30 protein-coding genes and 1 pseudogene (1 of these 31 only partly in view) are annotated in these 57671 nt (G+C 41.9%); 24 read left to right on the top strand and 7 right to left on the bottom strand.

Annotated features, from left to right (window positions below; genetic code table 11):
* Positions 1–503 precede the first annotated feature (503 nt).
* Complete coding sequence (locus GD630_RS13945) at positions 504–2390, bottom strand: rhamnogalacturonan lyase (protein ID WP_143866184.1); 1887 nt, start codon at positions 2388–2390, stop codon at positions 504–506.
* A 20-nt stretch (positions 2391–2410) separates the two neighbouring features.
* Positions 2411–3901, bottom strand: coding sequence for a glycoside hydrolase family 28 protein (locus GD630_RS13940; RefSeq protein WP_143866182.1), 1491 nt, complete (start codon positions 3899–3901; stop codon positions 2411–2413).
* Positions 3902–4230: 329 nt separating this feature from the next.
* Here GD630_RS13940 and GD630_RS13935 point away from each other — a divergent pair, with 329 nt between their 5' ends.
* The 10 genes from GD630_RS13935 (at position 4231) to argS (ending at position 28265) form a co-directional block, all read left to right on the top strand.
* Positions 4231–6672 (top strand): fasciclin domain-containing protein, encoded by a 2442-nt coding sequence (locus tag GD630_RS13935; RefSeq protein WP_143866181.1) that lies wholly within the window; start codon positions 4231–4233, stop codon positions 6670–6672.
* Positions 6673–6705: 33 nt separating this feature from the next.
* Complete coding sequence (locus tag GD630_RS13930; protein ID WP_182505622.1) at positions 6706–10032, top strand: SusC/RagA family TonB-linked outer membrane protein; 3327 nt, start codon at positions 6706–6708, stop codon at positions 10030–10032.
* A gap of 12 nt (positions 10033–10044) precedes the next feature.
* Positions 10045–11667 (top strand): RagB/SusD family nutrient uptake outer membrane protein, encoded by a 1623-nt coding sequence (locus GD630_RS13925; RefSeq protein ID WP_143866177.1) that lies wholly within the window; start codon positions 10045–10047, stop codon positions 11665–11667.
* A gap of 12 nt (positions 11668–11679) precedes the next feature.
* Positions 11680–13479 carry a fasciclin domain-containing protein gene (locus GD630_RS13920; protein WP_182505621.1) on the top strand — a complete coding sequence of 600 codons (1800 nt, stop codon included), beginning with the start codon at positions 11680–11682 and terminating at the stop codon, positions 13477–13479.
* Between the two features lie 24 nt (positions 13480–13503).
* A complete protein-coding gene (locus GD630_RS13915; protein ID WP_143866172.1) occupies positions 13504–15195 on the top strand; it encodes a fasciclin domain-containing protein in 1692 nt (563 codons plus the stop codon).
* A 39-nt stretch (positions 15196–15234) separates the two neighbouring features.
* Positions 15235–18408: a SusC/RagA family TonB-linked outer membrane protein gene (locus GD630_RS13910; RefSeq protein WP_143866170.1), complete on the top strand. Its 3174-nt coding sequence runs from the start codon at positions 15235–15237 to the stop codon at positions 18406–18408.
* Between the two features lie 12 nt (positions 18409–18420).
* On the top strand, positions 18421–20163 hold the full coding sequence (locus GD630_RS13905) for a RagB/SusD family nutrient uptake outer membrane protein (protein WP_143866168.1): 1743 nt from the start codon (positions 18421–18423) through the stop codon (positions 20161–20163).
* Between the two features lie 14 nt (positions 20164–20177).
* Positions 20178–21884: a sialate O-acetylesterase gene (locus tag GD630_RS21360; RefSeq protein ID WP_238482918.1), complete on the top strand. Its 1707-nt coding sequence runs from the start codon at positions 20178–20180 to the stop codon at positions 21882–21884.
* A 210-nt stretch (positions 21885–22094) separates the two neighbouring features.
* Complete coding sequence (locus GD630_RS13890; RefSeq protein WP_182505772.1) at positions 22095–26408, top strand: hybrid sensor histidine kinase/response regulator transcription factor; 4314 nt, start codon at positions 22095–22097, stop codon at positions 26406–26408.
* A 39-nt stretch (positions 26409–26447) separates the two neighbouring features.
* The gene (argS, locus tag GD630_RS13885; RefSeq protein WP_143866163.1) at positions 26448–28265 is read left to right on the top strand and encodes an arginine--tRNA ligase; all 1818 of its coding nucleotides are present in this window, start codon (positions 26448–26450) and stop codon (positions 28263–28265) included.
* A gap of 73 nt (positions 28266–28338) precedes the next feature.
* On the opposite strand, the gene topA is transcribed toward argS, so the two are convergent.
* Entirely contained in the window at positions 28339–30687 is a 2349-nt protein-coding gene (topA, locus tag GD630_RS13880; RefSeq protein ID WP_143866161.1) for a type I DNA topoisomerase, read from the bottom strand.
* Between the two features lie 395 nt (positions 30688–31082).
* Between topA and GD630_RS13875 the strand changes: the two genes are divergently transcribed.
* Positions 31083–31685, top strand: a complete 603-nt coding sequence (locus tag GD630_RS13875) for an HU family DNA-binding protein (RefSeq protein WP_143866159.1) — start codon at positions 31083–31085, stop codon at positions 31683–31685.
* Between the two features lie 61 nt (positions 31686–31746).
* Entirely contained in the window at positions 31747–32700 is a 954-nt protein-coding gene (locus tag GD630_RS13870) for an Rpn family recombination-promoting nuclease/putative transposase (RefSeq protein WP_143866158.1), read from the top strand.
* Positions 32701–33082: 382 nt separating this feature from the next.
* Here GD630_RS13870 and GD630_RS13865 read toward each other — a convergent pair whose 3' ends face one another.
* The 4 genes from GD630_RS13865 to GD630_RS13850 all read right to left on the bottom strand — a co-directional run bounded on the left by GD630_RS13865 (position 33083) and on the right by GD630_RS13850 (position 39889).
* Positions 33083–34810, bottom strand: a complete 1728-nt coding sequence (locus GD630_RS13865; protein WP_143866156.1) for a TonB-dependent receptor — start codon at positions 34808–34810, stop codon at positions 33083–33085.
* 28 nt (positions 34811–34838) lie between these two features.
* On the bottom strand, positions 34839–37856 hold the full coding sequence (locus GD630_RS13860) for a tetratricopeptide repeat protein (protein WP_143866154.1): 3018 nt from the start codon (positions 37854–37856) through the stop codon (positions 34839–34841).
* A 23-nt stretch (positions 37857–37879) separates the two neighbouring features.
* Complete coding sequence (locus tag GD630_RS13855) at positions 37880–39190, bottom strand: ATP-binding protein (protein ID WP_143866152.1); 1311 nt, start codon at positions 39188–39190, stop codon at positions 37880–37882.
* Between the two features lie 174 nt (positions 39191–39364).
* The gene (locus GD630_RS13850) at positions 39365–39889 is read right to left on the bottom strand and encodes an NUDIX hydrolase (RefSeq protein WP_143866150.1); all 525 of its coding nucleotides are present in this window, start codon (positions 39887–39889) and stop codon (positions 39365–39367) included.
* A gap of 695 nt (positions 39890–40584) precedes the next feature.
* Between GD630_RS13850 and GD630_RS13845 the strand changes: the two genes are divergently transcribed.
* The 12 genes and pseudogenes from GD630_RS13845 to GD630_RS13790 form a co-directional block, all read left to right on the top strand.
* Entirely contained in the window at positions 40585–41589 is a 1005-nt protein-coding gene (locus GD630_RS13845; RefSeq protein ID WP_143866149.1) for a LacI family DNA-binding transcriptional regulator, read from the top strand.
* 32 nt (positions 41590–41621) lie between these two features.
* Positions 41622–42551 carry a dihydrodipicolinate synthase family protein gene (locus GD630_RS13840; RefSeq protein ID WP_143866147.1) on the top strand — a complete coding sequence of 310 codons (930 nt, stop codon included), beginning with the start codon at positions 41622–41624 and terminating at the stop codon, positions 42549–42551.
* A 20-nt stretch (positions 42552–42571) separates the two neighbouring features.
* Entirely contained in the window at positions 42572–44041 is a 1470-nt protein-coding gene (locus GD630_RS13835) for a sodium:solute symporter (protein WP_143866145.1), read from the top strand.
* On the top strand, positions 44038–44646 hold the full coding sequence (locus GD630_RS13830; RefSeq protein ID WP_143866143.1) for a YhcH/YjgK/YiaL family protein: 609 nt from the start codon (positions 44038–44040) through the stop codon (positions 44644–44646). Before GD630_RS13835 ends, GD630_RS13830 begins: the two co-directional genes overlap by 4 nt.
* Positions 44647–44665: 19 nt before the next feature.
* Positions 44666–46432, top strand: coding sequence for an L-fucose isomerase (locus GD630_RS13825; RefSeq protein ID WP_143866141.1), 1767 nt, complete (start codon positions 44666–44668; stop codon positions 46430–46432).
* A gap of 58 nt (positions 46433–46490) precedes the next feature.
* Positions 46491–47330, top strand: coding sequence for an alpha/beta hydrolase (locus GD630_RS13820; RefSeq protein ID WP_182505620.1), 840 nt, complete (start codon positions 46491–46493; stop codon positions 47328–47330).
* Positions 47331–47387: 57 nt separating this feature from the next.
* Complete coding sequence (locus GD630_RS13815) at positions 47388–48146, top strand: DUF4627 domain-containing protein (RefSeq protein WP_143866137.1); 759 nt, start codon at positions 47388–47390, stop codon at positions 48144–48146.
* Between the two features lie 54 nt (positions 48147–48200).
* A complete protein-coding gene (locus GD630_RS13810; RefSeq protein ID WP_182505619.1) occupies positions 48201–51344 on the top strand; it encodes a SusC/RagA family TonB-linked outer membrane protein in 3144 nt (1047 codons plus the stop codon).
* A gap of 760 nt (positions 51345–52104) precedes the next feature.
* Positions 52105–53754, top strand: a pseudogene (gene ltrA / locus GD630_RS13805) (group II intron reverse transcriptase/maturase).
* A 4-nt stretch (positions 53755–53758) separates the two neighbouring features.
* Entirely contained in the window at positions 53759–53926 is a 168-nt protein-coding gene (locus GD630_RS13800; RefSeq protein ID WP_455550313.1) for a hypothetical protein, read from the top strand.
* Complete coding sequence (locus tag GD630_RS13795) at positions 53923–55233, top strand: RagB/SusD family nutrient uptake outer membrane protein (RefSeq protein ID WP_143868199.1); 1311 nt, start codon at positions 53923–53925, stop codon at positions 55231–55233. The genes GD630_RS13800 and GD630_RS13795 overlap by 4 nt, the downstream gene beginning before the upstream one ends.
* A gap of 88 nt (positions 55234–55321) precedes the next feature.
* Positions 55322–57671: the 5' portion of a glycoside hydrolase family 2 protein gene (locus GD630_RS13790; protein WP_229098922.1), read on the top strand. It continues 197 nt past the right edge of the window; 2350 of the gene's 2547 nt are visible here — the first part of the coding sequence; the start codon lies at positions 55322–55324; its stop codon lies off the right edge, out of view.

The following is a 57671-nucleotide window of genomic DNA, read 5'->3' as shown; positions in this document are numbered from 1 at the left end:
AACATTAGTCTGTCTTATTATTTTTGTCGGACTATTATTGACAGATTCGCGTGCCTGGTGGATTGCTGCCACGACAAATGTATGCTATTTATGGTTTTACTTTTTGTCTGTGTGGTAATGTACTTGTATAAAAAAGTATCTGCTGACGGCCGTTTATTGATATGGTATTGTACGATGGATATGATTGCAGACAAACCATTTCTAGGGTATGGAAAGTAATGGTTGGATAGCAAATTACATGTATTATCAAGCTAAATTCTTTGAAGAACATCCAAATTCAGATTATGCAATGGTGGCGGATAATGTTGCATAATCGGGTTAGTGTTGGTCGTTGGACTTATTTAGTTAAAAAAGCAAACATTAAAACTGATAGATTATATTCGCTTTGCCAGAAGAACAAAAGAAGAAATTTGCTATGCAGTTTTTGTTTATATATAATTTCTCTTTTTTGTTCTTCTGCTCTTTTGTCAAAATATAGTTAGTCTATTTTTCTTGCTACATTTTTATTTGAACTTATATCCTCTGAAAGTTCCTTTTAAGTCCGTTCCGAAATAGAAACCGGGTTGTGTTGGTTGGTTATATCCTACGTTTTGGGTGGCAATGCTGATTCTGTATATCGGATCTTCCAGAAAAGTATGGAAACGGTAGTCAGTTGGGATTGTCGATACATACAGGCGTAGGGAATTGTTGTCTTCTGAGCGGAAAAGGACCTCCTCTCTCCAGTCGCCGATGATATCTCCTTGCAGGCAGGGGGTAGCTTTGGTACTGTTATTGGAGGCTACTCCTTCAAATTCGATGAACGGGATGAAACGTTTCTGTTCCCAGTCATATTTGCTGATATACGTTTTATCCAGTACTTCCCGCAATAGGTCTCCATCCCACCAGACAGCCATATTAATAGGGAAGCCTTTTGTTTTCGGAGCAATCAGTTCACCCTTGCAGTTGATAATGCCGCCCGTTCCCGATGACCATAACTCTACTCCAGGAGATGTCGGATCGATGTCGGCTGCCATACAACGACCTATATCTCTGGAACTTTTAAGTTGCAGCAGGATTTCTCCCGTAGCGGCGTCACGGTAAGTACTTCCGTCACGTTTGTTTTCGTGGCAGGCCCATACTTGCAAACCTTTGCGGGTTGGATCGATTTGTGTCAGATGGAGAGCGTCTCCATGTCCGAGCTTGGTGGAGTAGAGCCCTTTGCCGTTATGGTCGATTGTACACGAACCATAAATAATCTCATCGCATCCGTCACCGTCTACGTCTCCTACGCGGAGATTGTGGTTGCCTTGTTTGAGATAATCCTCGTTTCCGGGAGTATTTGTGTCGAATACCCAGTGTTTTTTCAGTTTCTTTCCATCCCAGTCGAAGGCAGCCAGCACGATACGGGTGTAGTAACCGCGACACATCACTACGCTAGGACGGATGCCATCCAGATAGGCTATGCAGGCAAGGAAACGATCGCTGCGGTTGGCGCGTGTATCGCCCCAGTCTTTGGTATTGCCGCGAGCAGGGATGTAATCGGTGGTATAAAGAGCCTCGCCGGTAAGTCCGGAGAATACAGTCAGATATTCGTTACCTTCCAGAATACGTCCCTGACGGGTGAGTTTGTTCTTCTTTTTGTCGAACACACCGGGTTCGCGATAGTCGGCTTTGGCGTTGCCTATCACTTTCCCTTTCCCGTCTACAGTACCATCCGAAGTACGTGCCACCACTTCCGCTTTCCCGTCACCATCCAGGTCGTACACCATGAACTGAGTGTAGTGTGCTCCGGCGCGTATATTTCTCCCTAAGTTAACGCGCCACAACTGTTTGCCGTCCATCCGGTAACAATCGATATATACTTCACCCGTATATCCGTCGTGAGAGTTGTCTTTTGCATTACTAGGTTCCCATTTTAGGATGATTTCATATTCGCCGTCACCGTCTACATCACCGATGGAAGCGTCATTCGGGCTGTATGTATATGTATCGCCTGCCGGAGTGATCCCCTCTGCCGGTTTCTTTAAGGGGATCTGCAGATAGCCTAAGGGGGCATTGGCGGGAAGCGTGTATTTCCCGTCGAGTAGATGCGTTTCTTTTCCTTTTACTACGGGACGTACCTCGTAGACCGCAGCTTTCTGACTACTGTTTTCGTCACGAAATAGCGTACCCGTCACTATCGGTTGGGAGGTCAGTTTTTTCCCATCCCGATATATATTAAAAGCCGTTTCCATCGGGTCGGAAGAGAGATACCTCCATGAGACTACTACGGTTGAAGGATTCTCACGGATGGCAACCACACCTCGTCCGAGCTTTTCTTTTTGCAATTTTGAATAATTATAATTGGGCTGGGCGTTCATCGTTATGATAGATGACAATGCGCATATCAACCAATAAATACATCGTTTCATACTGTTTTATTTTTTAGTTTCTATAAATTCCCGGTGGAAGAGCTTTTAAGCTGCATATTACATTTGTCATTGTGCTCTGAGATAATAGGGGTATTGTCCTTAGTATCCAGTGTGACCTCTGCCAGATTAAAGTTTCTGCTGTACCGGATTTGTCCCGCTTTCTGTGCTTGTGCTTCAATGGCATACAGGAAGAAGTTCTCCAAGCGTAATGTATCGTTCCATCCGGAAGCGGAGATAAATTCCCTTACATTGGTCGCTTTGATATGTGAAAGATATACATTGCGGAACTTAGGATAGCCTTTTTCCTCCGGAACTACCGGAGTAAGCAGTGTCTTCCAGTGCTCGGGAATTTCCTGATGGGAATATTCTTCGGGCAGTGTGCTGTAACTATATTGCGGATTCCAGTTCAAATCGGCGGCTAATACATTCCGCACGCTGTCGGCTTTCACACGGGTGATGTAGATATTCTCTATGGTTCCTCCCCGACTCATGGCACTTTTCAATCTCAAAACACTCCAGGTTCCCTGAGCAGTGAGGTCATGCCCCAGAATATTACGTATGCTGCCGGAAGTTTCGCTTCCGCAAGTGATAAGCCCTGTCCCTTTATGGGTGGTGCAATGACGTATCACTACATTCTCCGTTGGGCGGTTGACACGCAGCCCGTCTGTGCCTCTGCCCGATTTCAGGCAGATATTGTCATCGTTGCAATCTATCATACAGTTCTCTATCAGTATATTCGAGGAGGAATCGATATCTACCCCGTCCGTACTCGGCCCTCGTCCGTCAATATTATTGTTAATCTTGAGTCCGTTGATACTGCAATAGTCGGAATAAAGAATCTGGCAAGCCCAGAAACCTGTACGCATTAAGGTAAAGTCTTTTAAAGTTACGTCCGTACTACGTTCTACCAAAATACCTCGTACGCGTTTACAGTCGTAGTCCACAGCCCATCGCAAGCCTTTCGATTCGTATTCTTTACGCATTTTCCAATATTGTTCCCAAAACTTCTTTCCCCGACAATCGATAACTCCTTTTCCACTGACAGCCACATTCTTCTGTTTGACAACATTGATGACGGCGGATGGCCATACCATTTCAATGCCGGCAATGCGGGAACGAAACTCAGGATAATTATTAATGTCGGTAGAGGCAAGTAGAGTAACTCCCTTGTCCAGTAGCAGATTGACACCGCTTTTGATGAACAAAGCGCCTACCAGATAGTGTCCGGGAGCCAGTGTTACCGTTCCGCCTCCTGAAGCAGCGCAACTGTCAATCGCTTTTTGGATAGCTTCCGTACTAAGTTTGGTGCTGTCGGCTATCGCACCGAAAGAGTTGGCAGATACGATTGTTCCTTCCGGTTGCTTTCTGCTGCCTACACTGTCCGCCCAGTTCAAGTCCGCCTGCTTAGGGAGTTTTCCCCAGTCATAGGCGTTTTCCGCCTGTCTGCCGGAGTTGCAGGCGGTCAGGAATACGGTGGTTAGAAGAGAAGTAAGAATGCTGTTAATTCTCATTTGATCAACTTTAGATGATTAAGATTTATATGGAGCAATTGCCCTCGTTATTTTTTTCGACTAAATTAGCGGCTTTTATCAAGGAGGCGAATGGAGTGATGTACGAAAGCATGGATTATTTCTTGGGTGTTAACCGTGTGCGATAGAATGTCCATGAATTACATAAAAAGTCCATGCGTCTCTGATAATCGCAGTCTGAAGGCCTTCTGGATGGGATACATGGATAGTCCATACAAAAGTACGATAGTCCATTCTTAACAGTATGCGTCTGCGCTTATCTTTGTGGCATAAATAAAAATTGTTCGTAACTCCATTTTAATTTTAAGACTATGATACACACATTGTTGAGTTTATGTAAGCAAAGTTTTGGTTGGCTGGGGACTTGTTGGCTGGTCTTGTTGCTGGTGCTGACAGGTTGTACTGATAGGGAAGAACAGTATGAACGTCCTTCCTGGCTGGAACCTCCTATTTACGATGTGCTGACGGAGAGGGGGAATTTCTCCCTGTATCTGCATGCAGTGGATAAAACCTTGTATAGCTCTATCCTCAAAGGAGCGGCTAATTATACGGTATTTGCTCCGAATGATGAGGCTTTCCGCCATTATCTTTCCGAACACAATTATTCTTCTATCGATGAAGTTCCCGTCGAGGTACTGACTAAAATTGTGGCCTATTCAATGGTCTTCAACCGTTTCGAGTCTGCCCGTTTGGGAGATGTACTTTCGAGTTCCGTATGGGAAGAAGGAAGTTCCGTAAAGAAACGTACCTCTTATTATAAGACTCTCTACAGGGAGACGATTGACGGAAAGGAGCAATGGGTTGTGGACAGCCCGGCAGATGTTACCACCGTGCTGACTCCGTATAAATATCTGCCTATCCTTACTTCAACATATTTCTCGCAGGGCAAACTGTTGCCAGTCGATTATGAAACATTCTTTCAGGGAACGGCCTATTCCGGTTTGCATGCGGCAGCCGGCAGTGTCATTAATAAAGATATCTATGCCGAAAACGGGATTATACATGAGGTATCGGCCGTCAACGAACCTTTGGATAATCTTGATGAAATGTTGAAGGCAAACGGACGTGAAGAGTTCCGGAATGTTTTGGAGACAAAAGTCGGGGATTCCTATTTGTTTATGTCTTATTTGCTTGGAGAGAATACGACGGAAGTCTATAAAAAGCTCTATCCGGACCGTAACATCTCGGCTGTTTATTGCAAGACATACCTTAATCTCCCCTACCTTCTTAATAACGAAGATTATAAAGGTACAGAGACCGCTACTACCGAACAGCAGGGGTATACATTGCTAGTTCCCTCCAATGAGGCAGTTACTCAGTTTGAAGAAACCGTACTTGCCCGCGCCCGTGTTGAAAAACTATCCGATCTTTCATTGACTACATTAGGTTATTTTCTGAAAGCTCATATGGTAGACCGTATTATCTGGCCTTCTCAGTTCGCGAATGAACAGAATACCAATGGCGAATTTTTGAATGGGGAAGGGATAGACGGTCCCCGGCTTGAGGACTGTATCACAGGAAGTCACTTCGCTAGCAATGGAGTGCTGTATGATACGAAGGAAGTTGTTAAGAGTAAATATTTTAATACTGTCTATTCGGAAATTCTGTTGAATGAGGATTGCCGTACGTTGGCGGATGTGGCATTTGGCAAGTTCTTCACCGGTGACTGGCTGATAGAGCTGACTAAAAGTGTCTTGAACGGAAATAAAGAGGTAGATTATCTGTTGGTGTTACCTTCCGACAGGTTGCTGCAAATGGACGGATATTCGTATGATGAGATAAACGGTAAGTTTGTGAATGAGGATGCAAAGAACGCCGGACTTTCTTCAGTGGACGATCGTTTGAAGAGACTACTCCGTATGTGTATTTTTCAGCGCACCAAAGGAGCGACGGAGTTGGAGGACTTTAATGGCTTCTCGGCTTTGGGATACGATGGTTACGGCTATGCGGTAAATGCTTATGGGGATGTCGTTCGTTTCAAGAACAATAAACTGCAAGGACTGGGAAATATTCTGGATGGCGAAGAGGTGGAAGTGGAAGAAATGACGGATTTCGCTTACAACAACGGGCGGGTATTCAGAATCAAGGACGAGGATATTGCAGCGGGAAAAATGTTGCAATACAGTCCTCGCAAGACCGGTAGCGGGGTGGCTGCCTGGACAGATCCGACTCTGTACAGCCGTATTGCTTCATATACCGAGCAGAACAGCGATTGTCGGTTGTTCAAACAATATATGGATAGAGTGTATGGCGGAAGTGCCCCTTCTTTTATTAAGTCCGGAACTTTCTATACCGTCCTGATTCCTACCGATGCTGCTATACAAGCCGCTGTAACCGCCGGAAAGATTCCTGCATTACCTGCCGGTAGTGCGGAGTTCTCTACAGAGGAAAAACCTTTGGTGGAACGCTTCCTGCAACTGTGTTTCCTTAGCGGAACAGTCGTTGTGGATGATGGATTGCCTTATATGGAACCGGGAAAAAATAAGAGCCTTTCGTTGACAACGGCTTATAAGCTGACCGCTGCCGATGTGGATTTATGGTCTGCCAATACATTGGTAGATGTCTATAAGGATGAAAGCAACTCTTTGAAGTTCCGTTTTCAGGATATTAAAAGTAACAATTGGGTGAAAGTGGAAGGGACAGATCCGGTATCACCGGTCCGTGGCGAAGGAAAGAGCAATTATATGGGACCTTTGTCCGTCATTCATGCAGTGGACGGAATTATCTGGTTTAAAACAAATCCTCAGGAATAAGAAAATCTAATATTTATCTAAATAAACACAATGATGAGAAAGAACTTATATCTATTCATCCTGTTGATGATAATATGTAGCATAACTACTCTGGCGACGGCACAGGTCACGAAAGTCGTGATTCGGGGTGTGGTGACTGCTGCCATTGATAAGTTACCTCTTCCGGGAGCGCACGTCATGCTTCTCAATAAAGACGGACGTGTGGTAGGGAATGCGATTGCCGATATGGATGGTAATTATAGTATGCGTGTGGAGACACGTGCAGGAGACAATCTTGTGGTTTCCTATACGGGTATGAAGAAAGCTACCATTCCCGTGAAAGGAAGGATGACGATTAATGTTGTGATGCAGGATGAAACTGTGATGTTGGAAGGAGCCACCATCGTTGCCAGTAAGAAAACCAGCAACGGAATGATGGACATCAACGAACGCGACCTCACGACGGCTATGGGAAAAGTTTCGATGGCAGATCTGGAGGATGGAATGACGGCACCCAGTGTGGAAGATGCTCTTCAGGGGCGTATCGCCGGTTTGGATATTGCAGCCAGTTCGGGCGATCCGGGTGCCGGAATGTCTCTCCGCATTCGTGGTACCACTTCTATGACAGGGTCTTCACAACCGCTTATTGTAGTAGACGGGTTTCCTTATGATGCGTCGGTAGACGATGACTTTGACTTTGCCACAGCCGACGAAGAGGAATATTCGCAGTTATTGAATATCTCACCGGACGATATCAAGGAGATAGCTGTCCTGAAAGACGCGGCTGCTACCGCTCTTTACGGAGCGAAAGCCGCCAACGGTGTATTGCTCATTACCACCAAACGGGGAACGGTAAGCAAGCCCCGTATTTCCTATACGTTCAAAGGAACGATGATAAATAAGCCGGAAGGTATTCAGGTGTTGTCCGGTGATGAATACACGACGCTGATACAGGAGGCTCTGATGAATAGCGGAAAGGTGTATGACCCTACTTCCGATCCTGAATTTGCTTATGATGTGAATCAACCATATTATTTCTACAACTATGGTCAGAATACAGACTGGTATGATGAGATTACCCATACCGGATTCAGCCAGGATCATACGGCTTCTATCAGTGGTGGTGGCGACAAGGCACAGTATCGTGCTTCTATCGGCTATTACAACGCCAATAGTGTTGTTATCGGAACCGGTTTGAACCGTATGAATGCCCGATTGAACGTGGATTATAATGTTTCCAAACAAATTAAGTTTTCTGCAAGCATGGCATATACCCGGACAGACGACCGTAAGAACTATATTTCCTATTTCTCTACCAGCCAGAATGTAAGTAACATGGCTTTCACACGTATGCCGAACATGAGTGTTTATGAGTATAATGAGATTGGTATATTAACCGATAATTATTTCACTCCATTGGAATCTCCTCAGGGAAAATGGAATCCCAGTAGTTCGTCGGGAGGCGTTTACAATCCTGTGGCGATGGCGAACGACGGTTATTTCCAAACGCTTTCCAATAATGTGGTATCTAATCTCTCGCTTATCTGGCGACCTTTCTCATGGGCGCGTTATCAATCGGATTTTAGTTTGAACGTTTCCAATAACAAGAAGAACGCTTTTCTGCCGCAGACGGCTACCGGTCGCCCGTGGAATGAAGCGACAGTGAATCGTGCCGATGATCGTGACGGAGAAGCTTTCACCATTTATACGATGAACAAAATCGTCTTTACGCCGGACTTGGGCAAGATGCATAGTTTTCAGGGTTTGCTGGCGTTGACTACTTCAGATAAACGTTCTACCAACTTCCGCATGACCGGAGGTAATACGGCCAGTACTTATCTGAAAGATCCTTCCATTCCTTCCCGTTTGACGGGAGCGTCTTATCTGACTTCCACTACGACTCTTCAACAGGAGCGTTCGGTGGGTGTTATGGGAAGTATCCAATATAGTTTGCTCGATCGCTATATCATTAACGGAACTGCTCGCTACGACGGGAATTCCCGTTTCGGTAAGGACAATAAATGGGGGTTGTTTCCCAGTGTCTCCATGCGTTGGAGGGTTTCCGGTGAGCCGTTTATGAAACCTTGGCGGAAATGGCTGAATGAGTTGAGCCTTCGTGCAAGTTATGGTCTTAACGGCTCTTCTCCAAAAACGAACAACAATTATAAACATATCAGCCTGTATGAGCCATACGAATATTCTTATCTGGGTGAGGCGAGTGTATATCCTTCCAGCTTGGAGTTAAGCAACCTGAAATGGCAGACGAGTACCCAAGTCAACTTCGGACTGAACTTTGCTGCTTTCAAGAACCGTCTGAATATAGACGTGGAAGTTTATCAGAAACGCTCGAAAGACCAGTATTTCCAAAACCTGTCTCTTCCTTCCACGAGTGGATTCTCTAAAGCGGATGTCAACTCCGGCTCGATGGAGAACAAGGGTTTTGAGCTTTCGGTAAATACCGTTCCGTATCGTAATAAGAAGTGGAGCATTTCTTTCAACTTCAATCTGGCGCGCAACGTCAACTCAATTCTGGATGTGCCCGATCAGTATCCGATGCAAAAAGGAGTCTCTACTTCCAATGGGCAATATATCCGCCGTTTCGAGTTGGGACAGCCGATGGGGGCTATCTACGGCTTCCGTTATAAAGGAGTTTACCTGAACGACAACCAGACCATCGCCCGTGATGCGGCCGGTGAGCAGATATTTACTTATGATGCGAACGGCAACCGTACTCCTGTCAGAATGCGTTTTGCTTATCCTACCATTGATTATCAGTTTCAGGCAGGAGACGCTATTTACGAGGATATCAATCACGACGGAAATATCGATCATCAGGATATTGTTTACTTAGGTAATTCCAATCCGATACTGACAGGAGGTTTCGGACCGAATATCCGTTATAAGAATATCAGTGTGAGCGCCTTTTTCAATTTCCGCTATGGAAACAAGGTTATTAACCAGATGCGGATGAGTCTGGAAAATATGTCATCCTACAATAACCAGAGTAAGGCAGTATTGCGCCGTTGGCGACATCCGTATGAGGATGAAGCGACCGCGCCGACTGATTTGCTGCCGAGAGCTGTCTATGGTTCGAAGAATGCTTACAACTATCTCGGTTCCGACCGTTTTGTGGAGGACGGCTCTTTCCTGCGTTTTAAATCACTGACTGTGAAATATACATTCGATAAGAAACGTTTGCAGAAAACATTCCTCAAAACCTGTCAGCTATGGATGACGATGAGCAATCTGTACGTTTGGACCAAATACTCTGGCATGGACCCGGAAATAGCCCTGACTGGTGCTCCGTTTAATATCGGTTATGACCGTTCGCGTGTTCCGCGTACGCTCACAACTACGTTGGGTATGAGTGTCACTTTTTAAAACCGGAAGATTATGAAAAAGAAACTAACAAGATATATTACGATGTTCGTATTGGCTTTGCAAGGCCTGACAATTACCTCTTGCTCCGATTGGCTGGATTTGATGCCCAATGACGGTGTGCCGTTGGATGAGTTCTGGAAAACGAAGGAAGATGTGCGTTCGGTACTGAACGGTGCTTATTTATCAATGGCTTCCAGTGCTATGGTACAACGCTTGTTTCTCTACGGAGAATGGCGGGCGGATATGATCACTTCCGGAAAAAGGACAAACTCGAATGTGGTGAGTGTGTTTAACGGAGAGATCTCGATTGATAATAGTTTGCTCGATTGGGCTTCTTTCTATGAGACTATTAATATCTGTAACACAATATTGGAGTTTGCTCCGACGGCACAGGCCAATGACCCTTCGTTCTCTCCGGCTACCTTAAAAGAATATGAGGGTCAGGCGATTGCTATCCGTAGTCTGATGTACTTTTATCTGGTACGTGCTTTCGGTGATGTGCCGCTTATCCGTAAGGCATATATAAGTGCTGCTCAGGAAATGAGCGTTGCCAAAAGTAGCCAGAAAGAAGTGTTGGAAGCGATAGTCGCCGATTTGGAATCGTTGGAGACAGGCAATTATCTGCCTAGCCATTACAGCACTACCGATGCAGCCCAGAATAAGGGTAGAATGACCTTATGGGCGGTCAAGGCTTTGCTTGCTGATATTTATCTGTGGATGGAAGATTATGAAAAGTGCAACCGTAAATGCGAAGAGATCATTGCTTCCGGACAGTATACGCTGATTCCGGTTACCCGGCAGAAACAGGAAAGCGGAGAAGATGGGGAGGAGTCCGGCGTGACTATTTACTATCCCGACCCGTCTACATATTTCGCTCTGTTTAATCAGATGTATTACGAGGGCAATTCGATGGAAAGTATTTTTGAATTGCAGTTTTCTACAGAGAACCTGAATCCGTTTTATTCTATGATGAGTTCGGGAAGAGGTTATATCGGTATTAATACGGCCAACTTGGAGTCGAATATTTTCATTCCGACGGCAACGGGAGATATGTTCTTTTTCGATATACGCAATATTATTTGTCAGAATAAATCTTGCCTTTGGAAATATATAGGCGTTGAGCCTAAAGCATCCAGTGCGGAACGGGCACAAGCAGAATATACCGGTAATTTTATCATTTATCGCTTGGCTGAGATTTATCTGATGAAAGCCGAAGCCTTAACACAGATGGCAATTGCGGATAATGAAAATCAGGAGTTGCTGAAAGAGGCTTATAGATTGGTGAAAGTAATCAGGGATCGTGCGAATGCTGTGGAAACAACAGATCTAGGTGCGTCGGAGGGTTCTTATGTGGGCAAAGATATGGAGAAATTCATTTTGGATGAACGTGCCCGCGAGTTGGCTTATGAGGGGAAGCGCTGGTTTGACGTGTTACGCCAGGCCAAACGTGATAACTATGGAGGTGACAACCTTAACTATCTGATGACGTTAGCCGAACATAGTGCTCCGGCGAGTAAGGTGACCAGTCTGAAAGCGAAGTATAGGAATTATCACAGCCATTATCTTCCTATTTACAGTGAGGAATTGGATGCGAACCCGCTACTGGAACAAAATGAGTTTTATGCAACGAATTAAATCTATATGGACATGAAGAACAATATATTGTTGAACACTTTTTGGGGTGTTTTATCGCTTTTCTTTCTGAATGCGTGCGAAGACAGTCTGATGGGGAGTGTATATCAAACAACGAGCGAACAGATGTTGGATGAATATATGGACGAGCATTTGGGAGAGTTTCTTAAAATAGTGCATAAGTCCGATTATCGGGGCATGCTTCATGCTTATGGGGCATATACTTGTCTGGCTCCGACGGATGAGGCTGTGAGAAAATTCATGGAGAAAGAAGGAAAGACGATTGACGAACTGACAAAAGAGGAAGCGGATGCTTACGTCGGTTACCATATTATTGGCGATACGATTTCTTCGGCACGTTTTGAAGACGGCAAAATGCCGACTCCGAATATACGGGGATATTATCTGACTACTAAAACGGAGAGTGATGAAAGCGGGAATGTGTACGTAATGGTAGACCGTAAGGCACGGATGGTGACAAAAGATGTTTTACTTGGGAATGGAGTATTGCACGTGATTGACGCGGTATTGGAAAAACCGGAATTGACTTTGAGACAGCAAGTCGCTGTTTTGCCTACCGAAAAGTATTCTTTGTTCAAAGACTTATTTGCCGAGTATGAAGAGTATTTGGCCGGTGTCATGACAAATGATACTACTTATACCGTTTATGTGCAGAGTAATGAGACTTTCAATGATGAAGGTATCCATAATAAGGCGGAACTGCTGGTACGTTTGAAAAAGAATATGGTGGGGATAGCGGAAGATGAATTGGTAAAGAACTTCCTGGCTTATCATATCGGAATAGGACGACGGTATATTGTTGATTTATTGGGAGGGACATCGGCCGTTATGACTAAAGTGGAGAATCAGGTGATCACCAGTACCATGGACGGACAGTCCATTGTGCTGAACCGGTTTAAGAGCGCTTCCAGTTATGAAGCAGGAATCGAACTGCTAAGAAATAGTGAATACACAGACTTGACTTGTGAGGACGGAGTGATGCAGGAAGTCGGAGGTTTATTGGAGATTAAGATACGTTCTGCCTATCGGGTGGATTTCGATATGTGTGACTTGCCGCAGATTAAATCGGATCCGGCCTATCGCAAGGAGACTAAGAAGTTTAAGATGAAAGACTTAAATCAAGATGTCAAGTTCGAATCGGGTAAAGGCAGTGCTAATCCGGATATTACTTATGGAGTAGTAAATATGAGTGATGATAATCCTTCGATGAATCTGAACCAACAGTATGTAAATGGTGATTATTTGACCTTCACCATCAATGCCAATTATGTGAAGGCTTTTGAGTTCACGTTACCTTTATTGATAGACGGAACTTATAAAGTATGGTTATGTTATCGTCATTCGAATGCATCAAAAAGAGGGCCGATACTGAAAACAACCTTTAAACAGGAAAATCGGGATGATCAGGTCTTAGAGAAAACAGCAACTATAGCACAAGTCAAAACGATTATTTATGAAAAGGATGCGGATGGTACTAAGACTAAGAAGGACTTTCGTGGAGTGGATATGGTCAATCATGCGGAAATGGAAAGGGAATACGGGTGGAAACAGTATACCTACAAACCGGATAAGAGCATGAACAGTATTCTGCTGGGAACGATTAAAGTATATTCCAGTGGTCGCCATACGATACGTTTCGATATGGTAGAGCAGTATCAAGAAAAGGTTACTCACTATGATATGATTCAGTTTATACCGGTTACGGAAAATCAAGTATGGCCGATGCTTGATATGAAAGGTAACCAAATAGAGGAGAAATCTCCGGGAATAAAAGATATCTGGCCTTATAAATAAAAATCAACGGATAAATTAGTAGCAATGAAAACGAAACTCAATATAATAAGAGGTGTATGGCTGTTGGCAGTTGTGGTATTGATTACAGCCTGTAACAACCAGTGGGACAATCATGTGGAGGTAGATACTCCTACATTGGACGGAAGTGTGCTGGATGCCGTAAAGGCGAACAAGGATCTTTCTGCCTTTTATCTTTTGCTGGAGGAAACCGGTTACGTCAATATCCTGAATGGAGAATATGAGTATACAATTCTTGCACCGGATAATGACGCGATTTCAGAGTTGGTGGCAAATTATGAAGAAGGTGAATGGAATGAGCAGGAGAAACTTGCGATAGTGAAGAATCATATTGCTTTTGGTTTGTATAATATGAAGACATTAACTCAACCGGACAGTCGTTTGAAAATGATAAACGGAAAGAACCAATCCATGAGTACTGTGAGTTTTGACTCGGAACATTCAAATGTGCTTTGCAATAATGGAGTCCTGCATATAGTGGATAAGGCGTATAAACCTTTGATGAATATTGATGAGTATCTGCAATATGTTCGGGGAATGTTTCCGGAAGAATACGAACAGTTGGACAGCCTGTATGCGAAAGCTACCAAAGTAATGGATACGGAGAGAAGTGTACAGACAGGGGTGAATGAACTGGGGCAGCCCGTATATGATACGGTGTGGACTACACGGAATTACTTTTTCGAGGAAATGCCGATTAATAATGAAGACTCTTCCTACACATTCGTTGTATTGAGAGATCTTAACTTCCAGGAGTTGAAAGCTAAATATGCGAGGTATATGAGTTTGGGTGACGAGGAACAGACCGATTCGCTGGTAGTTGACGAACTGATTCGCGACTTGGTTTTTAAGCAAGGGGAAACGATAGCCCTGAGTGGTGTGAAGGTAGATTTTTCAAAAGCGGCAGACTTCGTTCCTTCGCCGATAGAAGTCAGCGAATATAAAGCCTCCAATGGAGTGGTTCGTTTCTTGAATGGGGTGGATGTCAAGATGAAAGAGAATAAAATAAAGACAGTGGTGGTAGAGGCCGAAGACTATTTGAGTGCATACTCACCTTCTAAAGTGTACACCCGTTCACGCTCGTCGTGGGCAAGTGGAGGAAAGGACGTGATGGTGTCTTCGCGGACTTACCAGAAGGATCCCGTTACAGGTACAGAGTATTCTTTTGTTTTCAATACGAGTAATTATAACACGGATATGAATTTTTATCTGCTGTATGAAGTACGGTTGAACTCTGTTACCTATGACGTTTATTGGCTTTCTTACGATGATATGGCTGAACATATCGCAAAAGATCCGGCAAGTGAGGCTTCCACGTTGGTAGTCTGCCAGAAGATGTTTGCGGCAATGCCGGGTGATGCACAGCTTGCCCGCTCATCCGGTGGCTCGATACAAAATAACTATTGGGGAAACTCGGTTGCTTTTGCTGCTTATTCAGTAGCGGGAGATAAGACATACAGGGATTATCCGGTACAGCTTCGGAAATATACGTTGGATACCAGCAACTCCCGAATGATTCCGAAAGAAGAAGTGGAAGGAGAAGAGGGATATGATTTCGATGTTCCGCGAATGGGCAAAGTACAGTTGATGGTTTGTAATACGGCGGGTTTTCATCCGTACTCCAAGGACAATCAGAGTGGCGGAATGATGTTTCTTGATTATATAAAATTTGTCCCTCGTATTCCGGACGGTGAATGATACGGATGCAGATGAAACGATTAAAGGAAAGAAAATGCTATGAATAAGATAAAATATATATTTCTTTTGCTGGCTTGTGTGTTCGCTTTGTCTGCGAATGCGCAGAAGTTCAATAAGAAGATTCGTACGTTGAAAGTGAAGAAACGTATCGAGTATAAGGAGAAAGTGTCGGGAACAGTCGTGGAAGCGGCTACCGGAAATCCGGTTAATGGAATAAGAGTGACTGTCTCGGATATCAGTGCGGCAATGACGGATGAAACCGGAAAGTTCTCTATCAAAGTACCGTCTTATGATGTGGAATTGTTGATTTCCGGTCCCGGATACCAACAGAAAAGAGTTGCGCTGAAAGGACGGAACGAGGTGAATATACGTATCTATGACGAAACACATAAGAGTGTATTCGGGAATGTGACAACTCCGTTGGGGGAAGTGGCGGGAAGCCATCTTACTACTTCTGTGGTTCAGTTGGACGGTGATAACTCGTTAAATCCGTCTACCAGCGGTGAGACCTTGTTGCAAGGAACAGTAGCGGGTCTGAATGTGATTTCCCGTTCGGGAATGGAAAATGCGGGGATGAATATGTTTATGAGAGGATTCAATTCAATCTATGCAAATAATCAGCCTTTATTAATTATTGACGGGATGGTAATCGAGAATATTTCGGCCGGTACGTCCCTGATAAACGGCTATCTTTCCACTCCTTTCTGTGATATTGACGTGAAGGACATCGACCGGATTACCGTATTGAAGGATGCAACGACCCTTTATGGGGTGAAAGGGGCAAATGGCGCTATTGTTGTAGAAACAAGGAGAGGTAAAGATCCTGAAACACGAATCACAGCGCAAGCGGTGATGGGGATGAATATGAAACCTGGTAGTATTCCGATGTTGGATGCTGCTCAGTCGAAACGTTATCTGATGGATGTATATCAAAGTCGGGGATATTCTAGTAGTGATATTCAAAAACTGCCTTTCATAAATAATGAAAGACCTGTACAGCAAGCTTGGGGATATGAAGGTAATCCGGACTTCTATCGGTATAACAAAAGCACCGATTGGCAGGATGAGTTGTTTGTAGAAGGTTTGAAGAATAACTATTCAATAGGGGTGACCGGTGGTGACGATGTTGCCGTGTATGCTTTGTCGTTGGGGTATCTGCAAAATGAAGGAGTAGTGAAAGGTACGGACTTTAACCGTTTCTCTGCAAGAATCAATACGGATATTACTTTTTCACAGAAGTTTATGGTACAGACAAACATGAATTTTGTCTATGGTAAGAAGAACTTGATGCAAGAAGGAAATGCGACTCCGTTGAATCCGATTTACTCTTCTTTGGTCAAGTCGCCTTTTATGTCAAGCTATGTATATAATGAACAGGATCAGCTCTCACCGAATTATGAAGATACGGATCTCTTCGGTATGGCAAATCCGGCGGCAGTGACCGGCAGTGTGCAGCAGGAAAATTCCAATTATGGTTTTACGGCTAACATTCATGTGAAGTATAATATATGGAAGAATCTGACTTTGAGCACGCGGTTCGGACTTCGTCTGACTAAAGCGAAAGAGAGTATCTTTCACCCGGGACAAGGGATTCCGTACGATGAGCTCCCTACTGCATTGGTGACAAACGAAATGCAATATCATACGGAGCGTATTTTCTCGCTGTTTGATGAAACGCGTGCCAACTACTTGTTCAAATTCGGTCCGGAACATCAATTGGATGCAACCGTAGGTTTACGATATGCCACCAATAAGGCGGAAGACGACTGGACGAAGGCGTATAATTCGTCGAGTGATGAGTTTAAATCTTTGCAGTCCGGTTTGGATGCATTGCGGCAGATGGGAGGGGCACTCGGAACATGGAACTGGTTTTCCATCTATGGCAATGCGGCTTACTCTTTGAAGAACCGCTATTTTGTCAATGCTACATTGTCGACGGATGCTTCCTCCCGCTATGGACAGAATGTCGGCTTCTTCCGGCTTTTCCCGGCTGTGTCTGCCGCTTGGGTATTATCGTCGGAGAAATTTATGAAAGAACTGTCATGGATAGACCTGCTGAAAATACGTGCAGGATATTCGGTAGCCGGGAATGACGATATCGGCAATTATACAGGGAGTCGCTATTATACTTCACAAAATCTGATGGGTAACTACGGATTGGTATGCGGCAATCTGGTTAATCTGAATCTGAAACCGGAGCGGGTGGGCAAACTGAATATTGGTTTGGATGTAGCGCTTATGAACGAACGTTTGTCTTTAAGCGCTGATGTATATCGCTCGAAAGTAAAGGATATGCTTACCTACTCTTCCGTGACTCCTTTTTCGGGATACTCGACTTATGTGGATAATGGAGGGGAAATGAGAAATATAGGAGTGGACGTGGCTGTCAATGCCCGCCTGTTGAATACAGCTTCCCTAAAATGGGATTTGGGGATTACCGCTTCACACTATAAGAACAAGGTAACCCGATTGAAAGGCGAAAGTTATCAGACGGAAATAGCCGGTGGTACGGTTCTGACAGAAGTAGGTAAACCGTTAGGAGTATTCTACGGATATAGGACCAACGGAGTGTATAGCACGGAAACGGAAGCGCAGACTGACGGATTGAACGTACGTTCCGGGTTGAAGGACCTGCCTTTCGGTGCCGGTGATATGCGATTTGTCAATATGAATGGAGATAAATATATCGACGAAAAAGATAGAACTGTGATAGGGGATCCTAATCCGGATGTCTATGGAGGATTGAATACCCGTATCTTGTGGAAGAACTTTACGCTTTCTGCGCAGTTTACGTATTCTGTAGGAAATGATATCTATAACTATACCCGTCAGACATTGGAGGCGATGTCCGGCATGGAAAACCAGACCAAAGCTGTGATGAACCGTTGGCGTATGGACGGACAAGCAGCAAGCATGCCGAAAGCTACCTATGGTGACCCGATGCAGAATTCCCGCTTCTCTGACCGTTGGATAGAGGATGGCTCTTTCTTGAAATTCAAGAATCTGACACTGGCTTATGATGTGCCTATCAAAAAGGGGATTGTTACCGGATTGCAGGTATATGCCGTAGCGGAGAATCTGTGCACTTGGACTGCTTACAAAGGCTATGACCCGGAGTCCAGCATTAGTACCAGTCCTCTGAGTTATGGAATCGACTCTTTTACGACACCGCAGGCACGTACTTTTTATGTAGGATTAAAACTCGGACTCTAAATAAGGTAAACCATGAAATCAATAAAGAATGTCATCATATTTGGCGGGCTGTTTGCCTGTACGTTGTTCGGCTCTTGTGTGGATGCGGAACTGGAATCGGTAGTGGAATATAAGAATCATTATAAGACCCTCGATGATGCGAATAGTGCCATATTGGGATTGTATGGAAAATTTATGGGGCTGGCGGAGCAGACTATCGTTTTGGGAGAACTTCGTGCCGATTTGATGGATGTGACGGATAATGCATCTATAGAATTGCAGGAAATCAATGCTAATACTCCTTCTTCGGGAAATAAATATGCGGATATGACGAATTATTATTCCGTCATTCAGAACTGTAATGATATTTTGGCAGGCTTTGAGGATATGCTTGCCAATAATCGGTTGACACAGGAAGAATACTCGGAACTTTATTCGGATGTAGCGGCTCTTCGTTGCTGGACTTATCTGCAAGTAGGTATGTATTTCGGAAAGGCGGTTTATGTAACGGAGCCTACTGTATCTGTTGAAGATGCTTCGAAGCTGGAGCAACTGCCGAAAATCGGGTTGGATGAACTCTTGCTCCGTTTGATCGAATGTATGGAGAATTTGCCGACTTTGGAGGATTACCTGAATAGTGACTTGATAAAGTATAAACTGGATACGTATGACCTAAAACGATTCTTTGTTAACAAGCGTATTCTTTTGGGAGATCTTTATCTTTGGAACGGGAATTACCGGGAGGCTGCCGTGCAATATCGTAAATTCCTGTCTACCGACGAGAATAAGGCTTCTACGGCTAATGCGGTCAGGTATCGTTGCGGAAGCTATTCTACCGGTGGAGATACTTATTTTCAGGTCTTTTATGAACGATATATGGATGGCGATATGAACAGTTACAAGAATACCTGGCTGAATATGTTCGCTTTTCCGGCAGATAAGTCTGCTTTGTGGAGTGAGTTGATTTGGACAATAAGCTATGATCCGGCTTTTGAACCTTATTATCCCTTGATTGAATTGTTTGCCAATGAAGGAAAAGGAAAGTATGAGTTGATGCCTTCAGCCTATGCGGTTACCGACTTATGGGAAAAGGAGGAACAAAAGAACGGTGCGGAGTTTGACGGACGTGGGCGTGACTCTTCTTACAAACTGGTAAATGGTGAATATGTAGTTCAGAAATATTTATATGATTATGATCCGGCAAAGCCGTATGAGAAAAAGGGACGTTGGTTCTTGAATCGTGCCGCACAGGTGTTGCTACGTTACGCGGAGGCTGTGAACCGTTGTGGGTATACGAAACTTGCTTATTCGATTTTAAATGAAGGATTCAAAACAACTTACCGTTATACTCCTGAATCGGAAGCTAAAAGAGAATGGGACTGTGTGACCAGTTATGAATACGGACAGCCTTATCCGGAACCTTTTTACTTTGATGCACGAAGTATAGATGCGCCTTACTATCGTAGTCCTTGGCGTGAATTTACGGGAATTCGCGGTCGTGTATCGTTGAAAGCTAAGGAGATGGAACCGGAAGCCGGTGAAACAGATGTACAATGTATGGAGAAACTGTTGATAGAAGAATCTGCTTTGGAACTGGCTTTTGAAGGACATCGTTGGGGTGATCTGATTCGTGTGGCCAGACGTATGAATAAGGAAAAGGCAGGCTCCGGCAGTGAGTATCTGAAAGAAGTGATAGGCAGGAAATATGAGCGTTCGGGATTATCCATGCCGGATTTCTCATCTGAAGAGAAGTGGTATTTGAATGTATCAAAGTGAAAACGGGAGGGGCGATGAAGACTGTTTTAATACACTTGTCTGAAAATAAAGAACTAAAACGTTATTTTTGTTTGTTGATAACAGGGCTTTTATGTTTTGCAGTATATGCACAGGAGCGGGCTCATGTTGTTATTGTGGCCGGACAGTCTAATACCGATGGGAGGGTGCCTGTCTCGGACTTGCCGGAATATATCAGGAGTATGGGAATAGATAGTACCGGTTTCACGAAAGGGGCTTATAAATATTGCAAAATCTCACAGAATCGTGTGGATGGAAAATTTGTTCCTTTTTGGCCTCGTCGTAATCGTTGGGGCTATGATGCTGTTACCTATTATCTGTTGGAACAGTTGTATCAAAAAGACTTTTACGTAATAAAGTGGGCAGTAGGAGGCACGTCAATAACACCAGAGAATACAAGTTCTCGTGGAGGACACTGGTCTGCTGACCCGGCATGGTTAGCGCAAAATACTCCTACTGCGAAAAAAGGAAAATCGTTGCTCCTTTCGTTTGCCCAGCAAATAAGTAATAGTATAACAAAGACGCTGTCTCGCTTGCCGGAAGGTTACCACATTGATGCTTTCCTCTGGCATCAAGGAGAAAGTGATTCGGATTATGGTCCGGATTATTACGATAATCTGAAAAATGTACTGGCTTATGTACGTACTCATCTCACCCGGAAAACCGGTGAGGATTATTCGGAACTGCCTTTCATCTTCGGTTCTGTAGCCAAATCGAACAAACGTTATAATGCTGAGGTAGAAGCAGCGATGAAACGGTTGGCTTCGGAGGATAAGAATGCCTATCTGGTAGATATGTCGAAAGCTACTTTACTGAAAGACAGGCTTCATTTTGATAAAACATCTGCCGAGTATCTAGGGAGACAAATGTATGAGACAATGCTGCGGGTTTCTTCCGCGAACGTAACCGTTGCACAACCGCCATTTGATATTGACTTATGGGAGCAAGGATTACCTAATTCGAATGGTAAAGAAACGGAAGGGTACGATGATAAAAAGCATAATTATAAACCTTCTATCAGAGTTTTTCTTCCTGTCTCGAAGAAACCGGTAAAAGCAATTCTAATTTGTCCCGGAGGTGGATATGATCACTTGGCAATGAAAGATGAGGGGTACGACTGGGCTTTATACTTTAATAAACGGAATATGGCAGCAATCGTATTGAAATATAGGATGCCGAATGGCAATCCGGAAGTACCTGTCTCGGATGCTTGTGAAGCAATGCGTTATATTAGAGCACATGCTGAAGAATGGAATATTATTCCGGATAGTATCGGAGTAATGGGGTCATCCGCAGGCGGGCATTTAGCCTCTACTATTGCCACCCACGCTTCAGCCAAATTGCGCCCGGCTTTTCAAATTCTTCTTTATCCGGTAATTACAATGGAAGAAAAAAATGCGCATAAGGGATCAAAGAAGCAATTTCTGGGAGAAAATCCGGATGAGAAACTGGTGAAAAGATATAGTAATGAGTTACAGGTAGATAAAAGAACTCCGGGTGCATTTATTGCACTGTCAGGTGACGATCAAAGTGTGAAACCTATTCACTCGGAGAATTATCACAAGGCATTGAGAAGGTTGGGAATTGCTTCGGAAATGCATATTTACAGTAGCGGGAAGCATGGTTGGGGATACAACAAAAGACCATTTGCTCAACGTGCTGAAATGATGGAGGATCTGGAAAACTGGCTAATGACTTTATAAATGTGTATAAATAAGCTCAATTTAAAGATTATAGGTATTGTTTGGATATACAGGAAAGGGTGGATATAGAGGTTTTTAGGTTGTTTGATAATTGGGATAGTCTGGACCGGGGAATATGGATTTGTTTTATTTCCGGTTCGGACTAATTTTATTATTCCAAAATTCTTCGCTATTTTTGTTAGACATTTATTATTAATCTTGAAATCTATGATGAAGAAAAGATTCCTGTTCGCTTTTATTTTGTTTCTAATCTCTGTTCTTAATACCTATGCGGGTATTGAATTACGTTCCCGCCAGATGAAAACGAGTGATGGATTGCCCAGTAACTCCGTACGGTATATGTACCAGGATAGCAAAGGCTTCTTGTGGCTTGGCACATTGAACGGATTAAGCCGCTATGACGGTAATTCTTTTCTGACTTTCCAACCGGGAAATGATGGGAAGCCATCGTTGGCAGATAACCGGATCTTTAATATCACCGAAGATAAACATGGTTTTCTGTGGATGGGAACTACTGTTCGTCTGTATAGCTGCTATGATCTGCAGAAGGCGTGTTTTGTAGAATATATGGAACCGGAGGATCAGGACCGGAATTATTCGAAACTATTCCTGGCTTCTTGTGGAGATGTCTGGTTGTGGCATCCGGATAACGGAGTTAGAAGAGTTATACATCAAGAAGAGGGGATATTGACTTCTACTGTATTTAAGACGGAAGCGGGAAACTTACCGGATAATCGGGTGAACTTTGTACGCGAGGATAATGACGGACGTATTTGGATCGGCACGAAACGGGGGTTGGCTTTGGTCGTAGACGGTGAGGTTAAGATCGTAGACCGTGCCTTACATTTTGTCTCTATGCTGGCTAATGGGGATAGAGTTTATTTCCTTACAGAAAATGGAGATATTTATTCTTATCAGGAAAAGACTCAGGAACTGCTGAAACAAGCTGCACTTTCTGCGGTTGCCGGAAAGATGTCTCTTACGGATGATTTTCGTATTAAAGATAAATGGGTGATACTTACCAGTACGGGGGTGTATAATTATGATCTCGTAAAATATACGTTGACTCCTGACACTCATTTGGATATAAAAAAAGGAGAAGTGATTTGTGACAATCGTGGAGACTACTGGATTTATAACCGCACGGGATGTGTTCATTACATTTCCGCAGCCACCGGTAAAGTGAAATCTTTTCAGTTTATACCGGAGGATAAACTCGACCATATTGATTTTGAACGCTATCATATTGTTCATGATTCTCGAGGAATCATTTGGATCTCGACTTATGGAAACGGGCTGTTTGCTTATGATCCTATTGAAGACAAGCTGGAACATTTTGCAGCAGGTATTACTGAAAACAGTTATATCAATTCTGATTTCCTGTTGTTTGTTATGGAGGACCGGGCAGGAGGAATATGGGTGAGTTCCGAATATTCGGGAGTAGCCCGCATTTCGGTTTTGAATGAAGGGACTACCCGTATTTATCCGGAAAGTCCGGAGCTGTTCGACCGTTCTAATGCTATACGTATGATAGAGGAAATGCCGAATGGTGATATCGGAATTACTACTCGTAAAGGTGGTCTTTTTACTTATGATGCGTATTTCAACCGGAAGATGGATAAAACCTATTACCAATCGAACATTTATGCGATGGAGAAGGATGCCGGAGGAAAGCTTTGGATGGGAACACGTGGCGAAGGACTGAAGATAGGAGAGGATTGGTATAGGCATGATAAGCTGGATCTTACGACACTATCCAACAATAATATATTTGCTATTTGTCGGGATGCTAAGGACCGGATGTGGATCGGGACATTTGGGGGCGGGCTTGATCTGGCGGAGCCTGCTTCGGAGGGTACCTATAAGTTCCGGCATTTTTTTCAGGGGAGATATGGGGTACAGATGGTCCGTGCATTTCAGGAAGATAAGAATGGGATGATATGGATGGGAACTAGTGAGGGGATTTGTATCTTCCATCCGGATTCTTTAATTGCCGACCCTGAAAATTATCATTGGTTCAGCCATACGAACGGAAAGTTTTGTAGTAATGAGATAAAATGTATTTTTCAAGATAGTAAGGGACGGATATGGACCGGAACTTCGGGGATGGGGCTTAATCTCTGCCAACCGGAAGATAACTATAATGTACTGAGATATGAACATTATGGAGTAAATGAAGGGCTGGTCAATAATGTAGTCCAGTCCATTCTGGAGGATAAGCATGGAAAACTCTGGATTGCAACTGAATATGGAATCTCCAAGTTTGATCCGGATACGAAGTCGTTCGACAACTACTTCTTCTCTTCGTATACATTGAGTAATGTATATAGTGAGAATTGTGCATACGTGGGGGCGGATGGCAGATTGCTGTTCGGTACGAATTACGGACTGACTATTATTGATCCCGAGCAGATAAAAAGCAATGAATCCTTCTTGCCGGTGGTTCTTACGGATTTATATGTCAATGGGATTCAAGTAGTTCCCGGAACTACGGACTCTCCATTAACACATTCGCTGGCTTACTCCGACAGAATGGAACTTAAATATTTTCAGAATTCTTTCCTGATAGACTTCTCTACCTTCGATTATTCTGATAGCGGACAGGCTAAATATATGTATTGGCTTGAAAACTACGACAAGGAATGGAGTGCTCCTTCCTCACTTAATTTTGCTTCCTATAAATATCTGAATCCCGGAACGTATATCCTGCATGTGAAGTCTTGCAATGAGGCTGGTATTTGGAATGATAAGGAGACAACTCTGACTATTGTGATCAAGCCTCCGTTCTGGAAAACAGGATGGGCTTTCCTCTGTTATGCTTTGTTGGTCATGGTCGCTCTGTACTTTACTTACCGGGTTGTCCGTAATTTCAGCCGTTTGCGAAATCGTATCAGTGTGGAGAAACAGTTGACTGAGTACAAACTGGTCTTTTTTACAAATATTTCTCATGAGTTCCGCACTCCGCTTACGTTGATTCAAGGTGCGTTGGAACGGATACAGCGTATCAGTGATATCCCTAAAGAATTGGTGCATCCTTTAAAGACGATGGATAAGAGTACGCAGCGTATGTTGAGGCTGATTAATCAATTATTGGAATTCCGCAAAATGCAGAATAATAAATTGGCTTTGTCGTTGGAAGAGACAGATGTGGTAGCTTTTCTTTATGAGATTTTCCTGAGTTTTGGTGATATAGCCGAACAGAAGAAGATGGATTTCCGGTTTAATCCTTCTGTTCCTTCCTATAAGATGTTTATTGATAAGGGAAATCTGGATAAGGTGACTTATAACCTGTTGTCGAATGCCTTTAAATATACTCCTTCCAATGGGTGTATTGTTTTATCCGTCACTGTGGATGAAGTGAAGAAAATGCTACAGATACAGGTTTCGGATACCGGAGTTGGAATACCTAAAGAAAAACAGGCTGAGTTGTTCAAACGTTTTATGCAAAGCAGTTTCTCTGGCGACAGTATCGGTGTAGGACTACATCTGACTCATGAATTGGTGCAGGTTCATAAGGGAACAATCAAGTATGCGGATAACGAGGGTGGTGGCTCTGTATTCACTGTCTCTGTTCCGACGGACAAATCAGTCTATGAAGAAAAAGATTTTCTTGTTGCGAATAATGCGTTGCTGAGAGAAGCCAATGCACATGATGTCCATTGGGCAGGGGGGAACGATTTCGGGGAGGAAGAACGTGAACTGCAGGAGTTTGGGAAAGTAGAAAATCCGTTGAATAAACGGAAGATATTGATAATAGAGGATGATAATGATATCCGCCAGTTCTTGAAAGAGGAGATCGGGGCTTATTTTGAAGTAGAAGTGGCTGCCGACGGTACATCCGGTTTCGAGAAGGCACGTTCCTATGATGCAGATCTGATTATCTGCGATGTTCTAATGCCAGGAATGACAGGCTTTGAGGTCACAAAGAAGTTGAAGTCGGACTTTGATACGAGTCATATTCCCATTATTCTGCTGACTGCTTTGAGTTCGCCGGAGAAATATCTGGAAGGTATAGAGTCCGGTGCGGATGCTTATATTCCTAAACCGTTCAGCATTAAGTTACTGTTGGCACGTGTATTCCAATTGATCGAACAGCGTGACAAGCTGCGTGAGAAGTACTTGAATGAGCCGGGAATTATGCGTCCGGCAGTCTGTTCTACAGACAGGGATAAGGAATTTGCCGATCGTCTGAATCTTGTTTTGGAGAAACATCTTTCCCGACCGGAACTGACTATTGATGAATTTGCTTCACTAATGAAGATGGGGCGTACCGCATTTTACAAGAAAATACGAGGGGTAACCGGTTATGCTCCTAACGAATACTTGCGTATCATCCGTATGAAAAAGGCTGCGGAACTGTTGCTTTCCGGTGAAAATTTGACAGTGGCTGAGGTTTCCTATCGGGTAGGTATCGATGATCCGTTCTATTTTAGCAGACGTTTTAAGATGCAATTCGGAGTCTCACCTTCTATATATCAGCGTGGTGCGAAGAATAATTCTTCTTCAGAAGAGCAACCTTTATAAATTATCCTGTATCTTTGTACGCAGAAAATAATTGTAAATATGAAGATAGAAGATAAACTTGTAGCGTCCGTCATCAACGGACTCAAAGCACTCTACGGTCAGGAAGTCCCTGAAAAGATGGTGCAGTTGCAAAAAACGAAGAAAGAATTTGAAGGACATCTGACTCTGGTCGTGTTCCCTTTCCTGAAAATGTCAAGAAAAGGACCGGAGCAGACAGCCCAGGAGATCGGTGAGTATCTGAAAGCCAACGAACCGGCTGTAGCTGCTTTTAATGTGATAAAAGGGTTCTTGAACCTGACTATTGCGTCGGCTACATGGATTGAGTTGCTCAATGAGATTCAAGCCGATGAACAGTACGGGTTGGTGCAGGCTACCGAGACTTCTCCATTGGTGATGATTGAGTATTCTTCTCCGAATACGAACAAACCGCTTCACTTGGGACATGTGCGCAATAACCTTTTAGGTAACGCATTGGCTAACATTGTGGCTGCGAACGGCAATAAGGTGGTTAAAACCAATATTGTAAACGACCGTGGTATCCATATCTGTAAATCCATGTTGGCATGGAAGAAATACGGAAACGGTGAAACACCTGAGACTTCGGGCAAGAAGGGCGATCATCTAGTGGGTGACTACTATGTATCTTTCGATAAGCATTATAAAGCCGAAGTGAAGGAACTGATGGCTCAATTTACAGCTCAGGGGATGAACGATGAAGAAGCGAAGGCGAAAGCCGAAGCGGAATCTCCGTTGATGCAGGAAGCCCGTGAGATGTTGGTGAAGTGGGAAGCCGGTGACCCGGAAGTACGCGGATTGTGGGAGATGATGAACAACTGGGTATATGCAGGATTTGATGAGACTTACAAGATGATGGGTGTCGGCTTCGACAAGATATATTATGAATCCAATACTTACCTCGAAGGAAAAGAGAAGGTGATGGAAGGGCTCGAGAAGGGTTTCTTCTTCAAGAAAGAAGATGGTTCAGTATGGGCGGACCTGACTGCCGAAGGATTGGATCACAAACTGCTTCTTCGTGGTGACGGAACTTCTGTCTACATGACGCAGGATATTGGTACGGCCAAACTTCGTTTCGCTGATTATCCGATTGACAAGATGATTTACGTTGTGGGTAATGAGCAGAATTATCACTTCCAGGTACTTTCTATCTTGCTCGATAAATTGGGTTTTGAGTGGGGAAAGAGTCTGGTGCATTTCTCTTACGGAATGGTGGAATTGCCGGAAGGTAAGATGAAATCCCGTGAGGGTACAGTAGTGGATGCCGACGATTTGATGGAAGAGATGATCGCTACCGCTAAAGAAACTTCACAGGAACTTGGCAAGTTGGATGGCTTGACACAGGAAGAAGCGGATGATATCGCCCGTATTGTGGGGCTGGGTGCTTTGAAATACTTTATTCTCAAGGTTGATGCCCGTAAGAATATGACATTCAATCCGAAAGAATCCATTGATTTCAATGGTAATACAGGACCGTTCATACAATATACCTACGCGCGTATCCAATCGGTTCTGCGGAAAGCGGCCGAATCCGGCATTGTTGTTCCCGAACAAATCCCGGCAGGAATCGAATTGAGTGAAAAGGAAGAAGGACTGATTCAGATGGTAGCTGATTTTGCAGCCGTTGTGAAGCAGGCCGGTGAAGATTACAGCCCGTCTATTATTGCCAACTATACATACGATTTGGTGAAAGAATATAATCAGTTCTATCATGACTTCAGCATTTTACGTGAAGAGAATGAAGCGGTGAAAGTATTCCGTATCGCTCTTTCTGCCAATGTGGCTAAAGTCGTTCGTTTAGGAATGGGACTGCTGGGTATTGAAGTTCCTGCCAGAATGTAATATTCTCTTGAACAATATGTTATAAACGGAAAAAGGTGTTGCTCTGATAATCATTGCAACACCTTTTTTCCGTTTATTTTTTCTTTGGAGCCGTTTTCTTTTTCTTGGTTGTACCAGGCTCTTTTTCGTTCTGTGCCTTGATTAGTTCCAAGCAACTTTTCAATGTCAAATCCTGTGGAACAATATCTTTGGGAATCTTATAGTTGGAACCTTTGTAAGTGATATAAGGTCCGTAACGTCCGTTCAGAATTTCAAGTTCCGGTTCTTCTTCAAACTTCTTGAGGTGACGTTCCATCTCCTTCTGGCGTTTTTCCAGAATTAGTTGCTCCGCTTCTTCCAAAGTGATGGTCATCGGATCGGCTGCTTTCGGCAGAGATACATATACCTTGTTATGTAAAACATAAGGACCGAAACGCCCCACACCCACACTTACTGTTTTTCCTTCGTATTCGCCTAATGTACGGGGTAATTTGAACAATTCCAGTGCCTCTTCCAATGTAATGGTTTCCATAGACTGCCCTTTCTTCATTTGCGCAAAGCGAGGCTTTTCTTCATCATCTGCCGTGCCGATCTGTGCGACAGGACCGAAACGTCCAATCTTAACTGAAACAGGTTTGCCACTTACCGGATCTTCGCCCAATATGCGTTCTCCTACCTTATGTTCAGTCTTGATAGCCAGAGTGTTTTCTACAGACGGGTGGAACTTATCATAAAAAGTTTTCATGATGGAAGTCCATTGCGCTTCTCCTTCTGCAATTTCGTCAAATTCCTTTTCTACACTGGCTGTGAAGTTGTAATCCAGAATGTTCGGGAAATATTCAGTGAGGAAATCATTGACTACGATACCTGTGTCCGTAGGAAATAATTTCGCTTTTTCCGCACCGGTTATTTCAGTATGATTTTCGTCTTTAATCTGATTTTCTCTCAGGGTTAATACGTTGAACAGGCGTTCTTCCCCATCTTTGTTTCCTTTCTCCACATATTCACGTTGTTGGATAGTAGAAATTGTCGGAGCGTACGTAGACGGACGTCCGATACCCAATTCTTCCAGTTTGCGCACAAGACTTGCTTCCGTGTAGCGTGGCGGGCGTTGAGTGAACCGTTCGGTTGCGATGATAGGGCCGTATTCCAGTCGCTGGCCTTTTTTCAAAGGAGGTAATAAGCGGCTTTCATCTTCCTGTTCATTGTCATCATCGTAGGACTCACGGTATACATGCAGGAATCCGTCGAACTTGATCACTTCGCCGGTAGCTGTGAATACATCTTTGTTACCGCTTATGCTGATTGTAGCAGTTGTCTTTTCCAGCTCCGCATCTGCCATCTGGGAAGCGATGGTACGTTTCCATATCAAGTCGTACAATTTCTTTTCCTGTGCTGACCCTTCGATGGATTGGTTTTCCATATAGGTAGGGCGGATAGCCTCATGAGCTTCCTGTGCACCTTTGGTCTTTGTCTCAAAGTGACGGGGATGTACGTAGTTTTCTCCCATCATTTTAATGATAGCCTCTTTGCTTCCTATTGTTGCAAAATCCGAAAGGTTGACAGAGTCTGTACGCATATAAGTGATAAATCCCGATTCGTACAGGCGTTGTGCAAGCATCATGGTCTGCGCAACGGTGTATCCCAATTTACGTGCAGCTTCCTGTTGCAATGTAGAAGTGGTGAACGGTGCAGGAGGTGTTTTCTTTACCGGACGGGTAGTGATATCTTCGATTGTAAAAGTGGCTCCCTGACAAGCTTCGAGGAAAGCTTTTGCTTCTTCTTTCGTCTTGATGCGACGTGTCAGTTCCGCTTTCATCTCCACCGACTTGCCATCTGTGTCTGGAACGAGGAATATGGCGGTGACGCGATAAGCGGCTTCTGTCTTGAAGGCATGTATTTCACGTTCACGCTCTACAATCAGACGAACAGCAACCGACTGAACACGTCCGGCAGAGAGGGCCGGTTTTACTTTTCTCCAAAGTACAGGTGAAAGTTCGAAACCTACGATACGGTCCAGAATCCGTCGTGCCTGTTGTGCATTTACGAGGTTGAGATCAATATCGCGTGGTTGTTCGATCGCTTTTAAGATTGCGCTCTTTGTAATTTCATGAAATACGATTCGTTTGGTGTTTTCAGGTTTTAGTTTTAAGACTTCGTACAGATGCCAGGCAATAGCCTCCCCCTCGCGGTCCTCATCGGATGCGAGCCATACGGTTTCTGCGCTTTTTGCTTCTGCTTTCAGTGTACTAACCAGAGCCTTTTTGTCTGCCGGAATTTCGTAGTCGGGTTTGAAGTCCTTCTTTACGTCAATGCTGAATTCTTTTTTCTTCAGATCGCGTATATGTCCATAACTTGAAAGGACCTTGAAATCTTTCCCAAGAAACTTCTCGATCGTTTTTGCTTTTGCCGGAGACTCGACAATGACAAGGTTTTTCTGCATAATTCTTTCTTTTAGAATGGCTTGTACCATAATATTTGGGGACAAAAGTAAAAAAAAAGATTCTCCTTACCTTATATTATAAGGAGAATTTAATAAAATCTTAAGATTTATGCTCTGAGGGAATTTTAAGATTGCTTGTTTATTCCGTTATTGACGAGTGTTCCAAATTGGTTGCTAGATGAAATTATATATTAGTTAGTATGGATAAATGCTATATATTCTACGTATATTTGTCACGTTACTAAGTGGGTTTTCGTTTGACAGTTGTCAAGCGATAGTTCAACAGATGTAAATCTATCACTTGACAACTGTCAAACGAAAATAGGATAGTAGACTGAATAAATAATATATAGGAAGAGCGAAATAGCCTTTCTTTAATTAAAGACTTGTTGGTAATGAGCGTGAATTATGATCTTTATGAAACTCCGAATCCGGACAAGAATGGAGAAGAGTTGCCTTTACATGCACGTGTAGTGTTGAAGGGAAGTTATACAGCCGAAGAATTTGTAGAACAAGTGACTACGCTTCAGCATATGCCCCATGCGCAGGTGGTGGGTATCATAGAGGCTATATCAAAAGAATTGAGGCATTTGCTTTTAAAAGGATTCTCTATTGAATTAGGGGATATCGGTTATTTTAGCCTTTCGTTGGGTGTTGACAAGAAGGTGAAGGAGGCAAAAGAATTGCGTTCGCCGTCTATATCTCTGAAAGATATTAATTTTCGTGTGAATCGCCAATTTAAGAAGGATATTGAGAGTGGTCTTGAATTACAGCGTTATCATTCACCCTTTCGTGTGAAAAATCCGTTGCCAGAGGAAAAGTGCCTGCAACGGTTAGAAAGGTTTCTAAAAGAGCACCCATGCATTAATCGGCAGGATTATGCCCTGCTCGTTGGAAAAACGAAAACACAGGCATTGCAGGATATTAATGCTTTCATCGAACAAGGTGTCTTGAAGAAGTATGGAGTGGGGCGTTCGGTAGTATATATAAAGGTATAGTAAATCATTTTATTGGATATATATACTTGATATTAAACATTTTCTGCTTACCTTTGTTTGCATGAAAAAAGATAACGAGAAAGGAGACGAGTCTATGGCAAGTAATTATATTCGTTTCGATTGGGCTATGAAGCGCTTATTGCGTAATAAAGCCAATTTTGCAGTTCTTGAGGGCTTTTTGACAACACTTCTCAATGAGAAAATTGTTATTCAGAAGTTGTTGGAAAGCGAAAGCAATCAAGAGGACGAGTTTGACAAGTATAATCGGGTAGATATGCTTGCCGAAAACTCTAAGGGAGAGCTTATTCTGATCGAAGTTCAGAATAATAATGAGTACGCTTATTTTCAACGTATGCTGTTCGGCACTTCCAAGTTGGTGACCGAATACATTAATCGTGGAGAAGGCTATGATAAAGTACGTAAAATATATAGTATCAATATTGTCTATTTTTCATTAGGTAGCGGAAAGGATACAGTTTATCACGGAAAAACGGAGTTCAGAGGTATTCATCAGAATGATGTGCTGGAGTTGACTCCTTTTCAGAGACAAACGTTCAAGGTAGATGCTGTGAGTCAACTTTATCCGGAATATTATATATTGAAAGTGAATGATTTCAATCAGGTAGCCAAGAGCCCGTTGGAAGAATGGATATGTTATTTGAATACAGGTGATATCCCCGATAGCGCCACAGCACCGGGACTGGAGGAGGCTCGCGAGCGATTGAAACTTGACAAAATGACGAAAACCGAACTTGAAGCTTATTATCGGCATTTGGATAATATTGTAATATTGAGAGATAATATATTTACGGAACGTGCAGAGGGTCGTGCAGAGGGTCGTGCAGAGGGTCGTGCAGAGGGTCGTGCAGAAGGACTTGAAGAAGGGCTTGCGAAAGGACGTGAGGAGGAAAAGAAAGAAATGGCACGAAATATGAAGTCTTTGAATATACCTCTTGATACTATCTCACAGGTAACTGGTCTGACAATAGAAGAAATACGTGATTTGAAAATTTAGTTATCATTGATGGCTTTTCTTATAAATTTAGTGTGTCTTATCTGAATTATCCTGATTTTATATCAGGACGATTGGGATGCTCTCTTGTTTGGATATATATTGCACGGAAACAAAGGCAATCAGATTTATATTTTCTATGGTGGATTTGTTATAAGGATAACAAAATAATTGAAGATTGTTTTGGTTTGTAAAGAGGGTGTCAAAACTAAAATGACCACTCTAAAAAGTTACAGATTGTAACTAACAATTATAAAAGAGCCATATCAAACTCTGTTTTTGAGTAATGATATGGCTCTTTTCATCATTGATTTAGGGAGTCAAGTTTCAGATTAAAAGTTGTCCTTTCATCAAATTACGTTTTGACACCCTCTTTTCCTTTATCTTAGAACCGGAAACTCAGTCCTCCTAAGAAGTTGAATCCTTCGGCGGGATAGCCCAAATAATATTGATATTTCTTGTTCAGCAGGTTATGTACTTGCGCATAAATGGATACTCCTTTGAATACATTATAGCTGGCTCCGATATGCAGATCGCTAATATCTGACATATTGAAAGATGTTGCTTCCTCCTTGCGGCTGATGTAATCAAAACCGGCATTCAGTTGGAGTGCAGAGGTGGGATGTACGTTGAGAGAGATGGATGCTTCATTTTCAGGCTTTACGGCAAGTAGATATTCGTTATTGTCACTGTTCCAGTTGCGGTATATGTAATGGGCGGACAGGGACAGTACATCTTTGTAGTCATAAGTTAATTTTATGCCGACATAGACATTATCGGTGTGTATTTGTGTGAAAGCGAGCATGGTACTTACTGTTCCGATGCTTGTATCGGACAAGCTTGAATAGGAGTAAAGCAAGTCATTCTTTAAATTCTGGTATCCACCGAACAGTTGGAACCATATACCTGGATAGGGGCTGGCTTTCAGTCCTAGACTAGCGTTCAGTTGTTCATACGTGTCATAAGGACGGCGGTTGCTTGATTCGGCAGATGTTGTTGAAAAGTAAGAGTCTCCGTATGGACAAAGGCTTTCCAGCCTTCGGAAATCATTCAGTTTCTTACCGCCAGTTGCTTTTGCATAAACAATGTAACTATCAGAGAATATGTATTGTGCAGTGACATCCGGTGAAATACGGAATGACTTGTCGAATCCGAAAGATAAATCTATATTGGCTCCGATGTGTAATTTCCAATCGTCATTATTCAACTCATAATATGGATTCACAAGTAGAGTCGTATAGTTCTTGAAATATTCATCTCCCGTAGATGGGTTCTTAGTGTATCCACTGTATAAAAGATTATTCATTTCCAATGCGATAGTAACGGATTGTTGATCGTTGATGGCTCCTGTGACATCACCTTTGGTGCGTATGATTGTTTCCTTGATGGCTGTATTTGCATCATTTTCACTGATCATATTGTGTTGGCGTTCGTACATCAACAGGTTCGTTTCTGCATTGAAACGCAGTGGTGCAGTCTCATCAATGAAATGAATACCCGCATGGAAGTCACCGGAGGTGAATTTCTGCTTGCTGTTGACGCTTCCCGGCAGGAAGTTGAAGTTGCTTAGCCCGAAGTTTCCTGCAATATTCAAGTCTAATTTATTGAACTGGTGCGTATAATCCACATTGGCACGTGTGCGGTAGTAGAAAGCATTCCATTTTTCGCCGTCTGTGTAAGGGAGAGTCAACTTCCCATCCATACCGTCCATTTGAAAACGTACATTCAGCTTGTCTTTCTTCGACAGACGGAATAGATAATTGGCGAGGATGTCCAGATTGCCTAAATTGCCGTAACCGGCACGTACATATCCGGGGGCGCTTCCGGGTTGTATTTCTTTTCCGGTATAAGGATTCATCAACCCTGCCGGAACGGAAGTTGCCGGAAAGAATGTAGTGGCATATTCCACTTCTTTTTTGCTGACAGTCGGTTCTTCGACTTTAGGCAGGACGTTCACTTTGGAAGCATCCGTGATGTCCGGATTGTATTCTTGTTCCACAACGACGGTACGATTCATGGTCGTATCTTTCGGCTGTGTCGTTTGGGCTAGGAGATGGGATGGCATGGAGATTGCCAATGTGATTCCACCTATTATATAAAAAGATCGTTTCATTTTAGTTTTATATTTTAGTTCTCAACTTTCAATTTTTAACTTTCAATTTGCTCAGTCTGCTTTCGATCATAGTTGCGATGTCATCGTTGCCTTGATAATTCTGTTGCAGACTCAACAGGTATTGGCGTGCATCCAAGTTTTTGCCCATGGCGGCATATACATCGGACAAAAGGACAAAACTGCGTGCCAGCCAATAAGCGTGTGGTGTACTTTGCTCTATGTAGTTGAGAAGTTCTTTCTCGGCGGCGTTGTATTCTTTTGCATCGTAAAGCGATTGTGCCACCAGATATTTGGCTTCAGCTCCATATGCATTACGTGTATCTTTGGCTAACTCACGCAAATCATCCACAGCTTTTTTATCGGCTTTCTGCTTGGTATATGCTTTGGCGCGATAATAAAGGGCTTCGTTTCTTAGCTCCGGACTAAGTTTGGCTTCTGCCAGCAAGTCGGTAGCGGCATGAATTGTTTCGATGTCGTCTCTCAGTAGAAAAGCGCAACGAAGTACTCCGGTTTCAGCAAGCTGGCGGCGTTCCACATTAGTTGCTTTCTCTTTCAGCATTTTATAGCTGGTCAAAGCGTCTGCAGTCTGTTGCTGATTGAACTGTACTTCGGCACGAAGAATAAGAGCTTCTTCTGCAAATGGGTTGTTAGGGTATTCCAATAGCTTTCCGGAATGGATAAGAATCATATCATAGTTCTTCTGTTCGCTTCCGATCAAGCAAAGATAGTAATGTGCGTTCAAGCTGAAAGCTCCTTCCGGGAAAGTCTGCAAGTATTTGTTGAAACTTGTTTTTGCTTCTTCCAGTCGTCCCCGCATATAGATTTTTTCTGCGGCAGTATATGTCAGAGAGTCCTGCTCATTGGCATCGAAGCGGATATGTCCCGGCATGGCATTGGCAAGAGCAGCAAATTCATCGATGCGGTTGAGATCTACATAGATCGATTTTAGATCGCGCATAGCCATCCGGGCTTCTTCACTGCCCGGATATTTTTCGATAACTTGTTTATAGGCTTCGATTGCCTGGTTGTAATCATCCTTTTGATAATACAGCAAACCGATTTCTGCAGCGGCTTTTCTGCTGACAGGGCTTTCCGGATATTTGTTCATTAGTTCTTTAAAGGAAGTAATAGCCTGGTTATTGTTATCCATCAGCACATACGACCGTCCTTTTTCATAAATGGCATTCACAGCGTATGGAGAAGCCGGATATTTTCCTACCAGGCGGTTCAGTAGGGTGATTTTGCCGGAATAATCTTTCTGTAGCCCGGACACAAGAGCCAATTGATAGAAAGAATAGTCTCCGGAGGGAGTATTCATTTGTTCGGCTTGTGAATAATAATGCTTGGCCTCTTCGAAATTGCGTACGTGTAGGTAACAGTCGCCGACACGGTTGTAGGCATCGGCAAGTGCGGTTGTATTTTCTCCTTTCTCCAGCCGGATATATTTTTGGAAGTAGTTACTTGCCTGGGAATAATCTTTTCGGTGAAAAGCGATGTATCCTAAATTGTAATTGGCAAGTGCATACGTTTCGTTGTTGGGTTGGGTTGTCAGTTGCAGATATGCATTGAAGTCACGTGCGGCTTCCGTCATACGGTTGAGGCGATAGTAGGATTCTCCGCACCAATAATACGCGTCTGCTTTCGTCTGACGGTTGTATTGTCCGATAGCTATGGATTGATTCAGGTATTTCAAGGCTTGTTCAAAGTTGGCATTGGCGAAGGACTGTGTACCTAACTGAAACAATATTTTCTGTTTGGCTTCCAATATTTGCGCACTTGGCTTGGCTATCCGGTCGATGGATTTCAGGGCTGCATCATAACTGCGGGTATTCATGTAAACTTCTACCAAATAGCTGCTGACTTTTTCAGCGTAAGGAGAAGTCGGGAATTCATTCAGGAACTTCTCGAAGGCAGTGACGGATTCGCCGAAAGCGGAGAAGGAAGTTTCATGCAGGCAAAGAGCGTAATTGTAGGCTGCCTGTTCCTTGATTTGCATATTAGCACTGGAGGCGGCTGCCTGTTCGAAAGCCATGCGGGCTTTGCTTTTTTCTGCCAGTTGCAGATAAGAGAGCCCCATGTGGAGGTATGCATTTTGAGTAAGGGCATCATTGGCAGTTGTGACCTTGCCTAATGTTTCGGCTGCTTTGGAATAGACTTTCGTTTGATAGTAGGAGAGCCCTAACATATAAAGAGCATCGCGGCGTGGAGCCGAATGATCTTTGTTCAGGTAATTGTTGAATGCTTCTACAGCTTGGTGATATTGTCCGAAGTGATAGTAGGCATCTCCCAGAATGCGATACATCTCTGCGGCATGCTCGTTATTTGGATAAACTGATAAATAATTCTGAGCTACAATCTGTGCCTTATCATAATTTTTTAGCTGTGCATAAATTTCGGCAATGTAGTAGGGGACAAGTGCCTTGTACTTCGAATCGTCCTGTAACGGTAGGAAACCTTTCAGTGCTTCGTTATAGCGTTTTTGCGTATAGCGGATATAAGAGAGAGAATAATCACAGTCTTTGGCATATTTAGGACTGTTGGCGCGCAATGTTTCAAACCAAATTGCTGCTTCTCGCAGATTATCGGTTTTTAGATAACAGGTAGCCAATTGGTAAGTGCAGTCATCCCGTTCCTCATTACCCAGTAGACCGAGGTCGGCAGAGTTGAAGAGTGCCAGTGCTTCGTCGTATTTTCCTTCATAGAAATAGCAGGAGGCTAATAGTGCATAAATACGGTTGGCGTAAGGAGTGTCCGGATAGCGGTCGAGATACTTGCGCAGGATTTCGATCCGGTTCTTGTCTTTCAGTTCATAAGCGGAACTGGCCAGCATGTATTCTGCGTCTTGAAGAAGGCTGGCGGCTGGCTTTTGTTTTACAAATGCTTTCAGTGCCGGCAGGGCGGCTGCATAATTTTTTTCCTGGAAAAGTTCTTTCCCTTCTTTATAAAGGTTGTCGGTCGAAGTGAACTTATCACTTGTCTGAGCAAATCCTATAATAGGTGTGCAGCAGATAGCCGCACAAATGAGTCTAGTAATTTCTTTTTTCATAATCGGGTGTTTATGCAAAAGTACTACATATCTTTCAATGAGAATCCTTTGAAAGTTATTTTATAATCATTTAATTCTTTATGTAAAGTTTCTCCTTTCTTTTCCAATGCCGGGATACTTATTTTTCTCGAATTTCTTTTTACTTCTCCGATAAGTGCTGTTTTGTTAAACCGGTTGAGGGCAATCAGGTCTATTTCATTTTCTCCGTTTTTGTCCCAATAGTTACCTACGTCGGTAACTTCTTCTTCTTCAGCGATACGTTCACGGAAATATTTTTCTAACAGTAGGCCGCTGTATTGTTCGTAGTTCTTTTCTACATATTTTATCAGTAAATGGTTTTTCCCCATTTCCAGTACTGCGTTGTTTGGGAAGATGAAGCGAAACCAGAATCGTAGAAAATTGTCTTGCAGGCAATAACGGGTAGCACGACTATTAGGTTTAGCGAACATCGGCTTCACTTTTTTGATTAATGAATATTCATCCTCAAGGTTGGCTAAATAGGAACCAGTGTTTTTATTGATGATGGAATCAATCTCTCGTTGTGTTGTTTTTCCTTCCGCAATGAGAGATAGGATAGAAAAATAATTGGCATAGTCTTTCCCGAACTCGGAAATCAACATGTCTTTGCCTTCTGTCAGAAATGGTGAGCCTTCGGAAAGCGCATAATTTATCATGGCATTTTTATTAAATGCTTTCGCTTCCATCAATAGGGTGATGTATTTGGCTACTCCACCTGTCAGCAAATACAGGCAAAGCAAATCTTCCGATGTGAATTGAGGGGCATGGTCTGCCAGAATCTCTTTGATGACGGTGGTGGTGAATGGATGCAGAGAAATTCGGGCGGTAAGGCGTCCGTATAGTGGCTCCTTGCGGTCTTCGAATATTCTTTTCATCATTGAATAAACGGAACCGCATACAATGAAATTGATTCTGGAAGTTGCGTGATATTGATCCCAGATACGTTGTATGTCGCTGACGATAGACGGATTGATATAGAGAAATTCTTGAAATTCGTCAATGATTAATGTGAAATTTTCCTTTTGGGAATGTTGCATCAGTAGTTCAAAGAGTTGTGCGAACTCTCTGATTTCTCCATAGATACGAATGCCAAGTGTTTCCTCAATGACAGGTTGATATTGTGCGCAAAGCAGGACTTCACTCTTTCTTGCTACAAATATATATACGAATCGGGTGTCTTTGACAGCCTCTAAGAGTAGAGCTGTTTTTCCGATTCGTCGGCGTCCGGTCATTACAGTAAAGCAAGCGCTCGTTTGTGATTGCTCTTTAGCTGCATACAGTATCGCCATTTCTTTCTTTCGGTCGTAGAACTTCATATTATTGCTATCTTAATGGCGGTTAATTTAATGGCCATTAAATTAATGGTGGTTACAAAGATAACACAATATGTTGTATTTTGTTCATTTATAGTGATATAATTGTTTAAGGTTGTGTGATCAACTGCTCTGATGATAAAAAGATATGTATTATATTAGACTGATAGAATAATTTTAGCGGTATTGAGCTAGAAACAAGATAAGTCCTCGCCGGATAGAATCCAGTCCGAAATCTTCCGGATGAATCTCGGAGAGAGGTAGGAAGAAAGAATCTGCTACATCATCCATGGCGGAGAAATGGCTCATGTCTTCTACAGTGCAGAGGAAAAACATATCGAGTGTGTGTACAGGAAAACCTGAATAAATATAAATATTGGGAAGTGTGAACTGGTAAACGGCTTTTTTAACTTTCAGCCCTGTTTCTTCCAGTACTTCGCGGGCAACACCTTCTTCGCCTGTTTCATTCATATCGATGAATCCGCCGGGTAGGTCGAGAGTCCCTTTGGCTGGCTCTTTGGCACGTCGGCAGACAAGCAGTTCATTTTTCTCATTCAAGATGAGTGCTACTGTAGCAGCAGAAGGATTGAAATAATAGACAAAGCCGCAATCTGCACATTTTTTAGATTTCTCGTTGTTGACCTCAAAATGAGAGGAACCACATTCAGGGCAATATAGGAACTGGGCAAGAGGATGTTTCATTATTATGAAGTGCTTTATAGGAATTAAAAATTGTTTGACCACAAAAATATGAAAAAATAGTGAAGCTTTTCTTTTATTTTTTGCTAAAACTTGGGATATGTTTATGAAATGTAAATTTCTTTTTTTAATTTCTATCGCACTTCAGTTCTGTTTACAATTGGATAGATCATAGCAAACTCCGTAATTAAGCTATATTTGTTATAATATGTAACATTATACGGAGTTGTTATCTGTTTGTATTTGGTTTTTAATGTAAATAAAAATGATGCTAAATAATTGTGGGTTAGCCTATCTCTGTTAACTTCTTGAATGAAACTGCATAGTTAAAATATAATAAATAAGTGTGCGCTTTGAATAGTTGAATTGAATAAGTATTATATTTGCTGTATCGTTTTAGCAAAGATACAAAAATAAAAAGAAAGAAGAAATATAGTGCTTGCTATTTTTTTTACTTGTTATGCTAAAACGAATTAGCTAGTCTGATGCTTGAAATGGAAGGTGAATGCTTATGAATTCTATTGCTGAAGAAAAGATTTATTGAGTCTATTGGAAGTGTTTATGGGGTTCTCTATTAATTGTGATTTATTCACATTCTTATTTCGTTTAGTAATTCACTATCATTGAGCGTACAAAGTGTTATAAAAACGTTGTTTATTAAATAAAACTTGATTTATTCTTTACCTTAATATAATAATATGGATAAACGAAAAAAAATAACTCTTAGTGATGTTGCGGCTGAATTGAATATTTCTTCTACTGTCGTATCTATGGTTTTGAATGGTAGAGCGAAGAAATATAGGATAAGTGAGGCTGTCGAACAGAATGTGAGACGGAAGGCGAAAGAGATGGGATATCAACCCAATGGCTTGGCCCAAGGTCTACGAACTGGGAAAACACGTACAATAGGGTTGATTCTTGGAGATGTTTCCAATCCGTTTTTTTCTAAAATAGCCTCTTGTGTGGAAAAAGAGGCTGCCAGATATAATTATCAAGTGATGTTTGCAAGTTCTGATGAATCTTCGGAAAAGTTTGAGAGAGCGGCACAGATGTTTTTGTCAAAACAAGTGGATGGGCTAATTGTAGCTCCGACAGAAAATAGCGAAAAAATCATAATGGATATTGTGAAGAATAGAAAGCCTGTAGTGTTGATTGACCGTATAGTGAAAGAGGTGCCAGTTGATTATGTGCAGATTGATAATAAAGACGCGACTTACAGGTTGACGAACCTGATTATTGATCAAGGATTTAAAAAGATTGCTTACATGACGGTCACTCATACTTTGTCCAACTTTCAGGAGCGATATCTTGGATTTAAGCAGGCGCTTGATGAACATAATATACCTTTTGATTCTTCTTTGTTCTATGAAGTTGATTTCTTTAATTTTCAAAAGAGTGTAAGAGAAGGGGTTTATCAGTTTTTACGCATGGGGATTGACGCAATTTATTGTGCGTCGAATCGTATCGGGACTCAGGTGCTGATTGCTCTTAAAGAAAGAAATACAACATTGACGGAACATTTCACGGTGGTTAGTTTTGATAATCCGGATGAATTCAAGTTAGCTTATTGTCCAGTTTCCTGTGTGGAACAGCCTATTCCCGAAATAAGTGAAAAAGCGGTTGAAATATTGATGAAAAAAATAAATAAGGAAAGCGATGAACTTATGCAGGTGATTATTCCTGCCCGTATTGTCATTAAATAACAAAATATTAATAAATTATTTTTTTTCTAGCTATGAATTGCAAGATGAATGCTCCTTTGTCGGGGATTATTCCCCCCTTGGTGACTCCTTTATTGGACGATGATGTACTTGATGTTGAAGGTCTGAACAGATTGATAGAACATTTGATAGCAGGTGGCGTACATGCTCTTTTTGTATTGGGTACTACTGGCGAAGCCCAAAGTCTAAGCTATAAATTGAGAGTGGAGATGATAAAGAATACATGTCGGATAACGAAAGGGCGTTTACCGGTATTGGTATGTATCTCGGACACTTCAATTGTGGAAAGTGTAAACTTGGCTCGTATTGCAGCAGACAATGGAGCGGATGCTGTAGTTTCTGCGCCTCCTTACTATTTTGCCGCAGGGCAGCCTGAATTGATCGAGTTTTATGAGAATCTGACACCTCAGTTACCGTTGCCGTTGTTTTTGTACAATATGCCTACCCATACAAAAGTGAATTTCGCACCTGCCACTATTCAGAGGATAGCGGAGGATCCAAGGGTTATTGGTTTTAAAGACAGTTCAGCTAATGCTGTTTATTTTCAGTCCGTAATGTATGCGCTGAAAGAACGTCAGGATTTCTCTATGTTGGTTGGTCCGGAAGAGATTATGGCGGAATCGGTACTTCTCGGTGCTCACGGTGGAGTAAATGGAGGGGCTAACATGTTTCCCGAATTGTATGTGGAGTTATATAATGCCGCAAAAAATACAAATCTGGAAGAACTGAAACGTTTACAGGAAAAAGTTATGCAGATCAGTGCCACTATTTATACAGTAGGACAGCATGGATCCAGCTATTTGAAGGGTTTGAAATGTGCTCTTAATTTATTGGGAATATGTAGTGATTATGTTGCCGCACCTTTTCATAAGTTTGAACAACGCGAAAGGGAGAAGATATGGAAGGCACTTCAGAAATTGGGTATTAATGTAGTACTTAGATAAACCTAGTAAAAAGAACGGCTATGTCTATTCTCGATATTATTATATTTTTATTCTTTACGGGAGGGGTTGTGGTCTTTGGCTGCTCTTTCTTCAACAAGAAACGTTCGTCTGAGGAGTTCACTTCTGCGGGGCGTGCCCTTCCGGGGTGGGTTGTTGGAATGTCTATTTTCGCGACTTATGTAAGCAGTATCAGCTATTTGGCTTATCCGGGTAAAGCATATATGGCGGATTGGAATGCATTCGTATTTAGTCTGTCTATCCCGATCGCTTCCTATTTTGCTGCCAAGTACTTCGTACCCTTCTATCGTTCGATTGGAAGTGTGTCAGCTTATAGCTTTTTGGAGGAACGGTTCGGTCCCTGGGCTCGAATTTATGCTTCTGCTTGTTATCTGTTGACGCAATTTGCCCGGATGGGTTCTATTTTGTATTTACTTGCCCTGCCTATGAACGCGTTATTGGGCTGGGATGTCAAAACGATTATTGTAATAACCAGTATTGCTATTATTGCTTATTCAATGTTGGGCGGTTTGAAAGCTGTAATATGGACAGAAGCTATACAAGGATTTATTTTGATTGGCGGTGCTTTAGCGTGTCTTTGTGTATTGATGTTTAAAATGCCGGAAGGTCCGGCTCAAGTTTTCCGGATTGCAGTTACCGACCATAAATTCAGTTTGGGAAGTTTTGGAAGTAGTTTGACGGAATCTACCTTTTGGGTATGCCTTGTCTATGGGATATTTATTAACCTGCAAAATTACGGAATAGACCAAAACTACGTACAACGCTATCTGACAGCTAAAGATGAGAAACAAGCAAAATTCTCTGCTCTTTTTGGGGGGTATTTGTTTATTCCTGTTTCGGCTGTATTTTTTCTGATAGGTACTGCATTATATGCCTATTATAAGGTATTTCCGGAAACACTTCCAGTAGGGGTGGAAGGGGATGCAGTTTTTCCGTACTTTATAGTTCATGTGCTTCCCACGGGGCTTACCGGATTGTTGATCGCTTCAATTTTTGCTGCGGGAATGAGTACGGTAGCTACAAGCATCACTAGTTCTGCCACAATTATTCTGACTGATTATTATGCCCGCTATGTGAATAGGCAACCGACGGAGAAGCAGTCGGTGAAGGCTTTGTATTTTTTTAATGTCTTGGTAGGGATAATCGGCATTTTTGTGGCATTGGCATTTTTGAATGTAGAAAGTGCATTAGACGCTTGGTGGGCTTTATCTTCTATTTTTAGTGGGGGAATGCTGGGGCTCTTTCTGTTGGGTTATGTTTCAAAAAAGTCCCGCAATGTGGATGCAGTTCTGGGAGTAATCTGTGGCATTTTCGTGGTAGTATGGATGAGCTTGTCTCCTATTTTCTTTACAGATGGTTTTATGGGAGAATATGCAAGTCCTTTCCATGCTAACCTGACGATTGTCTTCGGAACAATTGTAATTTTCTTGGTTGGATTTATCAGTATGCATTTAGTAAAAACGAAGAAATGATGAAAATAATTTATCTGATATTGATAGTTGGGTTGCTGTGTGCGTGTAATGTAGCATCCAAAAAAACACAGAATGAGAAAGAAGAGACAATGGAAAGTATAACTTTTAATAAAAATGGTGTACTGACGCCATTTGCAGCTTTACCCGATTCTATGATTGATCGGGTGGTATGGGAAAAACACTATCGGAAGTATCCCGAACGCTGGGAACAAGCTTTTAATTTTTTGGTTCATACCAATTTGGACAGTTTGCCTTTGGGGCGTATAGACTTGAGTGATGATATTTATATCACGATTAGTGAATATCGAACTAAAGAACCGGAGGATGCACTTTATGAAGTACATAAAAAATACATTGATGTACAGTATTTGATTTCCGGTAGTGAATATATCGGTATTCTGCGGGACACTGCTTTATTGAAAGAAATGCAGTCGTATGATGAGGAGAAAGATATCGCTTTTTATGCTTCTGACGGTGGTATACAGAGAAAAGCCACTCCGGAAAACTTTTTTATTTTTTTCCCTCAGGATGCGCACCGCCCATGTGTGAAGGATATGAAACAGGCAATGGTGAAAAAACTGGTAGTTAAAATAAAAGTCGATTAAATATAAAAGAATCAAGAATATGGAAACAAATCATCCGAAAATAGGGATTCGTCCGATTATTGACGGCAGAAGGAAAGGGATACGCGAATCCTTGGAAGAAAAGACAATGGAAATGGCTCGTAGCGTGGCTCGTTTGTATAGTGAGAATCTGCGTTATATGGATGGCGCCCCTGTAGAATGTGTGATTGCTGATACTACAATCGGAGGTGTTACAGAAGCGGCTGCTTGTGCTTGTAAATTTGCAGGAGAGAATGTATGTGCTACACTTTCTGTCACTCCTTGCTGGTGTTATGGTTCTGAAACCATTGATATGGATCCACTTTTGCCGAAAGCTATCTGGGGTTTTAATGGTTCTGAACGTCCGGGAGCTGTATATCTGGCTGCTGCCTTGGCCGGGCATAATCAAAAAGGGTTGCCTGCTTTTGGTATTTATGGAAAAGATGTACAGGATGCGTCTGATAATACGATTCCGGAAGATGTGAAGGAAAGACTTTTGCGTTTTGCCCGTGCTTCCTTGGCTGTCGGACAAATGAAAGGGAAATCTTATTTATCTGTCGGGTATTGTTCAATGGGAATTGCTGGTTCGCAAGTAGATGCAATGTTCTTGCAGAAATATTTGGGTATGCGTACTGAATACGTGGAATCAGTTGAAATTTTGCGCCGGATAAAATTGGGAATTTTTGACCGGACGGAGTTTGAAAAGGCAATGACATGGACTCGGATAAACTGCAAAGAGGGAGCAGATTATAATCCGCCCCATTTGCAACATACTCGTGAGCAAAAAGAGCAAGAATGGGAATTTGTGGTGAAAATGACACTTATTATCCGTGACATGATGATTGGAAATCCGGTTCTGAAGGAAATGGGGTATGAGGAAGAATCTATGGGGCATAATGCGATTATGGGTGGCTTCCAAGGACAGCGGCAATGGACCGATTTTTTTCCTAATGGCGATTTTAGTGAAGCTATCTTAAATTCTTCTTTCGACTGGAATGGTATTCGTAAGGCTTTTATTGTTGCTACAGAAAATGATCATTTGAATGCAACTGCAATGTTACTGGGGCATCTGTTGACTAATACTTCCCAACTTTTTGCTGATGTCCGTACTTACTGGAGTCCTGAAGCTGTGGAACGGGTCACCGGAATTAAACTGGAAGGCATCGCCTCTAATGGTTTTATTCATTTAATCAATTCTGGTTCTTGCACACTCGACGGGTCAGGACAGATGACTGAAAATGGATGTCCGGTGATGAAACCTTACTGGGAAATAACGGATGAAGATGTGCAGAGATGCCTTGATGCTACTCAATGGTATCCGGCTTCATTGGAATACTTCAGAGGGGGCGGTTATTCTTCTAATTATATGAGCAAAGGCGGCATGCCTATGACAATGTCCCGGATAAACATGGTAGATGGCTTGGGACCGGTTTTGCAGATAGCAGAAGGATGGAGTGTCGAACTTCCTGATAAGGTGGCTGAAGTTGTTGATAAAAGAACGGATAAAACTTGGCCTACAACCTGGTTCGTTCCACGTCTCACCAATCATGAAGCATTTGATAGTACCTACTCTGTAATGGCGAATTGGGGGGCCAATCATGGTGCTTTGTGCTATGGGCATATTGGTGCGGAACTTATCACTCTCGCTTCTATGTTGCGAATACCGGTATGTATGCACAACGTATCTAAAGAAAGAATATTCCGTCCTACTGCATGGTCATCATTTGGGATGGATAAAGAAAGTGCTGATTTTAGGGCATGTGTAACATATGGTCCGCTTTACAAATAGAGAGTGGTGATGATGCAAAGAAACGACTATAACCAATTAAAACATGATTTCTAGGATTATGAAGTATAAGACACATGTATTTCTGTTCCTTTTATTACTTACATGTAGGGTGTATGCTCAAGATGTACATTTAAAACTTTATGAACAACAAGAACCCAAAACTGACCAAATTGATAGTTTAGGGTATATTCGCGAGGTGTTTTCTCCTGAATTATTAGGCTACCTGCCAGAGAATAGAACCGGTCTGAACCATGCTGTACTGCTTATCCCCGGTGGAGCTTATTCTTATATAGCTATTTCTCACGAAGGGTATGGAAGTGCAAAATGGTTGGCTAAGAATGGGATTACAGTTTTTATTCTTAAGTATCGATTGCCCAAAGGTGATCCACAGGTAACGATAAATGACGGGATACGGGCTTTGGAAGTTATTCACGAACAATCTGATAAATTGGGTATAGATAAAGATAAGATTGGAGTCATGGGATTTTCCGCCGGTGGGCATTTAGCTGCTGCTTTATTAACCGGGTTTACTTCAAAAAAGAATATGGTCAATTTTGGAATATTGGTTTATCCGGTTATATCTATGTCATACTCTAATTTTCAGACTCGCGAACATCTTTTGGGAGTTAAAGCAGATGAGCAAAAATGGAGAAATATTTATTCGATGGATAAACACGTGTCTGCTGATACTTCCCCGACTTATATCGTATTATCATCGGACGATCAGGCAGTACCATATTTAAATGGCCTGAATTTTTATAATGCGTTATTAAACTATGGCGTTAAATCAGAAATACGAATTCTATCAGAAGGAGGTCATGGATGGTGGATGCGTAACAAGTTTATATATGAGGAAGAAATACGGACAAGTATTTTGAGATGGATTAGAAGTTTTTGAATGTATGGAATAGTATTGATTTAAGAAAAATAATGTCAACCTAATTACATTTGTATTATGAAGAAAAGAACCTTTTTTTTAATGCTTTTTGCACTTATTGTAGGACTTTCATCTTGTGAGGATAAAGAAGAAATTGCGCCTCTTCCTACAGAGTTTGAAGAAGATGTAGAAGATACTCCAGGTGGGGATACTCCTGTGAATCTTATACATGATGCTGATTTTGAGACTGCCGATCTGGAACGTAAGCTAACGGATTCTCCAATTATCTATAATGAATGGGTTATACAGAATAATTATCCCAGTACAATCTCTTTTTCTACGGCTTATGACGGCGAACAGGAAACAGTCGGTAAAATGGTGAATACTACAACCTCTATTCCTAATGCAGATCCGACTAGAGCTTTTATTGCCCAACGGATTAAAGGTGTGGTAGAGCCGGCACTATATACATTTTCTTTTAAAGGAAAAAGTAGTGGTGGGACTCCAACTTGCCGCATATTTATAAAAGCCACTGATGCTGCGGGAAATGTTGTAGAGCGTTATTTTATTTATGATACGGAGAAACCGACTTCTCCCACGGGAAAATACTGGGCTTATTGTAAGAATTGTCTTTTATCTTCTGAATGGGTAGAGTTTTCCTATGTTATAGACTTTTCCAAAATTACCGACCAAAAGGCTAGTATTACCTATGAGAGTGCTCTTAATGCTTCATTAGTTGATCGTACTGACATAGTGCTTTGTTTGCAGAATAATGCACAGAACTCAACGATGCTGATAGATGATGTGACCTTGATTAAATACATAAATGAAGAATAAAAGATTATGAAAAGCTATAATATATATAAATCCAAGCTACAATATTTTTGTTGTATGGGTATTTTTATGTTGATTTTTCCTACTTTAAGTCTTTGGGCTCAGACCGGAAACTCAAATTTTACTATAACAGGGCGTGTATTGGATGAAGAACTGAATCCGATTGTCGGTGCAACTATTTATTTGGAAAGCACATCTAAAGGGACTATTACTGATATTGACGGAAATTTCAACGTCTTGGTTCATAAGGGTGAAAAGATATCTGTTACTTATATCGGATATGAGAAGTATTCATTAATTGTCGCAGATTCCAAACCGTTGGAAATTATATTAAAATCAGATGTTCAATTACTTGATGAGGTAGTAGTAGTCGGCTATGGAACATTGAGTCGGCGGGAAGTTACTTCTTCTATCTCAAGGGTGTCAGGAGAAGATTTGAATAAAGTGGTCGGTACAACAGTTTCAAATGCATTGAAAGGTAAAACGACCGGTCTGCGAGTCTTTAGTACTTCGGGTGCTCCGGGCAGTCAAGCTTCGATTACTATTCGCGGCGGTTCGTCTATAAATAAGAGTAATGATGCTTTGATCTTGATTGATGGAGTACCTGGGGCATTATCGAATGTGAATTCTCAGGATATCGCATCTATTGAAATTTTGAAGGATGCTGCTTCAACTTCGATATATGGTTCAAGAGCCTCAAATGGTATTATTTTGATAACAACTAAAGAGGGAAAAGCTTCTAAACCAGCGGTAATGGTAAATGTATCGTATGGATTCCAAAATGCATCCAAGCAGATTGACCGGTTGAATTCTACAGAATATTTAAGTGTTATGCGTCCGGCACTCGCACGCAGTCCTTATGCAAATTTGCTTCAAAAGGCTCATCCGGCAGGTACAGGAAATCTGGATAATAGTTCATTCTCGACTCGTTACTTGAAACATGGAGAAGGCTTAGCGCCCGGATGGAACTGGATGTGGGACCCTATTTCTCCCAATAAGGTGCTTATTTTTGAGGATAATGATATTGAAGATGAACTGTTTGAAGGTGGTAATATTATCAATGCTTATGTGGGGCTTAATGGGGGAACTGAGAAAATGAAGTATATGGTTAGTTTGGGGTATGTCGGTGATAATGGATACACTCCCAAACGCTCATGGGATAATATTACTTTGAGATTGAATCATAGTTATGCTATTACTAAGAATTTAAGATTAACAACCAATTTATCTGCTCATAAGATTAATTCCACTCCTTATGCCAGTGAATCTGCTATTTTTTCCAGAGGTGTACACTTGGCTCCTACAATTCGAGGGTTGATGGCGGATGGCACCGATTCTCCTGGAAAAGATAAGGATTATAGAAATCCGCTCTATTTGATTGAAAACATTGTAAACGAACGTGCAGATTGGGGTGGAAAAGGGAAAATAGGTTTGTCATGGGAAATTCTGAATGGTTTGACTGCTAAAGTGGAGGGCTCTTATAATGTTGCAGTTATGCACCGTGAATATTTCGAGAAAAATAATTATTATAATAATCTGAGAGATGCGAATTATTATGGTAGCAATAACCAGACTTCCCAATTAGATTTTACTTTGAGCTATAATAAAGAGTTTGCTTCTGAACATAAGATTCAATCAGTAATTGGTGTGTCAAGTTTATATTATAACTTGTATGATTATAGTGCAGAAGCATATGGTGGTAGCCGTGATGATATTATAACATTGAATGGAGCTTCAGAATACACTAAGGCATCTTCAACTCGTCAACGTGAACGCATGAACAGTTTTTTTGGACGTGTAACTTATGGCTATAAATCAAGATACTTATTAACCGCTTCTTTGCGGGCTGATGGTTCTTCTCGTTTCGCAGCCGGTAATAGGTGGGGGTATTTTCCCGGAGTCTCTGCTGGATATATTATAAGTGAGGAAGATTTTATGAAGAATCTTTCATGGTTATCTCTGGCGAAAATTCGCGCTAGTTACGGAATGACTGGTAATAATTCAATTGGACGTTTTGATTATCAAGGTTTGTGGGCTCCGACTACAGCTTATCAGGGCTCCAGTGCCTATATGCCAAGTGCCCTTCCTAATACAAGTTTGACTTGGGAAAGCTCAGGACAAGTCGATATAGGCTTTGATTTGGCATTTCTCAATAATCGCATAAACTTTTCATTTGATTACTATAATAAGGTGACACGTGACTTGTTGTTCAACGATAAGTTGCCAAATACAAGTGGTTTTGGTACGGTAGATAAGAATGTTGGAAAAGTCAGATTCTGGGGGTACGAAGTGCAAGCTGATTGGAACATTTTTGCAGGAAAGGATTTTAGTTGGAATGTTGGAGGTAATATCAGCTATAATATGAATAAGGTTCTTAAATTACCGGAGAATGGTAACTATAAGAATAGGATGAACGGGACTTTGTTTGCAGATGATTATTATGCCGGCATTGGTGGTATTGCTGAAGGGGAGCGTCTGTATAGTGTTATAGGATATAAGGTCAGCCATATTTTAGATAATGATAAGGCAGCTTCAGAAGCTATGTATGATGAACGTGCGGCTGGTTATGATCCGACAACTCAAACTTATGAAAAAGGTCGTAAAGTAGCGGGAGACTATGAATGGGTTGATAAAGATGGTAGTGGTACGATTACTGCAAAAGACCAATTTGTGTTAGGTTACTTGGTTCCTACCACAACTGGTGGTTTTAATACTACGGTAAAAATCAAGGATTTTGAGATTTATGCAAGTTTTGATTATGCATTGGGACATGTGATTTATGATCGGCAGATAAGTTTGGTAAATTCTGGTGCGCAATCCGGCTATCTGAATCCGACTAAAGATGTTTTAAATTACTGGTCTGCTTCTGGTGATGCAGCTAAAACACGCTATGCTCGTTTTGATGTGGAAGACGGCAGTGATAATGGTCAGTGGAATCATTACAGAACTTCAGATGAGAATACTTATAAAGGAGATTATTTGTCATTCCGCGAATTGAAAGTCAGTTATAATTTCCCAAGGACAATTCTGAATAAAACGCAGATAAAAGCTGCGCAAGTTTATTTTTCAGGTCAGAATATATGTTGTTTTTCTCAATATCCGGGTTACATGACTGAATATAGCTCGGCTAGCAGAAATTTGAGCGATGGTAATTATCCTCAGCCAAGGATATGGACATTAGGACTTAATTTAACTTTCTAATATGTATATAATCATGAAAAAAATAAAACTAATTTGTTTATTTGTGGGTTTGTCTGTATTAAACTCATGTAGTTTGGATATTTTGCCGGACAGTGTCGTTTCTAATGAATCGTACTGGGGTGTGACCTGTAAAGTCACGTAATTGATTGTTAGACAGTGATATTAATTGCATGATTTAACCCGCTGTTCCGTCAGCGGTAGCCTACTATAAGGTGCATCTCCAGTGATGGGTTGTGCCAAGCTTATAGGACAAAGTACACTTTCCGAAAGGACAAGACTGAACCGTGAGGGAATGTCAAGGACGGTTAGTATCATACCGTTGAGTGGCGAGGCTGGATAGCATGGTTAACGTAAGTGAACTGACTTTAGCCGTCGTAAGGTTTGAAGGAGCGCAAGATACTTTAGCTCTCACCAAAAGGTAAGCAGTCGGATAACCCTTGCCCATGTTGGGGTTACACGGACACAGCACTGCCGGCGGACTTGGCAGAACCTAAACTATCCGTTTGTCAATTACGTGGAACAGGGCAAGCCTGTATCTCTCTCGTAAGAATGCGAGTAAGCGAACCGCAAGGCAAGCCGAATGGGGTGCAGGTATGAGATAACGGAAAAAGCGAATGCCACCTGTAATGGGGTGGATACGGATTGAATCAACATCACGGGTTGTTATTGGTGACATCATCCGACACGAAAGTGGGCAGACTTCCGTATATGGTAACTCTTTACAAGATAACTTTTAGAACTTTCAAAAGGAGGAAAGCAAATGAACGAAACTAAAACATCGTGTGCGCCTGCTGACAGCAGGAATCTAACTTGGGACGGCATGGACTGGTCCAAGTGTGAAGCCTATGTCCGAAAGCTACAAGCGCGTATTGTAAAGGCTCAAAAGGAAGGCAGACATAACAAGGTGAAAGCCTTGCAGTGGATGCTGACCCACTCTTTTTACGCCAAGGCATTGGCGGTAAAGAGGGTTACTTCCAACAAAGGGAAGAAAACGTCTGGAGTAGATAAACAGCTTTGGGATTTCCCAAGCGCAAGTACAAAGCAATCGGTGAACTGAAACGTCGTGGTTACAATCCAGCCGCTTCGTAGGGTTCACATCAAGAAAAAGAACGGTAAACTCCGACCGTTGGGAATACCGACAATGAAAGACAGGGCGATGCAGGCATTATATCTCATGGCATTGGAACCGATAGCCGAAACGACAGGCGACCGCTTTTCTTATGGTTTCCGCAAGAAACGCAGGACAATGGACGCTATCCGTCAGATTGATACGGTTCTAAACCGCCAGCATTCCCCCGAATGGATTTTGGAGGGAGACATTAAAGGCTGCTTCGACCATATCAGCCACGACTGGCTTCTTAATCATATCCCTATGGATAAGACGATACTCAGAAAATGGCTGAAATGTGGAGCTGTATTCAATGGCAAACTATTTCCGACAGAAGAGGGTACACCACAAGGAGGTATCATATCACCGACACTTGCAAATATAGCACTTGACGGACTTCAACCACTCTTGGCTGAAAGATTCAAAAGATTATGGCGCAACAATAAGACATTCCACTACAAGGTAAACCTTATTCGTTATGCGGATGACTTTATAATCACAGGTCGAGATAAGGAGCTATTGGAAAACGAAGTCAAACCTATCGTGATAGAATTTCTCAAAGAAAGAGGGCTGACCTTATCCGAAGAGAAAACTACCATTACGAACATATACGACGGTTTTGATTTCTTAGGTTTCAATGTGAGGAAGTTTGGCAAAAGGCTATACACATCCCCGTCCAAAGATGCACAGAAACGCTTCAGGGCAAAAATCGGTGACATCGTTAAAGGACATAAAATGTGTAAGCAGGAATCGCTGATACGAATGCTTAATCCTGTAATCACAGGTTGGGGCAACTATTACCGATATGGTGCATCAACCGATGCTTTTCATGGTTGTGACAATCACATTTACAATCTCACGAAGAAATGGGCTTTACGTCGCCATCCAAAGAAACGCAAGTCTTGGGTTGCAGACAAATATTGGCATGAAATTCGGGGGCGTAAATGGACGTTTGCATGGAAATATGAAACCAAGAGCAAGAAAGTGAACTACCTGACCCTTAAAAGGTTGTCGGATATACATTATACCCCGTACAAGCAAATCAAAGGTGAGGCAAACCCTTTCGACCCGGAATACGATGATTATTTCTTTCAGCGAAAGGAGCAACAAATGCTGGAATCTCTCAAGGGACGTAAGTCTCTCTTATATTTATGGAACAAGCAGAACCGGATTTGTCCGTTATGTGGCAAGGAAATAGATTGTACAAAAGCATGGAACGTCAACGAAATATCTGTTGGTGGTTCGATTGTACGGCAACTTGTCCACAACAACTGCTACAAGCGAAATAAACGAAAATGTTGAAAGTATGAGCCGATTTCTAACAACAAATAGAAATATTGAGTTGCTTGAGCCGTATGAGGGGAAACTCTCATGTACGGTTCTTAGGGGAGAAGGGGGCAGCAATGCCCTTGACTTACCCGATAAACAGAGAGTGATGTCCAGTCTGCTGTTGATGGAATATATTCCAAAATGAGAGGCCAATTAGATGCTTGGAAATGGATGTATTGGTTTGAAGCCCGTTCTGGAAATATAGCACCGGGGTTTACATCCAGTGGTATAGGTTCTTATATTAATAACCAGATAACGTCCAACCTAAATGATACAAACTGGGCGAATTTATATAATATCGTTTCTCAGACTAATGCTGTAATTAGTAATATTGATCGGGTTGCTTTCCATAATACGACTTTGCATGATGAACTCTTGGCTGAAGCATATGCGGTAAGAGCATGGTGTTATTTTAATCTGGTACGTTTATGGGGAGATGTCCCTTTGATTACTAACTTTGTATCATCATTGGATGATCCTCAATTGTACCCAGAACGTTCTCCTAAATCGACTGTATATGAGACTATAAAATCAGATATAGAGAATGCTGAGCAACTATATATTTCGAACGAAATAAAAGATCGTTGTAAAATATCAAGGGCTGCGATTTTAATGTTGCGTGCTGATATTTACTTATGGATGTATAAAGTTGAAGAAGCCAATGCGGATTACTTGACTAAAGCAGAGGAGTCTGTTGATGAGATACTGGCTTTACCAAAAACTGTATTGAGTTTACAAGGCAGCTATAAGAATGTCTTTGACAAAGAGGGAAATACTGAAATTATTTTTTCAATCTATTACGATAAGGATGAAAACTCAAGTCAATATGGGTCTTTGTTGGCTCAATCTTCTACTTTAGTTCCTACCGCTTTAAGGAACAACCCAATTCCGGTTGCAACTTCCTCTAATCGTATGAATTTTTCTAAGTTATTTTATGATAACTATCGTAATCGGACACCTGGAGATACCCGGGTTGGATATATAAGTTCAGATATAGAATCCGGTGGAGTTAATTATCGGTACACTTTGAAGTACATGGGAGAAATGAATGGAGTTACCCGCGTGTTTACTACTGACACCCGTATTTACCGCTTGGCTGAAGCTTATCTGTTTAAAGCTGAGATATTGGCGGAACAGGGTAACTATCCAAATGCTGTGGAATATTTGAATGATGTAGTAGCACGTGCTTATAATGAAAAGGAACATTACCCACAAACTTTGGCAGGAGAAGAATTTAAAGCTGTTTTATTAGATGAACGTATGATTGAGTTTGCAGGGGAATGTAAATCTTGGTTTGATTTGATTCGATTCGGTGAGGTCTTCAATAGGGTACCTGCATTAGTTGGGAGAGAAAATGATAATCAAGGCAATATTCTTTTATTGCCGGTCAATGATGATACTATTAGCCGTAATCCTAAGATAAAGCAAACTCCTGGATATGAAAAGAAATGATAAATCGCTATAACTAATAGAATAAGAAATGAAGATTTTTATTTGTTTATTTATAACATTATGTTTCTCTTCTCAGTGCTTCTCTCAAATGAAGTACTCTCTGAATAGCGGTGAAAATAATGTATCGTGGTATGTGAAGGAGCATCATAAGAAGAATTTTTCAACGAAAGTTTTTAATGAGGCAGAATGGATACCGGCCACAGTGCCGGGTACCATTTTTGTTGATGCAGTTAATGCTGGACTTGAAAAGGATCCTAATTTCGGAGATAATATCTATCAAGTGGATAAGGATAAATATAATAAAGAGCATATTTACAGGCTTGAGTTTAACATTCCGGAGAATAAAGATTTGGCTCAGAAAAGAATATGGTTGAACTTTGATGGGATTAACCGTTTTGGGGAGATTTATTTGAATAACACTTTGTTAGGTTCGTTAAAAGGAATGATGATGCGGGGACGGTTCGATGTGACTAAACTAATCAAAAAGAAGGGGAAAAATCTTTTGTCAGTTATCGTTTCATTACCTAACCAGCGTCGGCATCCGGAGGAGAAATTTGCAAATTTGGCAAGTCCTACTTATTTGTCAAGTGCGGGTTGGGATTGGATGCCCTATGTCCCGGGACTTAATACAGGTATTACAGATAATGTTTATTTGACTTTTACTCAGGATGTGACTTTGAAAGATCCGTGGATTCGTACGAAATTACATAATCGGGCAGAATTCGCAGAAGTTGAAATTTCGACGGAAATAGAGAATTGTTCTTCTCGTAAAGTAGTTGTTGAATTATCGGGAGTGATTACTCCGGGAAACATTATGTTTCGCAAAGAACTGTTGCTGGAAGCGGATACTGCTCAAACTATAATATTAGACGGTCGGGTAATTAAAGAACTGTATATTAAGGAACCTCGTTTATGGTGGCCGAATGGCATGGGAGAAGCTAATCTATATGAATGTAAATTGGCTATTGCGGTTAATGGAAGAATATCCGATGAAAAACAAATAATGTTTGGCATTAGGGAATATACATATCGTACAGATGAAAATGGTGTTTTTAATATTTATGTCAATGGCAAACGGACTTTTCTGAAAGGCGGTAATTGGGGAATGTCTGAATATCTTCTACGCTGTCGTGGAAAAGAGTATTTTACAAAAGTGCGTCTTCATAAAGAAATGAACTTTAATATAATTCGTAACTGGATGGGGTCTACAACTGATAAGGAGTTTTATGAAGCATGTGATTTATATGGTATTATGGTTTGGGATGATTTTTGGCTGAACTCTAAATTTGGAGTTCCCGAGTTTCCTGATGACTTTAATAGAAACGCAGTAGAGAAAATTAAACGTTTCAGGAATCATCCGAGTATTGTTGTTTGGTGTGGTGAGAATGAGGGAACCCCCGGTAATTATGATACCGGGGAATCCTTAGATAGGAATCTGGCGGAATATATTGCAGTCTACGATGCTTCAGACAGGCATTATCAATCTGATTCCAGGAAAGGGAATGGGTTGTCGGGAAGTGGGCTTTGGAAAAACTATAAGCCGAGTTTCTATTTTGCAGATGCAAGTAATAGTTTTTTAGGTGATAAATATCCTAAGAATAGAGGTTGGGGACTTCGCAGTGAGATTGGAACAGCTGTTTTTACAACATTTGAAAGCTTTAAAGAATTTATGCCCAAAGAGGATTGGTGGCCTAAAACGGAAATGTGGAATAAACATTTTTTTGGCTCATTGGCGAAAAATGGCGGACCGGATGTGTATGAGAAAACTATTGTTGAAACTTATGGTTCTCCTACGAGCATTGAAGATTTTTGTGAGAAGGCACAACTTGTTAATATAGAAACCAATAAAGCAATGTTTGAAGCATGGAGTAGTAAGATGTGGAATGATGCGTCAGGCATTATGATTTGGATGAGTCAGTCTGCATATCCTTCGTTTGTATGGCAGACTTATGATTATTATTATGACTTGACAGGTGCATATTGGGGAGCAAAAAAAGGTTGTGAACCTTTACATATTTTATGGGATAGCCATACGGATAATGTGATGATTGCTAATTCTACATATAAAAAATATGATGATATGACAGCCGTTGCGATGGTATTTAATCAACATGGTAAACAAATAACTTCATTGAGATTATCGGAAAAAATGAATGTCTTGGAGAATAGTGCCATGAATTGTTTCCGGCTTTTCTCTGACTCAGCAGGAATGGAAGAATTGACAGATGTGAATTTTTTACGTTTGGCTTTAAAGAATTCACAAGGCAAAACCGTTTCTTCAAATGATTATTGGTTTGGAAAGCAGAAAGGAGATTGTAGGGCGTTGGCTTCTTTACCTAAAGCGAAATTGAGTTATTATATTTCGCGAAGAGAGGTTAAAGAGGGACGTTATTATTTAGACCTGCGTATAACTAATAAAAGTGATGTGCCTGCCTTTG

This window comes from Bacteroides zhangwenhongii (assembly GCF_009193325.2).
Lineage (GTDB): Bacteria > Bacteroidota > Bacteroidia > Bacteroidales > Bacteroidaceae > Bacteroides > Bacteroides zhangwenhongii.
This window is presented reverse-complemented; position numbering and strand designations above follow the sequence as displayed.

Coding starts and splice junctions, on each gene's coding strand:
- GD630_RS13890 (WP_182505772.1), top strand. CDS start 22,095: ATGAAGAAAAGATTCCTGTTCGCTTTTATTTTGTTTCTAATCTCTGTT.
- GD630_RS13860 (WP_143866154.1), bottom strand. CDS start 37,856: ATGAAAAAAGAAATTACTAGACTCATTTGTGCGGCTATCTGCTGCACA.
- GD630_RS13870 (WP_143866158.1), top strand. CDS start 31,747: ATGAAAAAAGATAACGAGAAAGGAGACGAGTCTATGGCAAGTAATTAT.
- GD630_RS13845 (WP_143866149.1), top strand. CDS start 40,585: ATGGATAAACGAAAAAAAATAACTCTTAGTGATGTTGCGGCTGAATTG.
- GD630_RS13920 (WP_182505621.1), top strand. CDS start 11,680: ATGAAGAACAATATATTGTTGAACACTTTTTGGGGTGTTTTATCGCTT.
- GD630_RS13795 (WP_143868199.1), top strand. CDS start 53,923: ATGAGAGGCCAATTAGATGCTTGGAAATGGATGTATTGGTTTGAAGCC.
- GD630_RS13835 (WP_143866145.1), top strand. CDS start 42,572: ATGTCTATTCTCGATATTATTATATTTTTATTCTTTACGGGAGGGGTT.
- GD630_RS13815 (WP_143866137.1), top strand. CDS start 47,388: ATGAAGAAAAGAACCTTTTTTTTAATGCTTTTTGCACTTATTGTAGGA.
- GD630_RS13935 (WP_143866181.1), top strand. CDS start 4,231: ATGATACACACATTGTTGAGTTTATGTAAGCAAAGTTTTGGTTGGCTG.
- GD630_RS13875 (WP_143866159.1), top strand. CDS start 31,083: ATGAGCGTGAATTATGATCTTTATGAAACTCCGAATCCGGACAAGAAT.
- GD630_RS13820 (WP_182505620.1), top strand. CDS start 46,491: ATGAAGTATAAGACACATGTATTTCTGTTCCTTTTATTACTTACATGT.
- GD630_RS21360 (WP_238482918.1), top strand. CDS start 20,178: ATGAAGACTGTTTTAATACACTTGTCTGAAAATAAAGAACTAAAACGT.
- topA (WP_143866161.1), bottom strand. CDS start 30,687: ATGCAGAAAAACCTTGTCATTGTCGAGTCTCCGGCAAAAGCAAAAACG.
- GD630_RS13850 (WP_143866150.1), bottom strand. CDS start 39,889: ATGAAACATCCTCTTGCCCAGTTCCTATATTGCCCTGAATGTGGTTCC.
- GD630_RS13930 (WP_182505622.1), top strand. CDS start 6,706: ATGAGAAAGAACTTATATCTATTCATCCTGTTGATGATAATATGTAGC.
- GD630_RS13800 (WP_455550313.1), top strand. CDS start 53,759: ATGAGCCGATTTCTAACAACAAATAGAAATATTGAGTTGCTTGAGCCG.
- GD630_RS13810 (WP_182505619.1), top strand. CDS start 48,201: ATGGGTATTTTTATGTTGATTTTTCCTACTTTAAGTCTTTGGGCTCAG.
- argS (WP_143866163.1), top strand. CDS start 26,448: ATGAAGATAGAAGATAAACTTGTAGCGTCCGTCATCAACGGACTCAAA.
- GD630_RS13915 (WP_143866172.1), top strand. CDS start 13,504: ATGAAAACGAAACTCAATATAATAAGAGGTGTATGGCTGTTGGCAGTT.
- GD630_RS13865 (WP_143866156.1), bottom strand. CDS start 34,810: ATGAAACGATCTTTTTATATAATAGGTGGAATCACATTGGCAATCTCC.
- GD630_RS13830 (WP_143866143.1), top strand. CDS start 44,038: ATGATGAAAATAATTTATCTGATATTGATAGTTGGGTTGCTGTGTGCG.
- GD630_RS13905 (WP_143866168.1), top strand. CDS start 18,421: ATGAAATCAATAAAGAATGTCATCATATTTGGCGGGCTGTTTGCCTGT.
- GD630_RS13945 (WP_143866184.1), bottom strand. CDS start 2,390: ATGAAACGATGTATTTATTGGTTGATATGCGCATTGTCATCTATCATA.
- GD630_RS13910 (WP_143866170.1), top strand. CDS start 15,235: ATGAATAAGATAAAATATATATTTCTTTTGCTGGCTTGTGTGTTCGCT.
- GD630_RS13825 (WP_143866141.1), top strand. CDS start 44,666: ATGGAAACAAATCATCCGAAAATAGGGATTCGTCCGATTATTGACGGC.
- GD630_RS13840 (WP_143866147.1), top strand. CDS start 41,622: ATGAATTGCAAGATGAATGCTCCTTTGTCGGGGATTATTCCCCCCTTG.
- GD630_RS13940 (WP_143866182.1), bottom strand. CDS start 3,901: ATGAGAATTAACAGCATTCTTACTTCTCTTCTAACCACCGTATTCCTG.
- GD630_RS13855 (WP_143866152.1), bottom strand. CDS start 39,190: ATGAAGTTCTACGACCGAAAGAAAGAAATGGCGATACTGTATGCAGCT.
- GD630_RS13925 (WP_143866177.1), top strand. CDS start 10,045: ATGAAAAAGAAACTAACAAGATATATTACGATGTTCGTATTGGCTTTG.